The sequence below is a fragment of the Streptomyces sp. CS113 genome (genome assembly GCF_002188365.1).
Taxonomy (GTDB): domain Bacteria; phylum Actinomycetota; class Actinomycetes; order Streptomycetales; family Streptomycetaceae; genus Streptomyces; species Streptomyces tendae.
Genome location: NZ_KZ195574.1, coordinates 346,029 through 400,743, shown reverse-complemented (window position 1 = coordinate 400,743; position 54,715 = coordinate 346,029). Strand labels below are relative to the sequence as shown.

The 54,715-nt window shown below is 73.4% G+C and carries 55 protein-coding genes and 1 pseudogene (2 of these 56 only partly in view); 27 read left to right on the top strand and 29 right to left on the bottom strand.

Features of this window, described 5'->3' with window-relative positions; all coding sequences use genetic code 11:
• On the top strand, positions 1-303 hold the 3' portion of the coding sequence (locus B9W62_RS01510; RefSeq protein ID WP_087804386.1) for a PP2C family protein-serine/threonine phosphatase. It extends 528 nt beyond the left edge of the window; the window shows 303 of its 831 coding nt (coding positions 529-831); its start codon lies beyond the left edge, outside the window; the stop codon is at positions 301-303.
• 50 nt (positions 304-353) lie between these two features.
• On the top strand, positions 354-1,346 hold the full coding sequence (locus B9W62_RS01505) for an MASE1 domain-containing protein (protein WP_087804384.1): 993 nt from the start codon (positions 354-356) through the stop codon (positions 1,344-1,346).
• 91 nt (positions 1,347-1,437) lie between these two features.
• Here the strand turns inward: B9W62_RS01505 and rhaS are convergent, their stop codons facing one another.
• The 4 genes from rhaS to B9W62_RS01485 all read right to left on the bottom strand — a co-directional run bounded on the left by rhaS (position 1,438) and on the right by B9W62_RS01485 (position 5,599).
• Complete coding sequence (gene rhaS / locus B9W62_RS01500) at positions 1,438-2,517, bottom strand: rhamnose ABC transporter substrate-binding protein (RefSeq protein ID WP_087804382.1); 1,080 nt, start codon at positions 2,515-2,517, stop codon at positions 1,438-1,440.
• Positions 2,518-2,685: 168 nt separating this feature from the next.
• Complete coding sequence (locus B9W62_RS01495; RefSeq protein WP_373433732.1) at positions 2,686-4,092, bottom strand: MFS transporter; 1,407 nt, start codon at positions 4,090-4,092, stop codon at positions 2,686-2,688.
• Positions 4,093-4,159: 67 nt separating this feature from the next.
• A complete protein-coding gene (locus B9W62_RS01490) occupies positions 4,160-4,606 on the bottom strand; it encodes a MarR family winged helix-turn-helix transcriptional regulator (protein ID WP_087804378.1) in 447 nt (148 codons plus the stop codon).
• A gap of 84 nt (positions 4,607-4,690) precedes the next feature.
• The gene (locus B9W62_RS01485) at positions 4,691-5,599 is read right to left on the bottom strand and encodes an NmrA family NAD(P)-binding protein (protein WP_087804376.1); all 909 of its coding nucleotides are present in this window, start codon (positions 5,597-5,599) and stop codon (positions 4,691-4,693) included.
• A 101-nt stretch (positions 5,600-5,700) separates the two neighbouring features.
• On the opposite strand from B9W62_RS01485, the gene B9W62_RS01480 reads away from it, so the two are divergent.
• The 3 genes from B9W62_RS01480 to B9W62_RS01465 all read left to right on the top strand — a co-directional run bounded on the left by B9W62_RS01480 (position 5,701) and on the right by B9W62_RS01465 (position 8,774).
• The gene (locus tag B9W62_RS01480; protein ID WP_087804374.1) at positions 5,701-6,264 is read left to right on the top strand and encodes a TetR/AcrR family transcriptional regulator; all 564 of its coding nucleotides are present in this window, start codon (positions 5,701-5,703) and stop codon (positions 6,262-6,264) included.
• A 649-nt stretch (positions 6,265-6,913) separates the two neighbouring features.
• Positions 6,914-8,266 carry a hypothetical protein gene (locus B9W62_RS01470; RefSeq protein WP_087804372.1) on the top strand — a complete coding sequence of 451 codons (1,353 nt, stop codon included), beginning with the start codon at positions 6,914-6,916 and terminating at the stop codon, positions 8,264-8,266.
• 88 nt (positions 8,267-8,354) lie between these two features.
• The gene (locus B9W62_RS01465; protein ID WP_087804370.1) at positions 8,355-8,774 is read left to right on the top strand and encodes a ribosomal maturation YjgA family protein; all 420 of its coding nucleotides are present in this window, start codon (positions 8,355-8,357) and stop codon (positions 8,772-8,774) included.
• Here B9W62_RS01465 and B9W62_RS01460 read toward each other — a convergent pair.
• From B9W62_RS01460 to B9W62_RS01450, 3 genes are read right to left on the bottom strand one after another with little or no spacing between them, the layout of a single operon-like run.
• Positions 8,761-9,618, bottom strand: coding sequence for a 5-oxoprolinase subunit C family protein (locus B9W62_RS01460; protein WP_087804368.1), 858 nt, complete (start codon positions 9,616-9,618; stop codon positions 8,761-8,763). The two genes, B9W62_RS01465 and B9W62_RS01460, sit on opposite strands and share 14 nt — an antisense overlap.
• Positions 9,615-10,376, bottom strand: coding sequence for a 5-oxoprolinase subunit B family protein (locus B9W62_RS01455; protein WP_256976161.1), 762 nt, complete (start codon positions 10,374-10,376; stop codon positions 9,615-9,617). The genes B9W62_RS01460 and B9W62_RS01455 overlap by 4 nt, the downstream gene beginning before the upstream one ends.
• The gene (locus B9W62_RS01450; protein ID WP_087804366.1) at positions 10,373-11,125 is read right to left on the bottom strand and encodes a LamB/YcsF family protein; all 753 of its coding nucleotides are present in this window, start codon (positions 11,123-11,125) and stop codon (positions 10,373-10,375) included. Before B9W62_RS01450 ends, B9W62_RS01455 begins: the two co-directional genes overlap by 4 nt.
• 216 nt (positions 11,126-11,341) lie before the next feature.
• Here B9W62_RS01450 and B9W62_RS01445 point away from each other — a divergent pair, with 216 nt between their 5' ends.
• The 4 genes from B9W62_RS01445 (at position 11,342) to B9W62_RS01430 (ending at position 14,783) form a co-directional block, all read left to right on the top strand.
• Positions 11,342-12,061, top strand: coding sequence for a DUF969 domain-containing protein (locus tag B9W62_RS01445; RefSeq protein WP_087804364.1), 720 nt, complete (start codon positions 11,342-11,344; stop codon positions 12,059-12,061).
• Complete coding sequence (locus B9W62_RS01440) at positions 12,058-13,032, top strand: DUF979 domain-containing protein (protein WP_087804362.1); 975 nt, start codon at positions 12,058-12,060, stop codon at positions 13,030-13,032. The genes B9W62_RS01445 and B9W62_RS01440 overlap by 4 nt, the downstream gene beginning before the upstream one ends.
• Before the next feature lie 75 nt (positions 13,033-13,107).
• Entirely contained in the window at positions 13,108-13,758 is a 651-nt protein-coding gene (gene pcp / locus B9W62_RS01435) for a pyroglutamyl-peptidase I (RefSeq protein WP_087804360.1), read from the top strand.
• On the top strand, positions 13,758-14,783 hold the full coding sequence (locus B9W62_RS01430; protein WP_087804358.1) for a DUF2891 domain-containing protein: 1,026 nt from the start codon (positions 13,758-13,760) through the stop codon (positions 14,781-14,783). Before pcp ends, B9W62_RS01430 begins: the two co-directional genes overlap by 1 nt.
• A gap of 7 nt (positions 14,784-14,790) precedes the next feature.
• Here the strand turns inward: B9W62_RS01430 and B9W62_RS01425 are convergent, their stop codons facing one another.
• From B9W62_RS01425 to B9W62_RS01405, 5 genes are all read right to left on the bottom strand, one after another.
• A complete protein-coding gene (locus B9W62_RS01425) occupies positions 14,791-15,582 on the bottom strand; it encodes an alpha/beta fold hydrolase (protein ID WP_087804356.1) in 792 nt (263 codons plus the stop codon).
• 94 nt (positions 15,583-15,676) lie between these two features.
• Positions 15,677-16,894 (bottom strand): MalY/PatB family protein, encoded by a 1,218-nt coding sequence (locus B9W62_RS01420; protein ID WP_087804354.1) that lies wholly within the window; start codon positions 16,892-16,894, stop codon positions 15,677-15,679.
• The gene (gene malX, locus B9W62_RS01415; protein ID WP_087804352.1) at positions 16,891-18,546 is read right to left on the bottom strand and encodes a maltose/glucose-specific PTS transporter subunit IIBC; all 1,656 of its coding nucleotides are present in this window, start codon (positions 18,544-18,546) and stop codon (positions 16,891-16,893) included. Before malX ends, B9W62_RS01420 begins: the two co-directional genes overlap by 4 nt.
• Positions 18,547-18,728: 182 nt before the next feature.
• Positions 18,729-19,733 carry a helix-turn-helix domain-containing protein gene (locus B9W62_RS01410; protein WP_087804350.1) on the bottom strand — a complete coding sequence of 335 codons (1,005 nt, stop codon included), beginning with the start codon at positions 19,731-19,733 and terminating at the stop codon, positions 18,729-18,731.
• Between the two features lie 115 nt (positions 19,734-19,848).
• On the bottom strand, positions 19,849-23,568 hold the full coding sequence (locus B9W62_RS01405) for a S8 family serine peptidase (protein WP_087804348.1): 3,720 nt from the start codon (positions 23,566-23,568) through the stop codon (positions 19,849-19,851).
• Positions 23,569-23,932: 364 nt separating this feature from the next.
• On the opposite strand from B9W62_RS01405, the gene B9W62_RS01400 reads away from it, so the two are divergent.
• Positions 23,933-25,261, top strand: coding sequence for an SGNH/GDSL hydrolase family protein (locus B9W62_RS01400; protein WP_087804346.1), 1,329 nt, complete (start codon positions 23,933-23,935; stop codon positions 25,259-25,261).
• 22 nt (positions 25,262-25,283) lie between these two features.
• Here B9W62_RS01400 and B9W62_RS01395 read toward each other — a convergent pair whose 3' ends face one another.
• Positions 25,284-25,907, bottom strand: a complete 624-nt coding sequence (locus tag B9W62_RS01395) for a TetR/AcrR family transcriptional regulator (protein ID WP_087804344.1) — start codon at positions 25,905-25,907, stop codon at positions 25,284-25,286.
• An 84-nt stretch (positions 25,908-25,991) separates the two neighbouring features.
• Here B9W62_RS01395 and B9W62_RS01390 point away from each other — a divergent pair, with 84 nt between their 5' ends.
• On the top strand, positions 25,992-26,936 hold the full coding sequence (locus tag B9W62_RS01390) for an aldo/keto reductase (RefSeq protein WP_087804342.1): 945 nt from the start codon (positions 25,992-25,994) through the stop codon (positions 26,934-26,936).
• Between the two features lie 40 nt (positions 26,937-26,976).
• On the opposite strand, the gene B9W62_RS01385 is transcribed toward B9W62_RS01390, so the two are convergent.
• The 3 genes from B9W62_RS01385 to B9W62_RS01375 are packed head-to-tail and all read right to left on the bottom strand — an operon-like array spanning position 26,977 to position 28,948.
• Positions 26,977-27,510, bottom strand: coding sequence for a TetR/AcrR family transcriptional regulator (locus B9W62_RS01385; protein WP_087804340.1), 534 nt, complete (start codon positions 27,508-27,510; stop codon positions 26,977-26,979).
• A gap of 22 nt (positions 27,511-27,532) precedes the next feature.
• The gene (locus tag B9W62_RS01380; RefSeq protein ID WP_087804339.1) at positions 27,533-28,369 is read right to left on the bottom strand and encodes an alpha/beta fold hydrolase; all 837 of its coding nucleotides are present in this window, start codon (positions 28,367-28,369) and stop codon (positions 27,533-27,535) included.
• Positions 28,370-28,429: 60 nt separating this feature from the next.
• Positions 28,430-28,948, bottom strand: coding sequence for a nitroreductase family deazaflavin-dependent oxidoreductase (locus B9W62_RS01375; RefSeq protein WP_087804338.1), 519 nt, complete (start codon positions 28,946-28,948; stop codon positions 28,430-28,432).
• An 84-nt stretch (positions 28,949-29,032) separates the two neighbouring features.
• Here B9W62_RS01375 and B9W62_RS01370 point away from each other — a divergent pair.
• Positions 29,033-29,341: pseudogene (locus B9W62_RS01370) on the top strand (MarR family winged helix-turn-helix transcriptional regulator); the annotation flags it as partial.
• 64 nt (positions 29,342-29,405) lie between these two features.
• Here B9W62_RS01370 and B9W62_RS01365 read toward each other — a convergent pair.
• Complete coding sequence (locus B9W62_RS01365) at positions 29,406-29,636, bottom strand: hypothetical protein (protein WP_087804336.1); 231 nt, start codon at positions 29,634-29,636, stop codon at positions 29,406-29,408.
• A gap of 104 nt (positions 29,637-29,740) precedes the next feature.
• Positions 29,741-30,784, bottom strand: coding sequence for a LacI family DNA-binding transcriptional regulator (locus tag B9W62_RS01360; RefSeq protein ID WP_087804334.1), 1,044 nt, complete (start codon positions 30,782-30,784; stop codon positions 29,741-29,743).
• A gap of 250 nt (positions 30,785-31,034) precedes the next feature.
• Here B9W62_RS01360 and B9W62_RS01355 point away from each other — a divergent pair, with 250 nt between their 5' ends.
• The 8 genes from B9W62_RS01355 (at position 31,035) to B9W62_RS01320 (ending at position 38,927) form a co-directional block, all read left to right on the top strand.
• Positions 31,035-32,183: a Gfo/Idh/MocA family protein gene (locus B9W62_RS01355; protein ID WP_087804332.1), complete on the top strand. Its 1,149-nt coding sequence runs from the start codon at positions 31,035-31,037 to the stop codon at positions 32,181-32,183.
• Positions 32,180-33,112 (top strand): DUF6807 domain-containing protein, encoded by a 933-nt coding sequence (locus B9W62_RS01350; RefSeq protein ID WP_087804330.1) that lies wholly within the window; start codon positions 32,180-32,182, stop codon positions 33,110-33,112. Before B9W62_RS01355 ends, B9W62_RS01350 begins: the two co-directional genes overlap by 4 nt.
• A complete protein-coding gene (locus tag B9W62_RS01345) occupies positions 33,106-33,834 on the top strand; it encodes a cupin domain-containing protein (protein WP_107424181.1) in 729 nt (242 codons plus the stop codon). Before B9W62_RS01350 ends, B9W62_RS01345 begins: the two co-directional genes overlap by 7 nt.
• A gap of 254 nt (positions 33,835-34,088) precedes the next feature.
• A complete protein-coding gene (locus B9W62_RS01340; protein ID WP_087804328.1) occupies positions 34,089-35,426 on the top strand; it encodes an ABC transporter substrate-binding protein in 1,338 nt (445 codons plus the stop codon).
• Positions 35,423-36,388 carry a carbohydrate ABC transporter permease gene (locus B9W62_RS01335; RefSeq protein ID WP_087804326.1) on the top strand — a complete coding sequence of 322 codons (966 nt, stop codon included), beginning with the start codon at positions 35,423-35,425 and terminating at the stop codon, positions 36,386-36,388. The genes B9W62_RS01340 and B9W62_RS01335 overlap by 4 nt, the downstream gene beginning before the upstream one ends.
• On the top strand, positions 36,385-37,221 hold the full coding sequence (locus B9W62_RS01330) for a carbohydrate ABC transporter permease (protein WP_087804324.1): 837 nt from the start codon (positions 36,385-36,387) through the stop codon (positions 37,219-37,221). The genes B9W62_RS01335 and B9W62_RS01330 overlap by 4 nt, the downstream gene beginning before the upstream one ends.
• 4 nt (positions 37,222-37,225) lie before the next feature.
• Entirely contained in the window at positions 37,226-37,864 is a 639-nt protein-coding gene (locus B9W62_RS01325) for a hypothetical protein (protein ID WP_087804322.1), read from the top strand.
• Entirely contained in the window at positions 37,857-38,927 is a 1,071-nt protein-coding gene (locus B9W62_RS01320; protein ID WP_087804320.1) for a homoserine dehydrogenase, read from the top strand. Before B9W62_RS01325 ends, B9W62_RS01320 begins: the two co-directional genes overlap by 8 nt.
• A 33-nt stretch (positions 38,928-38,960) precedes the next feature.
• Here B9W62_RS01320 and B9W62_RS01315 read toward each other — a convergent pair whose 3' ends face one another.
• The 3 genes from B9W62_RS01315 to B9W62_RS01305 form a co-directional block, all read right to left on the bottom strand.
• The gene (locus B9W62_RS01315) at positions 38,961-39,950 is read right to left on the bottom strand and encodes an NAD(P)-dependent alcohol dehydrogenase (protein ID WP_087804318.1); all 990 of its coding nucleotides are present in this window, start codon (positions 39,948-39,950) and stop codon (positions 38,961-38,963) included.
• 130 nt (positions 39,951-40,080) lie between these two features.
• Positions 40,081-40,962, bottom strand: coding sequence for a GNAT family N-acetyltransferase (locus B9W62_RS01310; RefSeq protein WP_087804316.1), 882 nt, complete (start codon positions 40,960-40,962; stop codon positions 40,081-40,083).
• Between the two features lie 87 nt (positions 40,963-41,049).
• On the bottom strand, positions 41,050-41,664 hold the full coding sequence (locus B9W62_RS01305; RefSeq protein ID WP_087804314.1) for a dihydrofolate reductase family protein: 615 nt from the start codon (positions 41,662-41,664) through the stop codon (positions 41,050-41,052).
• A gap of 164 nt (positions 41,665-41,828) precedes the next feature.
• Between B9W62_RS01305 and B9W62_RS01300 the strand changes: the two genes are divergently transcribed.
• The 3 genes from B9W62_RS01300 to B9W62_RS01290 all read left to right on the top strand — a co-directional run bounded on the left by B9W62_RS01300 (position 41,829) and on the right by B9W62_RS01290 (position 45,536).
• Positions 41,829-44,051: a bifunctional glycosyltransferase/CDP-glycerol:glycerophosphate glycerophosphotransferase gene (locus B9W62_RS01300; protein ID WP_087804312.1), complete on the top strand. Its 2,223-nt coding sequence runs from the start codon at positions 41,829-41,831 to the stop codon at positions 44,049-44,051.
• Between the two features lie 102 nt (positions 44,052-44,153).
• Positions 44,154-44,900: a DUF1838 family protein gene (locus tag B9W62_RS01295; protein ID WP_087804310.1), complete on the top strand. Its 747-nt coding sequence runs from the start codon at positions 44,154-44,156 to the stop codon at positions 44,898-44,900.
• 45 nt (positions 44,901-44,945) lie between these two features.
• Entirely contained in the window at positions 44,946-45,536 is a 591-nt protein-coding gene (locus tag B9W62_RS01290) for a DUF998 domain-containing protein (RefSeq protein ID WP_087804309.1), read from the top strand.
• A gap of 19 nt (positions 45,537-45,555) precedes the next feature.
• Here the strand turns inward: B9W62_RS01290 and B9W62_RS01285 are convergent, their stop codons facing one another.
• Positions 45,556-45,918 carry a hypothetical protein gene (locus tag B9W62_RS01285; RefSeq protein ID WP_087804307.1) on the bottom strand — a complete coding sequence of 121 codons (363 nt, stop codon included), beginning with the start codon at positions 45,916-45,918 and terminating at the stop codon, positions 45,556-45,558.
• Positions 45,919-46,028: 110 nt separating this feature from the next.
• On the opposite strand from B9W62_RS01285, the gene sigJ reads away from it, so the two are divergent.
• Both sigJ and B9W62_RS01275 read left to right on the top strand, forming a co-directional pair.
• Positions 46,029-46,928, top strand: a complete 900-nt coding sequence (gene sigJ, locus B9W62_RS01280) for an RNA polymerase sigma factor SigJ (protein ID WP_087804305.1) — start codon at positions 46,029-46,031, stop codon at positions 46,926-46,928.
• A gap of 53 nt (positions 46,929-46,981) precedes the next feature.
• A complete protein-coding gene (locus tag B9W62_RS01275) occupies positions 46,982-47,584 on the top strand; it encodes a GPP34 family phosphoprotein (RefSeq protein ID WP_087804303.1) in 603 nt (200 codons plus the stop codon).
• 74 nt (positions 47,585-47,658) lie between these two features.
• Here B9W62_RS01275 and B9W62_RS01270 read toward each other — a convergent pair whose 3' ends face one another.
• Both B9W62_RS01270 and B9W62_RS01265 read right to left on the bottom strand, forming a co-directional pair.
• Positions 47,659-48,042 (bottom strand): toxin Doc, encoded by a 384-nt coding sequence (locus tag B9W62_RS01270; protein WP_087804302.1) that lies wholly within the window; start codon positions 48,040-48,042, stop codon positions 47,659-47,661.
• The gene (locus B9W62_RS01265; protein ID WP_164457822.1) at positions 48,042-48,281 is read right to left on the bottom strand and encodes a hypothetical protein; all 240 of its coding nucleotides are present in this window, start codon (positions 48,279-48,281) and stop codon (positions 48,042-48,044) included. The genes B9W62_RS01270 and B9W62_RS01265 overlap by 1 nt, the downstream gene beginning before the upstream one ends.
• 150 nt (positions 48,282-48,431) lie before the next feature.
• Between B9W62_RS01265 and B9W62_RS01260 the strand changes: the two genes are divergently transcribed.
• The gene (locus B9W62_RS01260; protein ID WP_087804298.1) at positions 48,432-49,496 is read left to right on the top strand and encodes an NAD(+)/NADH kinase; all 1,065 of its coding nucleotides are present in this window, start codon (positions 48,432-48,434) and stop codon (positions 49,494-49,496) included.
• A 65-nt stretch (positions 49,497-49,561) separates the two neighbouring features.
• On the opposite strand, the gene B9W62_RS01255 is transcribed toward B9W62_RS01260, so the two are convergent.
• Genes B9W62_RS01255 through B9W62_RS01245 form a run of 3 tightly spaced genes read right to left on the bottom strand, consistent with a single transcriptional unit; the run spans position 49,562 to position 52,044 of the window.
• A complete protein-coding gene (locus tag B9W62_RS01255) occupies positions 49,562-50,308 on the bottom strand; it encodes a class I SAM-dependent DNA methyltransferase (RefSeq protein WP_087804296.1) in 747 nt (248 codons plus the stop codon).
• A gap of 56 nt (positions 50,309-50,364) precedes the next feature.
• Complete coding sequence (locus B9W62_RS01250) at positions 50,365-51,369, bottom strand: MerR family transcriptional regulator (RefSeq protein WP_087804294.1); 1,005 nt, start codon at positions 51,367-51,369, stop codon at positions 50,365-50,367.
• 3 nt (positions 51,370-51,372) lie between these two features.
• On the bottom strand, positions 51,373-52,044 hold the full coding sequence (locus B9W62_RS01245) for a HEAT repeat domain-containing protein (RefSeq protein WP_087804293.1): 672 nt from the start codon (positions 52,042-52,044) through the stop codon (positions 51,373-51,375).
• Between the two features lie 245 nt (positions 52,045-52,289).
• On the opposite strand from B9W62_RS01245, the gene B9W62_RS01240 reads away from it, so the two are divergent.
• Entirely contained in the window at positions 52,290-53,009 is a 720-nt protein-coding gene (locus B9W62_RS01240) for a phosphatase PAP2 family protein (RefSeq protein ID WP_087804292.1), read from the top strand.
• 55 nt (positions 53,010-53,064) lie between these two features.
• On the opposite strand, the gene B9W62_RS01235 is transcribed toward B9W62_RS01240, so the two are convergent.
• Both B9W62_RS01235 and B9W62_RS01230 read right to left on the bottom strand, forming a co-directional pair.
• On the bottom strand, positions 53,065-54,390 hold the full coding sequence (locus B9W62_RS01235; protein WP_087804290.1) for a glutamate-1-semialdehyde 2,1-aminomutase: 1,326 nt from the start codon (positions 54,388-54,390) through the stop codon (positions 53,065-53,067).
• Positions 54,391-54,397: 7 nt separating this feature from the next.
• On the bottom strand, positions 54,398-54,715 hold the 3' portion of the coding sequence (locus tag B9W62_RS01230) for a dTDP-4-dehydrorhamnose 3,5-epimerase family protein (RefSeq protein WP_087804288.1). It continues 234 nt past the right edge of the window; 318 of the gene's 552 nt are visible here — the last part of the coding sequence; the start codon falls outside the window, past its right edge; its stop codon occupies positions 54,398-54,400.

The following is a 54,715-nucleotide window of genomic DNA, read 5'->3' as shown; positions in this document are numbered from 1 at the left end:
TGCCGGGACGAGGGCGGACCTCCGCTGGGCGTCCTGGAGGGCACCGAGTACCCGGTGACCCGGTACCGGCTCGGCACCGGCGGAGTGTTCGTCCTGGTCACGGACGGCGTGGTGGAGGGCCCCTCCCTGAGCGTCGACGAGGGCCTGCAACGGGTGGTGCGGCTGGCGAGCCTCGCCGCCGCCGTCGGCATGGAGGCGCACGCGCTCGCGGCCGCCGTGCTCAAGAACGCCGAACTGATCGGCCACGAGGACGACGCGGCCGTGCTCGTCGTCGGCCACGACGGGCGGGGCGTTACGCCGTAGGGCGCCACGGCGCACCTCTCACCTCGCCGACCCGGCGGCGCCGGTGTCTGATGGCTGCTGTGGTGGGTATCCGTGCATGGCCGCGACCGGTCGTCCTCGCCTGCGCGACGCTGCTGGTCGCCGGCTGCTACTACGCGGCGGGGCGGCTGGGGCTGTCGCAGCAGCTGACCGCCGACGGGTCGGTCGTCACGCCCATCTGGCCGCCCACCGGCCTCGCGGTGGCCTGTCTGCTCCTGTTCGGGCCGTGGTGCGTGCCGGGCATCGCCCTCGGCGCGCTGCTGGTCATCCTCTCCCTGGGAGCCCCCGGAGCGGAGGCCGCGGGGATCATGGCGGGCAACACGGCCGCTCCCGTCTGCGCCTGGCTGATGCTGCGCGCGGTGGGGTTCCGCGTGAGCCTGAGCCGGCTGCGCGACGGACTCGCGCTGGTCTTCCTGGGAGCGCTGACCGCCATGCTGATCAGCTCGGGTACGGGCGTCGGCATGCTCCTGGTGTCGGACAAACTCCCCACCGAGGATCTCGGGCTCGTCTGGCTGGCCTGGTGGGTCGGCGACGCCATGGGCGTCGTCCTCGTCACCCCGCTGCTGCTCCTGCTGTACCGGGCGCGCCTGCCGCCCGTCTCCGTGCGCTGGACCGAGGCCGTCGGGCTCACCGTCGTCGTGTGCGTCCTGGTGCCGCTGATCATGTACAGCTCGATCAGCGTGCTGTTCCTGGCCTATCCGATCCTGATCTGGTCGGCGCTGCGCTTCCAGCTTGCGGGCGGCATCCCGTGCGCCCTGTTCGTGTCGGTGACGGCCACCGTCGTGGCCCGGCAGGAGGCCGGCTCCTTCGGGAAGCTGACCGACGTCGAGACGATGATGAAACTCCAGGCGTTCAACGGGACCCTGGGACTGACCGCGCTGCTGCTCTCCGCCGTGATCAGTGAACAGCTCAACACCAGACGGTCGGTGGAACGCGCCTGCCACGAGCTGGTCGAGGCGCTGCAACACCTGAACGCCGGCGGCTCCGGCACCCAGGGGCAGCAGCCCGGAGGGGACGGCCGGTGAACGCGGCCCCGGACGGGCGACGCGCACGGCCCGCCGTCGGCCGCTGCGGGCACGGCCCCGCGCGTCACCCGTCCGGGGCCGTGCGCGGGCGTCAGAAGTCGTAGTCGTCGATGTTGCCGGCGTCGAACACCGTCGGATCGCCGAGCGTGATGACCCCGTTCCTGCTGAGCTGGAACCAGCCCATGTCCCCGGCCAGGAACATCTGCCCCTCCCGGCCGGTGATCTGCCCGGAGGCGAGGGCCACCGCGGCGTGACCGGCCAGCTCGCCGAGCTTGGCCGGGTCCCACAGCAGGAACGCCTCGACCGTGCCGTCCTTGATGTAGGGTCGCATGTCGTTGGGGGCGCCGAGCCCGGTGAGCTTCACCTCGCCCTTGTACCGCGACTGGGACAGGTACTTCGCGGCTGCCTTGATCCCGTTGGTGGTGGGGGAGATGATCCCCTTCAGCTTTCCGTGCTCCTGGAGCAGCTCCTCGGCCTTCCGGTACGACTTCTCGGCCTCGTCGTCGCCGTAGACGACGTCCACCAGGCGCACGTCCTTGTACCGCGGGTCCTCCAGCTCCTTCTTGATGCTGCTGATCCAGGCGTTCTGATTGGTCGCCGTCTGCGCGGCGGACAGGATCGCGATGTCGCCCCGGTAGCCGATCTGCTCGCCGAGCAGCTCCAGCTGCCGTACGGCGATGTCCTCGGCGCTCGCGGGGGCGACGAAGGCGTAGCGGCACTCCGGCTTGGTGTCCGAGTCGTACGTGACGACCTTGACGCCCCTCGCCATGGCCTGCTTGAGGGCGTCGCACAGCGCGTCGGGGTCCAGTGCCGAGACGGCGATCGCGTCGGCCTTCCGCTCGACGAGGTCGTTGATGTGGGACACCTGTTCGGAGGCGTCGAAGCCCTGGTCCGTGCCCACCTCCTTGAAGGTCGAGCCGAGCGACTCGACCGTGCGCTCCCCGCCCCGGTCGGCGACCGAGAAGTACGGCGTGTTGACCTGCTTGGGAAGGAAACCGACGGTCAGCCCGGTCTTGGTGGGGGCGTTGGGGGAGGCCTCGGCGTTCTTGGCGTTCGTCGCCGTGTCGCCGTCCGCGGCACCGTCGCCGTCGCCGCACGCGGCGGTGAGGAGGCTGAGGGAGGACACGGCGGCGACGAGGACGGAGGCACGGCGTGAGGGGGTTTTGTGCATGTGCTTCTTTCGCGTGGGGCCGCTCGAGCGTGGGGGCAGGGCACGGCACTGAAAGGATTCAATACTGCTTGACCGGGACGTTAGGCACAAAGGCCGATGTGGTCAATGCACTTGCGGGAACCAGTTGTTGGGCCCTCGGCCCCTCGGGTCTGCCCCTGCGGGAGTTGCTCAGGCCGAGGCCCGCGTGCCAGTTCCCGCCGCTCGGCCGAGCGTGCGGTCGAAGAGGGTGAGCAGCAGGTAGAGCACGCCGGCACCGAGCATGACCCAGGCCAGCCGGTGCAGGCCGCCGGTGTCCGCGTGGTGCCCGAAGGAGGCCGCGGTCGCGGAGGAGGCGACCATCGAGCCGATGTAGGCGAAGGTGCGCAGCAGCCCGGCGGAGGAGGCGGTGCGTTCCGGATCGGCCTGGAAGTAGACGGAGTTTTGCAGGGCCAGGTTGTTCAGCCCCTGGGGAACACCGAAGATCAGTGCGACCAGGAGCAGCATCCACAGCGGGCTGTCCCCGCCCAGCGTGAGGATCAGCAGGCACGCGGCGATCTGACCGAGCGCGCCGAGCAGCAGCTTTCCCCGGACGCTCGTGCTGCGCCCCGAAACGACGGACACCCCTATTGCCAACAGGAACATGGGGATCTGTGCCAGGCCGGCGTGGAAGGGCGTCAGCCCGAAGCCCTCCTCGGTCCACTGGGTGAAACCGTAGAGGAAGGAGTACGCGACGACGTAGGCGACGAGCGCCCGCCCGTACGTGGCCAGGAGCGGGGTGTTGCCGCCGAGCACCCGCAGGTCGATGAAGGGGGTGGCGGCCCGCAGTTCCCGCACGGCGAACGCCGCCCCCGCGGCGGCGGAGAGCGCGAGCAGGTACCAGTCGCACAGGTGCAGGTTCATCAGGAACAGCAGCAGCGAGACGAGCATCGCGGCGAACAGCCCCATGCCGGGCAGGTCGAGACGGGCGGCCAGGCTCCCGCGCCGCGTGCACCCACCCGTGGGGTGCGCCGTGGGCTCCGCTCCGGGCCTCGCTTCGCTCCCTGTTTCCCGCCCCGCTTCTGGCTCCGCCTTCGGCAGCCGCAGCATCCCCAGCAGCACGGCCGCGACGGCCAGCGGCACGTTCAGGGCGAAGGTGGCGCGCCAGCCGCCCACCGCGATCAACAGACCGCCCAGCAGCGGGCCGACGACGGCGATGGTCTGATTGGCCACCGCCAGCGCGGTCAGCACCCCGCCGGGGCTGTCCCGCCCGGTGCGCTGGGCCTCACTGCGCACCAGGGCCATCGCGGCGGGATAGCCGGCGCAGGTGCCGAACCCGAGCAGGACCCGCGCGCCGATCAGCACCCCGAGGCCGGGAGCCAGCGCGCCCACGACACCGGCGACGCCGACGAGGCCGGTGCTGAGGAGGAAGAGCCGTCGCGGCCCGAAGACGTCGATGAGCCTGCCGACGACCGGTTGACCGAGCGACGTGGCCAAATAGAGCGCGGAGACGAGCCAGGCGGTCTGCGAGGCCGGTGCGCCGAGCGCCCTGCCGATCGGGACGAGGGCCACCGCGATGATCGTCGAGTTGATCGGGTTGAGCACCGAACCGAGCAGCATCGGCGGCAGCAGCCCGCGGTCGAAGCCGGGCTGGTCCGTGCCGGCCCCCGAGCCGCCCGCCTTCGCGTCAGTCACGGTGCAGTCGCTCCAGTACGGCCATGGCCGCGATCACGGTGCGCCGTTCCTCCTCGGTGCACCTGTCCTGCAACCGCTCGGCGAGCCATTCCGTGCGGACCTGCCGCCCTTCCTCCACGCGGCGGACGCCCTCGGGGGTCAGCGTGATCAGCAGGCGCCGTCCGTCGTCCGGGTCGGGGCGCCGCTCGACCAGTCCCATGGAGGCGAGTGCGGTGACCGTCGCCGTCATCGACTGGTGTCTGACCCCTTCGATCGCGGCGAGTTCACTGGCCGTGACGCTCCCCTGGTCAGACAGCCGGGCCAGCACCGAGGACTGGCCGAGGGTGAGGTCCTCGACCTCGGAGGCCTTGAGGATGCGCCGGCGCAGCCGGCTGATGACCGCGCGGACCTCTCGCGAGGCCTGGACCGCCGAGGGTGAAGGGCTCTCGTTCTCGCTCATGCTCCGAGGGTAATGTCCACAGGGTGAGCTGTACAGCTTCGGCTGTATATATGTTCCCGGTGTCGCCTCCGGGGGCTCGTCCCGTCAGGCGGAGGCCGGCAGGTGGGTCCTCGCCCAGGTCCTGAAGGAGGTGAGCGGGATACCCAGGTCGCGAGCGAACCGCGGGAGAGCGGGCTGGGGGAACTCGTTGAGGGATGCCTGCCCGTGCCCCATGTCGGGCATCCCGGCGGCGACCGCCTCGTCCTCGGTCATGTCGGGCGGGGTCAGGGCCGTGCCCAGGTGTCCGGAGAGGATCTCGGCGATCTCCCCCATCGTCAGCAGGTCGCTCGCCATTTCCAGTTCGACCCGGTCGAACCGCTCCGGCTCCGCCACCGCGGCCGCGGCGGTCGCGCCGATGTCGTCCACGGCGACCAGGGACAGCCGGGTCGAGGGCTTGAGGAGGCTCACCAGTCCTCCCCCCACGCCCCGCGGGAAGACGATGGCTTCCGACGGGAGCAGGTTCTCCATGAAGTAGCCCGGCTTGACGATCGTCCAGTGCGCGAACCCCGCCTCGCGCACCCGGTCCTGGATCCCGGCCTTCGCGGAGTAGTAGGGCTCCATCCACGCCCAGCGGTCCTTCACCCAGCTCGTGTGCTGTCCGGCGCCCGAGACGGAGGTGTGGACGAACTGGGGCACCCCGGCCTCCCGGGCGCCCTCGATCAGATGGACGGCCTGGTCGACCTCCCCCTCGAAGCCGCGCCGGTCGAAGTCGGGCATCTGGACCGAGAAGACGGCGCGGGCCCCTGCGGCGGCGCGGACCACCGAGTCGCGGTCGTCCAGGTCCCCGGCCACCAGCTCGGCGCCGAGCGCCGCGACCGCCGCGGCCCGCTCGGTCGAGGGGTCGCGGACCAGGGCCCGGACCGGAACGCCGGACGCGAGCAGGGCGCGGGCCGTCGCGCCGCCCTGCCGGCCGGTCGCGCCGGTGACGAGGACGGGTGCGGAGGAAGTGGGCATGGGGGGCTCCCGGCTGCGGGCGAATAAGTGGCGAGGCCCGCCACTTAGCTGCCGAGTACGATACGGAGGCCCCCGCCGTTTAGCAATGTCGAGAGGACGCCATGCCCCAGCACCAGCGCGCGGACGCACGGCGCAACTACGCCCGGATCCTGGCCGTCGCCGAGCGCGAGGTCGCCGCGCACGGCGCCGACGCCTCCCTGGAGCGGATCGCCCGTGTCTCGGGGGTCGGCTCCGCGACGGTCCGCCGGCACTTCCCCGGACGGGCCGCCTTGCTGGAGGCGGTGTTCCAGGAGCGGGTCGAGTCGCTGTGCGCCCGCGCGGCCGCGTCGGCGGACGCGGTGGACGCCCGTGCCGCCCTCCTGGACTGGCTCGACGGGGTCACCGAGTACGCCGCGTCCGCCCGGGGCATGGCCGAGGCGCTGGCCCACGACCGGCTGGTCGAACCGGAGCGGGTGAGCGCCTGCTCCGTGAAGCTCGAGGAGGCGGTCGAACCGCTGTTGCGGCGCGCCGCCGAGTGCGGGGCGGTGGCCCCGGACGTCACCGCGGCCGACCTCCTCGCGCTGGTCACGGGCATCGCGCTGGCCACGGAGCGCCACGCCGACCCCGCCGCCGAAGGGCGACGCCTGCTGGAACTCACCGTGCGGGGCATCAGCCCGGTGAGGTGAGTACGGCGACGGCCGTGGCCGCCGTACGCCGACGCCGGCCGCGTCCATGGGCGACGGTGTGCGCATCCGCGTCCAGGGCGGCGGACAGGTCGACCTCGCCCCGCGTACGATGCGGCCCGAACGCCGCCTCTACGCGGGGACCGACGCGGACGCGGGGGCGCCCCGGCCGGCGCGACCCGGGCGTACTCCACCTAGGGGGTGTCGTTTGGATCAGGCCGGCCGCGGCCGACGGTGCCTTGTGGCCGACCCGAGCGGGGTCTGGTGCGTGCAGCTGCAAGGCGGAGGAGGGCGACAACGCGGAGCGTTGGCAACCGACGACAACGCCGCAGATGTGCGTGCCAGACCCCGCGACCCCGGCAAGATCCAAACGACACCCCCTAGGTCGTGGACGCTGCCCACGGGCTCGTACGCGGGCACCATCAGCCGGTTCCGGAACCCGTCCCCTCCCGGGTGGCGACGGCAGGACCACTGGCGCTGCGTTCCCCACCCGGAGCGCAGCTGTTTGTACCCGTCAGCAGCCGACGGCCGACTCCGCTCGGGTGGCGAGCCCGCCCGGACCGGCCTCCGTCCGCGTGGCCTTCCGGGTTCACGGCGGCCTCGTCGAGTACGACGGCTACAGCAACGACGCCTGGCTCCCAGGAGTGCCCACATGCTGACCCCTTTCCCCCGGCACCGCGGCCCCGCCCCGCGCCGCAGACCGCGCACCCCCCGCGCCCTGACCGGCGCGGTGTGCCTGCTGGCCCTCGCCGGTACGGCCCTCGGCGCCGCGCCCGCACCGGCCGCCGGCGTCGGCGTCCCGCCCGCTCCGGCCGACGCCGCCGTCCCGCCCGCTCTGGCCGCCGACGCCGTCCCATCCGCTTCGGTGTCCTGGAGCGCGGACCTGTCCCGGACCGGCTCCGACGATGTCAACGTCCGGTACGACGCGGGCGCCCTGCGGGTGCGGGACGGCTCCGTCAGCCCCGCCTCCCTGGGCCGGGACCGCGGCTACGCCTCCGCCGTCCTGGACCCGCACCACGTGGACCGGCCCGTGGACCGGGTCGCCGTGGAGGTCGACGCGACGGTGCCCGACGAGGCGAGCGTCGAGGTCGACGTGCGCGGACGCGCGGCCGACGGCACCTGGACCGAGTGGCGGCGGGCGGCGGCCGGAGCCCCGGCCCAGCTGCCCCGGGACGTCGTCGACGTCCAGGCCCGGCTCACCCTGTGGAACGCCGAGGGCGAACCCACCGCGGCCGTACGGGCGGTGACCCTGACGGCCACCGACACGGGCCCCGCCCCCGCCGAGCCGGCCCCGACGACCAGGGCCGCTGCCTTCTCCGCCCGCGTCTACGCCACCCGCGAGGGCCTCGTCGGGCACACCACCGCGAACGGCCATGTCATCCAGGTCAACGACCACTTCGTGGCGCTCCCCTCCCGCCGCGCCCTGTCGCCGAAGGGCAGCGGCCAGTACTCGGTGCAGGTGTGCGGGCCCGCCCGCTGCGAGACGGCGCCGGTGTGGGACGTCGGCCCGTGGAACACGCACGACGACCACTGGAACCCCTCGTCGGTGCGCGAGCAGTGGCAGGACCTTCCGCAGGGCCTGCCCGAGGCGCAGGCCGCCTACGAGGACGGCTACAACGGCGGACGCGACGAGTTCGGCCGCCAGGTCGCCAACCCGGCAGGCATCGACCTCGCCGACGGCACCTTCTACAACGTCGGCCTGGACGACAACGGCTGGGTGACCGTCACCTACCTGTGGACCGAGGCCGGCGGCGACACCACGTCCTTCCCGACCTGGGGCACCGACGTGAGCGTCCGGCAGCAGGCGACGGCCACGTCCACGCGCGTGGCGAGCCTGCCCGGGCCCACGACCGTGCGGGTGCGGTGCCAGGTCCACGGCCAGCTCGTGACCTACGACGGCTACAGCAACGACGCCTGGTCCTACCTGCCCGACTACGGCGGCTACGTCTCCAACATCTTCATCGACGTGGCCGACGCCTGGCTCCCGGGCGTCCCCACCTGCTGACCGCGGGCGGAGCGGGTCCGACTCCAGGTGCGTCGGCGGGCCCGCGCGACCGGCACGTCGGCGCCGGGTCCGACCACACAATGGACGCATGACTTCCTCCTCCACCGGGGTCGCCGGGCCGGACGACGGTCCGGCGACCGGGCGAACCGCGGCGCGCCGGCGCCTCGCGGCCGCGGCGGCCGCACTGGTGATCGTCGGCGCCGGACTCGCGCTCAGGACCGCGGCGGCCGGCGAGGTGGCCAAGTACGGCGGAGACGCGCTGTACACCCTGCTGCTGTTCGCGCTCGTCCTCGCGGCCGCGCCGAGGACGGCACCGGCCCGGGCCGCCGCGGTGGCCCTGGCGGTGAGCTGGGGCGTGGAGTTCCTCCAGCTCACCGACGTGCCGGCGCACCTCGCCCGGCAGAGCACGGTGGCCCGTCTGGTCCTGGGGTCCACCTTCAACGCACCGGACCTGTTCTGGTACGCGGTCGGTGCGGCCGCCGGCTGGGCGGCCGTCAGGCGAGCGTGAAGCGCACCGGTGTTCCGGCCGAGGCCTGGGCCGCCGCGGCCAGGGCGGGTTCGGGCACGACCGCGACGACCGGGTAGCCGCCCGTCGTCGGGTGGTCGTGCAGGAAGAGCACCGGGCGTCCGTCCGGCGGGACCTGCACGGCGCCCAGGACCATGCCCTCGCTCGGCAGTTCGCCCGCCGACGCGCGTTCCAGCGGCGGTCCCTCGGTGCGCAGGCCGATGCGGTTGCTGTGCGGGGAGACGCGGTAGGTGGCCGAGGCCAACGTGCGCAGCGCGGCCGCGGTGAACCAGTCGGCGCGAGGGCCGGGCCGTACCGGCAGGACCAGTTCGGCCGGCGGTCCGGGCCAGGGTGCGGCGACCGGCGGCGGCACCGGTCCGGCGGGGACGCCCACCGCGACGACCTCCCCGTCGCGCAGGGGCGCCGGGCCCAGGCCCGACAGCAGGTCCGTCGAGCGGCTGCCCAGTACGCGTTCGACGGCGATGCCGCCCGCGACGGCCACGTACGAGCGGACGCCCGCCGTCGCCGCCCCGACGTCCAGGACCGAGCCGGCCGGCACCCGCACCGGGGCGCCCCAGGCGGCCGGTCTGCCGTCGACCGTCACCGGGCAGGGCGCGCCGCCGACCACGGCGGTGACGTCCCGGTCCGGCCGCAGGGCGCAGCCGGTCAGGGTCGTCTCCAGGACGGCGGCGTCCGGAGCGTTGCCGAGGAGGCGGTTGGCCAGCCGCATCGCGGGTGCGTCCAGCGCGCCGGAGCGGGGCACGCCCAGGTGGGCGTGGCCGGGCCGGCCCGCGTCCTGCACCGTCGTGAGCGCCCCGGAGCGCACGGTCGTGAGCCTGGTCGTCATGCCCCGGCCCCCGGCCCGGCCCCGGCGGCCGCGGTGCCGCCGGTCGTCGTGTCCGCACCGGCCGCCACGCCGCCGGTCGTCGCCCCCGCCGCCGTCGCGCCGCCCACTGTGACAAACCGCACCCGCGTCCCCGGAGCGAGGAGCGCCGCCCGTTCCCGCGCCGGGTTCCACAGCGGCCGCGGGTCGGGCATGGTGCCGATCAGCTGCCAGCCGCCCGGGGTGGCGCGGGGGTAGACGGCGCTGTAGGGACCGGCGAGGGCCACCGCGCCGGCCGGGACCCGGGTCCTGGGCGTGGACCGGCGCGGGACGTGCAGGTGAGGGGGGAGTCCGGTGAGGTAGCCGAACCCGGGCGCGAACCCGCAGAACGCGACCCGGTAGGTGTGCGACCCGTGCAGGGCGCCGACCTCCTCGGGCCCGACCCCCCACAGGGCCGCCACGTCGGCCAGATCCGGGCCGTCGTAGCGCACCGGGATCTCCACCACGTCCCCGGTGTCGTCCGCGACCGGCGGCACCTCCCAGCCGGCGATCCGGCGGGCCAGCGCCTCCGGGTCCGGCACCCCGTCCAGCAGCACGGTCCGCGCCCCCGGCACGATCTCCTCGACCGGCGGCAGGGCCCCGGCCGCGCGACGGCGCAGCACCTCGGCGTGGAAGGCGGCGGTGCGCTCGGCGTCCGGCAACTCGACGAGCAGGGCGTGTACACCGGCGGGGCGCGCCGTGAGGGCCCCGGTGTGTGCCGTGCAGCCGTCGTCGTCCGTCATGCGAACGCCCCGATCCCGACCCCGGACGTCTCCAGCGCCTCGCGCACCCGGGCCGCGATCCGGGCGGCGTTCGGGGTGTCGCCGTGCACGCACAGCGAGCGGGCGGCCACCGCGACCGTCGTGCCGTCCACGGCCTCGACGGAGCCCTCCACGGCGAACACCACCGCACGGCGTACCACCGCGTCCTCGTCCGTCACCACCGAGCCCGCCTCGCGGCGGGGGACCAGGGTGCCCCGCGCGGTGTAGGCACGGTCCGCGAAGGCCTCCGGGACGCCGGTGAGCCCCGCGTCCGCGGCGGCGGTCAGCAGCAGCGATCCGGGGAGGCCGAGCACGGGCAGCGCACCGCCCGCCAGCCGTACCCCGGCCACGACGGCACGGGCCTGCTCGGCGTCGTGGACGGTGCGGTTGTAGAGCGCGCCGTGCGGCTTCACGTAGGCGACCCGGGCCCCGGCGGCCTCGGCGAACACCCGGAGAGCGCCGATCTGGTACGCCACCTCGGCCGCCAGCTCGTCGGCGGGCACGTCCATGGCACGCCGCCCGAAGCCCGCCAGGTCGCGGTAGGACACCTGCGCCCCGATCCGCACCCCGCGCTCGGCGGCGAGGTCGCAGACGCGGCGCATCACCGAGGGGTCGCCCGCGTGGAAGCCGCAGGCGACGTTGGCGCTGGTGACGACGGAGAGCAGGGCGTCGTCGTCGGTGAGGGTCCAGCGGCCGAAGCCTTCACCGAGATCTGCGTTGAGGTCGATCACCCCTTGAAAGTAGACGATCGTTGAACGATCCGACAAGAGATGTCCGTATGCCCGCTTCCGGGGACGAGAGAATTCACCCCTTGTTAGATCGTTCAACGATCGCTAGTGTCCGTGCATCTGCCACACATCTGGAGCTATGGTCCCCGGGACCGATGAGTCACGTTCCGAAGCTCCGGATCCGTGCCCTGCCCCCTCATGCCTGAAGAAGGCCACCGAATGATCGTTCTCCTCGGTGTGGTCGTGGTGATCCTCGGATTCGTCACGCGCCGCAACCCCGTCCTCGTGGTGGGCGTCGCCGGTATCGTCACCGGACTGCTCGGCAAGATGGACCCGCTGGAGGTCCTCGCGGCCTTCGGCCGGTCCTTCGCCGACAGCCGCTCGGTCACCGTCTACGCCATCGTGCTCCCGGTGATCGGGCTGCTCGAGCGCTACGGCCTGCGCGAGCAGGCCCGCAATCTCATCGGCCGGCTGGGCAAGCTCAGCGCCGGCCGGTTCCTCACCGTCTACCTGCTGGTCCGGCAGGTCACCGCGGCCTTCGGCCTGAACAGCATCGGCGGCCCGGCACAGACCGTGCGCCCCCTGGTGGCACCCATGGCGGAGGCCGCCGCCGAACGCTCCACCGGGACCAAGCTGACCGACAAGTGGCGCGAGAAGGTGCGCTCCTACTCGGCCTCGGCCGACACCGTCGGTGTCTTCTTCGGTGAGGACTGCTTCATCGCGATCGGCTCCATCCTGCTGATCACCGGCTTCGTGAACTCCACGTACCACCAGGACATCGAGCCGACCCAGCTCGCCCTGTGGGCGATCCCGCTCGCCGTCTGCGCCTTCCTCATCCACGGTGCCCGGCTGCTGCTCATGGACAAGCAGCTCGAACGCGAGATGGCGCAGGCCGCCGCCGAGCACGACCTGCCGCTTCCCGAGGGGGCCGACAAGTGATCAAGGTCGAATGGCTGTACTGGCTGATAGGCCTCGTCTTCGTCGTGATGGCCGTGCAGATGGCCACTGACCGCAGCAACCCCAAGCGGTGGACGTCCGCCGCGTTCTGGGGTCTGCTCGGACTCACCTTCCCCTACGGCACCGGTGTCGCCAACGCGACCGCGGACAACGGCGGCTGGACCCTGCCCGCCGAACCGCTCGGCGTCGCCGTCCTCGCCCTGATCGTGCTGGCCGGCTTCAACTTCCTCGGCAAGGGCGTCCCGGTCACCACCACCGGCGAACAGCGCGAGGCCGCGGCCGCCCGGCTCGGCAACAAGATCTTCGTTCCCGCGCTGACCATCCCGCTGGTCGCCATCGTCTGCGCCTCCGTCCTCGACGAGTCCGGGCTGTTCGAGTCGGGCAAGGCCACCCTCCTCGGGCTCGGCCTCGGCTGCATCGCCGCGCTCGTCGTCGGCATGCTCGTCACCGGCGAGAAGAAGGTCTCCGTCCCGATCCACTCCGGCCGCTCCATGCTGGAGGCGATGGGCTCCGCCCTGCTGCTGCCCCAGCTGCTGGCCGTGCTCGGCTCGATCTTCGCCGCCGCCGGGGTCGGCGACCAGGTGGGCGACATCATGAACAAGGTCCTCCCCGACGACTCCAAGTACCTGGCCGTGCTCGCCTACTGCGTCGGCATGTTCCTGTTCACCGTCATCATGGGCAACGCCTTCGCGGCCTTCCCGGTGATGACCGCCGCGATCGGCTGGCCCGTGCTCATCCAGCAGATGCACGGCAACGAGCCCGCCGTCCTCGCGATCGGCATGCTGGCCGGCTTCGCCGGCACCCTGTGCACGCCGATGGCCGCGAACTTCAACATCGTCCCGGCCACCCTGCTCGAACTGAAGGACCAGTACGGGCCGATCAAGGCACAGCTGCCGACGGGCATCGCCCTGCTCGGCTGCTGCACCGTGATCATGGCGCTCTTCGCCTTCTGACGCACGCGGCCCGATCCCCGCCCCCTGACCCCCGCCCCCCGATCCCCGCCCCGACCCGCACGGCAAGGAACGCCCATGACCCGTGTCCTCATCACCGGCTTCGCCCCCTTCGGCGGAGAGCGCGTGAACCCGTCCTGGCAGGCGGCCGCCCTGGTGGCCGCCGAGCCGCCCGCCGGGCTCACGGTCACCGCGGCCGAACTGCCCTGCGTCTTCGGCAAGGCCCTCGACGCCCTGCGCGACGCCATCCGGGCCGAGACCCCCGACCTGGTGCTCTGCCTGGGGCAGGCGGGCGGACGCCCCGGCGTCACCGTGGAGCGGGTCGGCATCAACGTCGACGACGCCCGCATCCCCGACAACGCCGGCGGACAGCCCATCGACGAGCCGGTGGTCCCGGACGGCCCCGCCGCCTACTTCTCCACCCTCCCCGTCAAGGCCTGCGTCGCCGCGATGCGCGAGGCCGGGGTCCCGGCCGCCGTCTCCAACACGGCCGGCACCTTCGTCTGCAACCACGTGGCCTACGGGCTCGGCCACCTCATCGCCACCGAGTTCCCCCACCTGCGCGGCGGGTTCGCGCACGTGCCCTGGGCGCCGGAGCAGGTGCCCGACGGCACCGCGCCCGCCCTCCCGCCCGCCACCGTCGCCCACGGCCTGCGCGCCCTGCTGGCCACCGCCGCCCGCACCCCCGCCGAGCAGGACCTCAAGGTCACCGAAGGAGCCACCCACTGATGCCGCTCAGCGCCCACGCGGCCCCCTTCGCCCAGCTCGCCCTGGCGAACATCACCCGCGAGTACCCCAACTTCCCCGCCCACCTGATCACGTCCGCCGACGAGCACCTCGCACCCCGCTCCCTGCACCCCGCCTTCTACGGCGCCTACGACTGGCACTCCTCGGTGCACATGCACTGGCTGCTCGTCCGCCTGTTGCGCCGCCACGGCGGCACCCCCGCCCTGCCGGACACCGCGGCGGCCGTCGCCGTGCTCGACCGGCACCTCACCCCCGACCACCTCGCCACCGAGGCGGCCTACCTGCGCGACCGCCCGTCCTTCGAGCGCCCCTACGGCTGGGCGTGGCTGCTCGCGCTCGCCGCCGAGTGCCGGGCGCACGGTGGTCCGGAGGGCGAGCGCTGGGCCGGGGCACTGCGGCCGGCGGTGGACGCCGTCGACCGGCTGCTGGCCGACTGGCTGCCCAAGGCCACCTATCCGGTGCGCCACGGCAACCACCCCAACAGCGCCTTCGCGCTGGGCCTCGCACTCGACTCGGGGGAGCTGTCGGACGGGACCGGCCGGGCCGTGCGGGAACGCCTGCTGAGCTGGTTCGCCGACGACCACGACGCGCCCGCGCACTGGGAACCGTCCGGGCAGGACTTCCTGTCCCCGGCGCTCACCGAGGCCGACGCGATGCGCAGGGTCCTCGCGCCGGAACGGCTGGCCCAGTGGCTCGACCGCTTCCTGCCCGGGCTCGGCACCGGTGCCCCCTGTGCCCTCCTGGAGGTGCCGGTCGTCTCCGACCACGCCGACCCGCAGATCGGCCACCTGCTCGGCCTGACGCTCAGCAGGGCCGCCGCGCTGCGCTCCCTCGCCGACGCCCTGCCCGACGGGCCGGTCCGCACCCGCCTGGACGAGGCGGCCGGGGCGCACCTCACGGCGGGCCTGCCGGCGGTCGAGCGCGGCGACTTCACCACCGACCACTGGCTGGCGACCTTCGCGGTCCTGGCGCTGGACCCGTTGGCCCCGGTGGCGGCGCGCGGCTGACGCCCGGTCACCCGCTGCGCGCGGATGCCCGTCTGACCGGCAGCATCGTCTCGACCTCGCCCTGGGTGAGGTGGTCCCGGATCAGTCCGTTGACCAGCGCCGGCTTCTCGAGCGGCACCAGGTGGGAGGCCCCGGGCACGACCGCGAGCCGGGCACCGGGAACGGCGCGGTACAGGTCGGCCGTGTGCTCCAGCGTCATCAGGTCGTCGTCGCCGGTCATCACGAGGGTGGGCGCCTGGATGCGGGCCAGCTCCTGCGTGGTGAGCGTCGGCTGAGTGCGCCACATGTCGAGCACCTTCGCCGCCACCACCGGCCAGTGGTCCGCGCCGTCCGGCGAGACGGCCTCGTACAGCTCGCGGAAGAACGCCAGGTCCGGTCCCTCGGGCGTCATCGCGTCGAGCATGCCGGGCTCGGCGAAGCACTCGGTCCCCGGGCGGAAGTTGGCTCCGATCACCACGACCCCGCGGACCAGGTCGGGCCGGGCGAGGGCGACGAGCAGCGCGACGACCCCGCCGTCGCTCCAGCCGACCAGGTGTGCGGGGCCGCCCACGACGGTCTCGACGAACGCCGCCGTGTCCTCGGCCATGTCCCGGTAGGTGAGCGGACCCGGCACGTCCGCGGTGTGGCCGTGCGCGCGCCGCTCGGGCAGGAAGACGCGGTACGCGGCGGCGAGATCGGGGCGCTGCGCACCCCAGGTGTCGTTGGTGCACAGACCGCCGTGCAGCAGGACCAGCGGCTCGCCGGTCCCCTCGGTCTCGTACCAGGTCCTGACCCCGCGAAGGTCGGCGTACTCGCCCATCGTCCAGGCCCTCTCCGGCCGCGGTCGCTCACGGCCAGTCTCCGCCGGGGCCGGCCCGCCCGCAACACGGGGGAGGGGCGTCAGCCCGGGGGACTCATGACCCCTGCGTGCCGTCGAGCCGTCGCAGCGCCCGCACCAGCGCCTCGACGCCCGCCCGCGCCTTGGAGCGGGGACAGCCGACGTTGAGCCGGACCCGCCCCGGGGAACCGTAGGCGGCTCCCGGCATGACGGCCACCTTCTCGGTCTCCACCAACTCCCGTTGCAGCTCTTGGTCGTCGATGCCCAGCGGGCGCAGGTCGATCCAGGCCAGGTAACCCGCCTGCGGGGGTTGCCAGCCGAGCCGCGGGAACGCCTCGCCGAGACGGTCGGCGACCATCGTGAGGTTGCCCGCAAGGTACTCGCGCAGCGCGTCCAGCCAGGGCGCCCCCTCGCGGTAGGCGGCGATGTGACCGACCAGTGACAGCACCGCGGGGGAGGAGAGCCCGTCCGCGTCCTTGAGGTGCCGCAGGTAGGCGTCGCGCGAGTCGGGGTCGCCGATGATGCCGTAACTGCCCGTGAGCGCCGGGATGTTGAAGGACTTGGACGCCGACGTGACCACGGCCCAGCGGCCGTTGCCGCCGTGCCGCGCCCACGGGCGGTGGACGTGCGGGGCGTACGCCAGGTCGGAGTGGATCTCGTCGCTGACGACCGCGACACCGTGCCGGGCGCACAGCCGGGCCATCCGGTCCAGTTCACCGGCCGACCACACCCTGCCCGTCGGGTTGTGCGGCGAGCACAGCAGCAGTACGGCCGTGTCGGGCAGCGCCAACAGCCGCTCCAGTTCCGCCCAGTCGTCCAGGGGGCACTCCAGGAGCCGTCGGCCGTTGGCTGCCACGGTCTTGGGGAACGCGTCGTACATCGGGGTGTGGGCGACCACCCCGTCGCCCGGCCGCGACCACAGGTGCAGCAGCCGGGAGACCTGGTAGACGACGGACGGCGCGTAGACGACCGACTCCGGGTCCACGTCCGTGTCGTGCCGCGACGCGTACCAGTGGACGATCGCGGACAGGAAGTCGTCCTGCCGCCAGCGCGAGTAGCCGAGTACCCCGTGGTCCAGACGCCGGCGCAGCGCCGCCAGCACCTCGGGGGCGGTCTCGAAGTCCATGTCGGAGATCGTGAACGGCAGCAGGTCCGGCACGCCGAAACGGTCCTGGACGTAGTCCCATTGCGTGCACCAGGTGCCCCGCCGGTCCACCGGTGTGTCGAAGTCGTACGGCGCGGGCGCGGGCGCGGGCCCGGGTGTCGGGGCGGCCGGGGCCGGGTGCGGGGTCATGCCCGGCCCACCGGGATCATCGTCGCGATGGCGTCCTTCACGGACTGGACCTGCGGGCCGATGACGACCTGCACGTTGTGCCCGTCGAGCTTGATGACGCCCACGGCTCCCAGTTTCTTCAGCCGCGCCTCGTCGACCCGTTCGGCGTCCGCCACCGTCATGCGCAGACGCGTGATGCAGTTGTCCAGGGACTGGATGTTGTCCGCGCCGCCGATCGCGTCGAGCATGGCGGCGGCGTCGTACTTCCCCGCGACCAGCTCCCGCACCCGCTCCGGAGCCTGCCCGCCGTCGACCGCGTCGGGCTCCCCGTCACGCGCCTCGTCGTGCGCCTCGCCGTGCGCCGCGTCGTGCTCGTCGTCGGCCGGCGGGTCCTCCCGGCCGGGCGTCTTGAGGTCGAAGCGCGTGATGGCCCAGCGGAACAGGAAGTAGTACGCGGCGAACCACACCGCCGCGATCACCGGCACCAGATACCACTTGGTCGTCGAGCCCTGGAGCACACCGAAGACCAGCCAGTCGATGACGTTGCCGTCGGTGTTGCCGATGAAGACGCCGAGCACGGCCGCCGTGAGGAAGCCCAGTCCCACCAGGACCGCGTGGATGACGTACAGCCACGGGGCGACGAAGAGGAACAGGAACTCCAGCGGCTCCGTGATGCCGCCGACCACGCACGCCACCACGCCGGACACGAGCAGCGCCTTGATCTCCGGACGCATCCGGCGCCTGGCGCAGTGGTACATCGCGAGCGCGGCGCCCGGCAGACCGCCCAGGTAGGCCGCCATCTTGCCCTGGGAGAGGAAGTGCGTGGCGTCGGTGACGGCCGAATTGGGCGCCGCCGAGCAGTCCAGCTGGGCGTAGAACAGGTTCAGTGCTCCGGAGACGTGGTCGCCGCACACGGTTCCCGAGCCGCCGATGTCCGTGAAGCGGAACATGGCGACCAGGATGTGGTGCAGGCCGATCGGGCGCAGCAGTACCTCGCCCATGCCGAAGAAGAACGGGCCGAAGACGCCCGTGTGCCCGATGCCCCGGCCCACCGCGTTGATCCAGCCGTTGAAGGTCGGCCATACCAGCGGAATGAGCAGGCCGAGCACGCTCAGGACCAGGGCCGAGACGATCGGCACGAAGCGCAGCCCGCCGAAGAAGGCGAGCGCGTCGGGCATCCGCTGGGTGCGGAAGCGCCGGTGGAGCAGGCTGACAACGATGCCAACGGCCACGGCGCCGAGCAGTCCCGTGTCGATGGACTGCACGCCCAGCACGTCGGCGATGCCGTAGTGCTCGACGGCCTTCTCGTCCTCGAAGTCGACGCCCTTGGCGGTGAGGTAGAAGTTCACCGCGAGGTTCATGGCGACATAGCCGACGAAGCCGGAGAACGCGGCCACGCCCTTGTCCTCCCGGGCCAGACCGAGCGGGATGGCCATCGCGAAGAGGACGGGCAGGAACGTGAAGGCGACCAGACCGGTGTTGGCCATCCAGGTGAAGACGAGGTGGAAGCCCTCGGCCTTCAGGAAGGCAACGTTGTCAGTGACCGCCTCGCTGGACAGCGAGGAGCCGACGCCCAGCATGATGCCGCAGAACGCGAGCAGGGCCACCGGGAGCATGAACGTCTTGCCGAGCCCCTGGAGGAATTCCCAGAGGGCGGCCTTGGTCTTCTGCATGTGTACGGAACTTTCGGGCCTGGGGGGACGGACCCGTCCGCCCGTCGTGACGACGCGGGGCGGGCCGGCGGGCGGTACGGGCGGCTGGGACATGCCGCCGCAGGGATCACATCACAGCGGGTCGGTGACTGTCCACGGAGTCCCGCGCCGCTCGTGGCGGCACACACCCGCCGGCCCGCCGCTCACAGCCATCCCCGCCGCGCCGCCTGCCAGGCGAGCTGCATCCGGGTCGCCGCGTTGGCGCGCTCCATCATGCCCTGGATGCGGCGCTGGACCGTCCGGCGGCTCAGCTGCATCTGGGAGGCGATCGCCTTGTCGGCGACCCCCGCCACCAGCAGGGAGAGCAGCCTGCGGTCGGTGGGGGCCAGCGCGTCGGGTGCCGCGGGCCCGTCGGTCCCGGACAGTTCGCCGGTGTCGTCGACGTCCAGCGGCACGGCGTCCTCCCAGTAGCGCTCGAACAGCGCCACCAGGGCCGCCAGCAGATTGCTGTCCCTGACCAGCGCCGTCGTCGGTTCCTCCGGACTGCCGTGCGGCCCGCCGGCGACGAGCGGGAAGACGGCCACCGCGCGGTCCGCGATCGCCAGCCGCAGCGGCAACTGGGGCACCGCACGGGCGACCTCACCGGCCCGCACGCCTGCCACGACGTTGTCGACCGCGCCCTCGTCGTCGAAGAACGCCTTCTCGTACAGCACCCGGTAGCGCACGCCGCGGGCCAGTGCCTCGAACTCCTCGGTGTTGCTGCCCGAGGGCATGGCCACGTACTGCGCCTTGCAGAACCAGAGCATCTCCTCGCGCACGCTGGTCTGGATCTGCCGCAGGTGCTGGCGCAGCGCCTCGGCGCCGGTGATGACCTCAAGGAGCTGCCCCGCGTCCCGCCTGCGCATGGTGTCCCGGTAGGACTCGATCAGCCGGGCCGCCTCGTGCTGGGCGAGGTCCAGCGCCTCGGCACTGCGCTTGAGCCGGGGCAGCAGGGCGACATCGGGCGGCGCGGCCTGGTAGAGGCGGGGGACACCGTCGGTGGGGCTGGCGAGTCCCTTCGCGGTGAGCGACTCCAGGACGCGGTGCATCCGCTCGACCGGCATGCCGGCACGCTCCGCCAGGTCGGCGGCGCCGGCCCGGCCGAAGGTGACGAGCAGTGCGTACACCGACTCCTCGTCGGGCGACAGCCCCGCGATCTCCAGCACCACGAACGCCCTCCCCGGATCCTGGGCCGTGACGGTTGAATACCGTACTGCACAGGTGGGGAGGGCGCGGCGGGGGTGTACGGCGTGCTCGGCCGTACACCCCGTGCCGACGGGACCGCTACCGGCGTACCGCGTAGGCGCGTTGCACCGTCTGCCGTACCGAGTTCCCCGCCGAGTCGTGTGCCGTGACACGGAGCGTGACCCACGACTCCCGGTGGGCGGGCGGGGTGAGCGAGGCCCGGAAGGACTGGTGTCCGTGCGCGTGGGTGCGCGCCGTCGACCAGGTGCGCCCGTCGTCGTAGGACGCCTCGACCCGGACGCTCACGCCACGCGGGACGGGCAGCCCGTCCTGGGCGCGGACGCGCACGTCGACGCGGTGCGACCGGGTGCCGCGCACGGAATTGCGCACGTCGACCGGTACGTCGTAGTCCAGTTGGAGCAGCGACAGCGGGGTGGCGGAGTCCGTGCGGCCCGACGCGAAGGACCAGGACGTACGGGTGGCCACGCCCCGCGTCCAGGCCTCGGAGTCGCGCGCGGTCTCCATGTCCAGCCGGTAGCGTGCCCGTTCGGCCGGCACGGCCACGTTCTGCCAGGCGCTGTCGACCCCGTCGACCCGCTCGCCGTCCCGGTACAGCACCGCGCTCGCGGTGTCACCGCCGGAGGCGGGCGACCAGTGCCCGGCCTGCGAGTCCGTGAACTCCGGGACCCTCAGCCGCAGTACGTTGCCGTCCCGCACGGTCGGGGTCGCGGTGCCGGCCGGGATGGACGGCCGGACCACCGCACCCTGCCAGGTCTCCCGGGGCTGCCCGCCGGCCCGGTAGGTGCGCGGGTCGTCCCGCATCCCGGCGATCAGCGGCTGGTCCACGTCGAAGGTCGTGGTGTGGTGCACCCGGTGCTGCCAGGCGGTGTCGCCCGCGCTCACGTACTCGGTCCGCTCGAAACCGAGCGGCGCGAACCGGGTGTACTGCAACCAGGCCGTGTCCTGGTACGGCCGCCAGCCGAAGCGCTGTTCGCTCGCCCACCCCGTGACACCGTTGTCGGCGTACCTGGTGGGGACGACCGCGCTGTTGCGCGCGGACACCGTGTGCACGACCTTCTGGGGCACCTGCTGCGCGGACACCTGCATCACGTCGTACAGATACGGGCTGCGCGCGGTGCCGGTGAACCGCACCGAGGTCGAGCCGCGGGCGATGCGCGCGAGCAGCTCGGCGCCCGTGCCCTTGCCGATCCGCAGGGTGGGCAGGGCGTTGCGGTCACCCGTCGGCCGCCAGCGGGTCCAGCCGGTGTCGTTGAAGTGGACGAGGATCACCGCGCGGACCCCGGACGCGTCCGCCCGTTCGACCAGAGCCCGCTCACCGGCTCCCGTCGGGTTGTCCACCACCGCGACCTTGCCGCGGGCCCGGCTGAAGTCGGCGTTTGCCGCGTCGCCCGCGTCCACCGCGGTCAGCGTCGCGCCGCGATCGGGGAAGAGCGGCGACGCGGGCATGTAGTAGGCGCCCAGGTCGAACCGCGAGCGGGACACCTTCGCCTCGACGAGCGGGGCGACGAGCTGCCAGCGGGAGGCGAACTCGAAGGTGCCCTCGGTGACCTTGGCCGTCGGACTGATGTACAGCCGCTTGGCGATGTCGAAGTACATGGTGCCCTGGGTCAGGCTGCGGCCCCCGATCTCACGGTAGGTCTGGTAGCTGAGGATCCCGCGCTGCTCCGCGGGCCGCGGTGTGCGGATCTCCACCGGAACCGTCTTGCGGGCGTCCAGGGTGACGGTCATGTCCTTGGTGACCTTCACCTCCGGCAGCACCACGTGGCGCAGCTCCTCGCCGTCCTCGGCGGACGTGATCCAGCTGGTGTTGAGCTGGTAGACGCCTTCCTCGACCTCGGCGACCGCGGCGGCGGGGTCGGTGTAGCCGACGAAGCCCTCCGTGCCCCAGATGGTGGGCAGGTCCTGGACCTGCTTGCCGTCCGTGTCGATCGTCTTCACCGTGAGCCGGTGCGTGGGCCCGTGCACCACGAGACTCACCGTGGTGTGCGCGACCACCGAACCGTCGGCGGTCGTCGCGGTGACGTAGCCGTAGAACTTGCCCTGCCCGGCACGGGCGGGATCCACGGTCAGCGGCACCTCGGCCGAGGCGCCGGCGGGCACGCGCACGGAGTCGGAGCCGAGTCGCACCGATCCCTCGGCGGGCGCCTTGCCCCCTTCCGTGGCCAGCTCGACCGCGAGCGAGAGCGTGACGTCCCGGTCCGAGGAGTTGGTGTACCCGACCTTCGAGGTCACGGGCGCGGTGTCCTGCGACGTGAACGGTCCCATGACGAGCGTGCCGGTGGCGGTCACCGCGCCCAGCCCCGCGGCGCGCACGTCGACGCGCCCGCCGCCCTGTTCGGTGACCTTCTGACCGTCCACCGTGACCGCGGTGCTGATCAGCGCGTCCTTCACCTGCGCGCCGGACCAGTCGGGGTGGCGCTGGGCGAGCAGCGCGGCGGCGCCCGCCACGTGCGGGGTCGCCATGGAGGTGCCCGAGGCGGCGGTGTAGTGCGCGTCGACCGGGTCGCCCATGGCCGACCCGGCGGCGCGTGCCGCCACGATGCCGACACCGGGAGCCGTGACGTCCGGCTTCACCGCGTCGTCGCCGAGTCGCGGACCGCGGCTGGAGAACGGGGCGAGCGAGTCGTCCCGGTCCACGGCCCCGACAGTGAGGGCGGCGTCCGCGGCACCGGGCGAGCCGACGGTGCGGGGGCCCTGCTCGCCCTCGTTGCCGGCCGCGACGACGAACAGGGTGCCGGTGCTCCGGCTGAGGTCGTTGAGCGCCTGGCTCATGGGGTCGGTGCCGTCGGTGGCGCCCGAGGAGCCGAGGCTCATGTTGACGACGTCGGCGCCCTGATCGGCCGCCCACTCCATGCCCGCGATCACCTGCGACTCGCTGCCGAAGCCGTCGTCGCCGAGAACCTTGCCGATGAGCAACTGCGCGGCGGGCGCGACACCCTGGCGGCTCCCGCCGGACGCGGCACCGCTGCCGCCGACGATGGAGGCGACGTGCGTGCCGTGCCCGAAGACGTCCCCGGTGCCGGAGCTGCCGGAGAAGTCCTTGGCCGCAGTGACCCGGCCGGTGAGATCGGGATGGCTCTGGTCGGCGCCGGTGTCCAGCACGGCGACCTTGACGCCGTCGCCCCGGTAGCCTGCCGACCACACCTCCGGGGCACCGATCTGGGCCGTACTGCGGTCCAGGGAGGCGGCCACCCGGCCGTCCAGCCAGACCCGCGGAGTGGTGGCGGCGGCCTTCGCGCGCTGCCCGCCGGCCGGGACGAGCCGCTTCCAGAACCGTCCGAGGTCCGCGTCGCCGATCCGCACGGCACGCGCGTCGATGCTCTCGAGTTCGCGGACCGACGCGTCCCGCGCCAGCTCGGTCAGGGAGTTCACGGAGGCGGCCGCCACGCCCTCGGTCCGCTCCACGATGAGCGGCAGCGCGTCCGTGTGCGCGGTGTCGTACCGGTGCGCGAGGAGCGCCGTCACGTCGAACAGGTCCCGGTCCAGGCGTCCGGCGGCCACCAGGGCGTCGGCGTCGGACGGAAGGACCGTCACATGGCCGTCCTGCTCGATGGTCCGGAAGAGGATGCCCCTTCTCCCGGGCCCCGGCGTCACGGACGCCGCCTGCCGGCCGTCCCCGGCGCGGGTGACGGTCACCCGGTCACCGGTGATCAGCTCGACCGTCGCCGCGCCGCCGTCCGACGGGGTCGCGGCGGTGTCCTGACGCGGTGTGCCCGCCAGCGCGGGTACGGGGGCCACGGCGCCGGCGGCCAGCGCCAGACCGGCCGATATCGCAGCCAACAGGCGGATCCGTCTCATCAGTGCGCTGCCTTCCCATGCGTTCGATGCCAGTTCGTGCGTTGGTCAGAATGAATGCACCGCACACGGGGTGTCATGCGATTCGAGTGGCACAGGTGGGACATGTCGCAAGGGCGACAGCGGCCCGTCGCGCGGGTGTACGGCGGGTGCGACCCGGTTGCGGGGGTGCGGGGTTGGCGTGGCCGACGATGTGCGGGACGTCGCGAGGCACCGAGGAGCCGCCTGTGGCGTGAGCCGGGGGCCGGCCGGGGAGGATCCAGCGGGACCGGTGCGTCAGCTCACGGCCCGTCACGTTCCGTCAGGTCCCTCACGTCACGTCACCTCACCTCAGGTCACCTCACGTCACGTCGGAAGGCAGGCACCGATGCGCCGTTTCCTCGCCCGAGTACGCGAACCCGCCCGCGCGCCCCTGGCCCGAGGCGTCGCGGCCGCGCTGGCCCTCACCCTGGCGTCCTCCGTCCTGGCCGCGTCCACGAGCACCGCCGCCGCTCCCGACGGCGACGGTCCGGACCGCCGCCCCGGGCGCAACGCCTGGTTCACGTCGTGGGCCTCCTCGCAGCAGGGCCTCGCGCCCGACCCGCTGCGCGACCAGTCGATGCGGATGATCACCCACCTCAGCCAGGGAGGTGACGCGGTCCGCATACGCGTCCAGAACACCTTCGGCGCGGCGCCCCTCACCGTCGACGCGGCGACGGTGGCCCACAGCGATGGCAAGGACGCCGCGACCCAAGGGCGCCCGCTCCCCGTCACGTTCGACGGCGGACGCGAGGTCGTGATCCCGCCCGGCGGCGAGGTGTGGAGCGACCCGACCGGGCTCCGTACGGCCGCCCAGGACGACATCGCGGTGTCGCTCTCGGTCTCCGGCACGGTGGCGCCGGGACGCCACGACAGCGCCTTCCGCACCAACTACCTGACCCCGCCCGGCTCGGGGGACCACACCGCCGACCCGGCCGGCACGGCGTTCACCGAGACGACCGGCTCCACCCTCCTGGTCAGCGCGGTCGACGTGCGCAACCCGCGCCTGCGCGGAAGTCTCGTCGCCTACGGCAGTTCGGTCGTCGACGGAACCGGGTCGACGAACTGCGGACCGGGCTGCGAGCGCCCGGGCGCCAACCTGAGGTGGACCGACGACCTCGCGCGGCGGATCACCTCGGAGCTGCCCGCCACCCGGCAGTTCGCCCTCGCCAACGCGGGCATCGGCGGCACCACCAGCGCCGCGACCTGCCCGGGCATCGGGGAGTCCGTGCGCGGCCTGGACGCCGCCGCGCGGCTGGAGCGCGACGTGCTGGCCCTGCACGGCGTCACGGGCGTCCTCTACTACTACGGGACCAACGACCTGCCGGCCGGCTGCGACGCCGCGCAGATCGAGGCGAGTTACCGCGAGGTGTTCCGGCGACTGCGGGACGCGGGCATCAAGGTGTACGTCACGCCCATCACCCCGCGCCCCGGCTACACCGACCAGCACAACCGCGACCGGCACGCCGTCGGCACCTTCGTCTCGAAGTGGAACAGCTGCGCCGGCACCTGCGACGGGATCCTCCCCTTCGACCGGGTGCTCGAGGACCCCGTGCGGCCCAACAGCATCCACCCGCCCTACGACACCGGCGACGGCGTCCACGCGAACATCGCGGGCCAGCGGGCCCTCGCCGACATCGTCTCGCTCCCGATGCTGGCGTCCTCGGCCCGCCGGTGACCCGGTGAGCCACCGGTCCGCGTCATGAACTGCCCGGCGGCCGCAGGGCGTCGACGACGAGATCGAGCAGACGGCCCGTCCGCTCCGGCTCGTCGTCGGCCGCCGTCGAGAGGAACACACCGAGGAGCATCGCGGTGACGTCGTCGGGTTCGACGTCCGCGCGCAGGGAGCCCGCCCGCACTCCTTGTGCGAGGAGGGCGCCGATCGCGGCCGTGATGCGCTCCCGGGTGGCCGGAGTCGCGAGGCGTCCCGAGGCCCAGCCGCTGTGGAGGGTGTTGAGCATGGCGCGTTTCGTCGCGACGAACGCGGCGTAGCGCTCCATCCAGGCGCGCAGGGCCCGTTCGGGCGGCAGTTCCTCCAGCAGGGCCGGGGCGCTGTCGGTGACGTCGTCCAGTTCGGCGGCGTAGACGGCCTCGACCAGGGCCTCGCGGGTGGGGAAGTGGCGGTAGAGCGTGCCGATGCCGACCCCCGCGTCGCGGGCGATGCCCTCGAGCGGGACGGTGTCGTCCGCGGCGGTGAAGGCGGCGCGCGCGGCGGCGACGAGGTTCTCGCGGTTGCGCCGCGCGTGGGCGCGCAGCGGGCGGCCCGCGCTCGCCGGGGGCCGGGGGCGGTCGGCCGCGGGCGTGGGTTCCTGGTCAGGAGACAAAGCGGAGGGTCCTCCGGTAGTGCTACAGTCGGCTTGACGGAGGCTCCTCCGTTTTTGCCATCTTCTCATGAGGGCGGACTTCCCATGACGTCACACGGCACCTCTTCTTCCGTCACGGCCGAGGGCACGCCCCGCCCCGGCGGCGCGGGAACGCTCGCGGGCCGCACCGTCTCCCGGATCGGGTACGGCGCGATGCAGCTCGAGCGGCTGCACACCGACCGCGGCGCCGCCGTCGCACTCGTACGCCGCGCGGTGGAGCTGGGCGTCGACCACTTCGACACCGCCCAGTTCTACGGCGACGGCTTCGTCAACGAGGTCCTGCGCGAGGCGCTGGGTACGGCGGACGACGCCGTGGTCGTGACCAAGGTCGGCGCGACCCCCGACCCCGGCGGTCCGCTTCCCCTGCGGCTCGCCCAGCGGCCCGAGGAGCTGCGGGCCGACGTCGAGGACAATCTCCGGAGCCTGGGCACCGACCGCCTCGCGGTCGTCAACCTGCGCCGCGCCGACACCGGTCCCGGACTCCGCGCCGAGGGTGATCAGCGGGTCGGCATCGACGACCAGCTCGCCGTGCTCACGGCGCTGCGGGACGAGGGCAAGATCGGCGCCATCGGGCTCAGCGCCGTCACCCCTGACGGGCTGCGCCGCGCACTGCCGGTGGGCGTCGCCTGCGTACAGAACTCCTACAGCCTGGTCAGCCGCGCGGACGAGGACCTCCTCCGGCTGTGTGCCGCCGAAGGCATCGCCTGGGTGCCCTACTTCCCGCTCGGCGGCGCCTTCCCCGGGATGCCCAAGGTGGCCGACGAGCCCGCCGTCCGGTCCGCGGCGCGGGCGCTCGGTGCCACGTCGGCCCAGGTGGGGCTCGCCTGGCTGCTGCACCACGCCGCGAACGTGCTGCTCATCCCCGGCACTGCGGACCCCGGCCACCTGGAGGCGAACATCGCCGTCGGAGGCCTCGCCCTGGGCGGAGCGGACGTCGCCGCGCTGGACGCCGTGCCCAGCCGCTCCGCGGACCACGTGCGGCTCGGCTGAGGGGGCGGCCGGCCCGTCCGGGGAGGCGGCAGGCGCGACCTCACATGGCGCGCAGGCCCCGGTCGGCGAAGGCCACGAGCCAGTCGAAACTCGCGTCGACGTCCGTGCTCCACTGGAAGGCGTGTGCCGCCTCCAAGGTGGCGAAGCCGTGGCAGAGGCTGCGCAGCAGGCGCAGGGCGTGGTCCACGTCGCGGTCCTCGATCTCGTAGCCGCGCAGGACGGCGGTGAACGCGCCGAGCAGCCGCTCTCCCGCCGCGGCCAGGGGATCGTCCGGGCCGGACGGCTCCTGGCCGATCGTCGCGGCGTACCGCCCGGGGTGCTCCACGACGAAGGCACGGAAGGCGCGCGCCGCGGCCGCCAGGGCGTCGCTGCCCGCCCGGCCCTGCACCGCGCCGCCCACGGCGTCGGCGGCCTCGTCGAGGGCCAGCGTCGCGATCCGCCGGATCAGGTCGTCCTGCCCCGCCACGTGCTTGTACAGGGACGGGGTGCGTACGCCGACCCGGTCGGCCAGCAGCCCCATCGTCAGTCCGGAGAGGCCCACTTCGTCGGCGAGGGCCGCACCGGCGCCGACCACGGCCGCGCGATCCAGTCCCGCCCTAGGCACGGGCGGCGTCCGAGCGCAGGAAGGCGAGCACGAGCGCCACCACCCGGTCGGGATACTGGTCGTGCGGATAGTGTCCGGCGCCCTCGATCATCTCCAGGCGGCCGAGGCCGGACGGCAGGGCGTCCACCACGGCCGCGCCCTCGGCGCCCGGGTCGGCCCAGTCGGGGTCCAGCGTCCCCATCACCACCAGGACCGGGCACCGCACGTCGCCGAGCCGGGCGCCGGCGTCGGTCGGAGCGCTGCGGCCCATGGCCTGCATGGCCTTCATCCGGCCCGGCTCCCGCAGCAGGGTCTCGATGCGGCCCAGCCGCTCGGCCCAGTCGGCGGGCCTCGCCCCCGGGTAGGCCACGTCGAGGTATGAGCGCCAGAGCCGCAGACTGCCGAAGAGTCCCGCGCCGAGCAGCCGCACCATGCCGCGCCGGAACCGCCGCACCCGCAGGTCGCCGAGCCGGACCGACTGCTTGCGGGTGAAGGGCGCCAGTTCGACCACCGAGGTGACGAGTGCGGGCTCCCGCGCCGCCGCGATGGTGGCCGCACCGCCCGAGACCGAGTGGCCCACGAGGACGGCCGGGCCGCCGAGGTGGCGGATCAGGGCGAGGAGGTCGCCGGCGATGTCGCTGCGGCTCCAGGCCGGCCAGTCGACGCTGGACTCGCCGCAGCCGCGCAGGTCGACCGCGGCCACCCGGTAACCGGCCGTCACCAGCTGCGGCACCACGGCGCGGTAGGCGGCACGGCTGTCGCCCATGCCGTGCGCGAGCACGATCAGCGGACCCGAACCCGCCACCTCGTAGGCGATCGTCCCGTTGTCGACGGCAAGGTACTCGGTCACGGCAACCTCCAGGTACGGCTAATGAAGTTAGCTAAAAGCTATTCTCATTAGCCGCACCTGTCAATGGGTCCGCGTCCCGGCCTCCGGAGGCGACTCGGACTCGAGGCGTACGAAGGGGATCGCTCGCCCGGCCCGGCGCAGTGACGTCGCACTGCCGTCGGCGGGCAGGCGCACGAACGCGCACAGCCGGCGTGCGGTGCGGGGGCGGCGTGCCCCGTACTCCTCCATGATCGCGGCACCGTCCTCCGGGCCGAGGAAGCGCGCGGTGACCGCGTGGTGCCGGTACCCGTACTGGAGGACCGTCTTCGGCTGCGCGCGCAGGTTGCGGTACCAGTCGGCCCGCGGGCCGAAGCCGGACGCCACCGTCCAGGCCGGGGAGTCCCGTTCGTGGGCCACCACCTCGAGAACGGCATGGCGGTCCAGTCCCGAGACCCGACCCGTGTGGTGCAGCAGCAGCAAGCGCCGGCCCAGCAGCGGGCCGAGTCCGACGCGGAACAGGAGGGCGGGCGCGCGGGCGGCCTTCCGCCGCCACCCTTCGGGCAGGGGCGGCCGGCCGGTGTCGGCGTCCTCGCTCTGCATGGGGGGGCACCTCCGGTGGTCGACGACGTGGGCTCCGGCGCCGGGGAGCCGGGGTCCGAAGGCTCCGTGGGGTCCGTAGGGTTCACGGCGATGCGGATGGTCGACCGCCTGATCGCGGCGGGCCTGGCCGTCCGGCACGCCAATCCCCGCAACCGCAGGCAGACGCTGCTACAGCTCACGGAGGAGGGGCGCCGCACGGGCGAGCACGTCACGGCCCGTCGGCGCTCCGAGATCGCCGGGATCGTCGAACTGCTCACCCCGGCGCAGCGGTTGGCGCTCGTCGACGCCCTTGCCGCCTTCAACCACGCGGGGGCCGAGCCGCCGGCCCCTGACCTGGTCCGGCCGCATCCGCCGGGGTGGTCCATGGACTTCCCGGCGGCCCACGACGTGTGACCCGGGCGGCTCGCCGGCGAAACGGCGAAGGGCGCCGGGCGGACGGAGGGGGAGCGGGAGCCGCTCAGTCGGTCCGGGCGGGTGGCCGGATCGCTTGCTCCACGGCCAGTTCCACCTCGCGGCGCGGCACGCCCTGCTCCTCGGCGTAGGCGGTGATGCCCTGGACCAGGGCGGCCGTGGCGTCCGACCAGACCGCCAGGGCGACCGTGGCGTTCTCGCCGGCGTTGTTGCGGTAGCGGTTGTCCGCCGCCTCGACGGCTCGCTGGAGGTCGATGAGGCGTCTCGGGATGTCCATGGTGGCGAGCCTAGGAGCGATGATCATGGATTTCAGTGCCCCGTCGAGCGCGGTCGCTCCCAGCGGGGGCAGTCGTGTCTGCCCCCGCCGCTGCCCGTCGGACCTCAGGCGTCCAGCGCGCGTCGCCCACCCGCCGTGGACTCCCGCACCTCCAGCCAGTGCGGCGCCACGTGCACCTCGAACGGCAGGGGCGACCGGGAGCGTATCCGGGCCGCCAGGCACTTCACGGCCAACGAGGCGATGGCGGCCTTGTCGGGGACCACGGTCGTCAGGGAGGGCGTGCTGTACAGCGCTTCCTCGGAGCCGTCCACACCCGCGACGGCGACGTCGCCGGGAATGGCCAGTCCCGCTTCGTGCAGGGCGCGTTGGGCACCCACGGCCAGCAGGTCGCTGAAACAGAAGACGGCATCGGGGCGTTCGCCGGCGGGCAGTGCGGCGAGCCGGCGCATCGCCAGCAGTCCGTTGCGCCGGTCGAACTCCTCGACCGGGGGCGCGAGCCGGGGATCGAAGGGCAGCCCGGCCTCGTGCAGGGCCCGCTGGTATCCCTCCAGCCGCTGACGGCTCGTCGCGGAACCCTGGCGGTCCACGCCGATCGCGGCGATCCGGGTGCGTCCGAGGCCGATGAGGTGGGCGGTGAGGTCACGGGCCGCCGCCACGTTGTCGATCAGCACGTGGTCGGCCACGACGCGGTTGCGTCCGTAGGTGCGCTCACCGAGCAGCACCAGCGGGAACTCGTCGGTGACGGAGGCGAGTTCGTCGGGCGTGACGCGCAGCGGGGAGAGGATCACGCCGTCGAGCAGTGAGGCGCCGACCCCGCCCGCCAGACGCAACTCCTCGGCGGCGTCGCCCCGTGACTCCTCGATCAGGACGGTCAGGCCGAGCAGGGTGGCCGCGCCGCGCACATGGTGGGCGAGTTCGGCGAAGTAGGGCGTCGCCAGGTCCGGGACGACGAGCGCGACGAGACCACTGCGTCCGGTCCGGAGCCTGCGCGCCGAGGGGTTCGGCCGGTAACCCAGCTCGTCCACCGCCCGCATCACCCGCGAGCGGGTGGCCTCGGACACGCGCGGGGCGCCGCGTACAACGTTGGACACCGTCTTGATCGACACCCCCGCGCGCTCCGCCACGTCCTTCAGTCTCACCGCGGCCACAGCCCGCCCCCTTGCCGAAGTTTCCGCAGATTATGCATCTGCGTGCCGCCCCTGTCAGTACGTGAACCGGGCGCCGACTCTTTTGCGGACAGAGGGTTGACCTTGCGGACGCGCGCCGGTTACAACGTTGGAACACCACGATAGCAAGCGGTTGCTGCGAAGCGGCGCCGACGTCCTCCGCCTGCCCGGGCACTCCCACCACCGTGTGTCCCGCAGCGTCCAGCCCCGTTCGGCTCACGAGAGGGTCCGCATGTCATCGCACGTTCCGAACGCACCGCTGCGCACGGCAGTGGTCGGCACGGGATCCATCGCCCGGTCCAGTCACCTGCCCGCCCTGAGGAAACTGGCCGCCGAGGGCGAGGTGGAGGTCGTCGCCGCGGTCGACGTGGACGGGCCGGCGGTGCGGGCGTTCGCCGACGAGTTCGGCATCCCGCAGGCCTCCACCGACCTCCACGCGATGCTGGCCGAGGTGCGCCCGGACCTCGTCGTGCTGTGCACACCGCCCGCCGTGCACCGCGAGCAGGCCGTGGCCGCGCTCGCCGCGGGAGCCTGGGTGTGGTGCGAGAAGCCGCCCTGCCCCTCGCTCGCCGACTACGACGCCGTCGAGGCGGCCGAACAGGGCGACGACGCGGGGCCGTACGCCTCCGTCGTCTTCCAGCACCGCTTCGGATCAGGCGCCCGCCACGTGCGCGCGCTGCTGCGCGGCGGCGCGCTGGGCCGGCCGCTGGTGGCCCACTGCCAGACCACCTGGTACCGCGACCGGGCGTACTACGCGGTGCCCTGGCGCGGCCGCTGGGCCACCGAGGGCGGCGGACCGGCCATGGGACACGGCATCCACCAGACGGACCTGCTGCTGGACCTGATGGGCCCGTGGACCGAGGTGCGCGGCATGGCCGCCCGGCTCGTGCACGACGTGGAGACCGAGGACGTCTCCACGGCCCTGGTCCGCTTCGCCGACGGAGCCGTCGCCACCCTGGTCAACAGCGTGCTGAGCCCGGACGAGGTGAGCCGGATCCGCATCGACTGCGAACTGGCCACGGTCGAACTGACCCACCTGTACGGCTACCGCAACGCGGACTGGCGCATCACCCCGGCGCCCGGCGTCCCCGCCGAGACCGCCGCGGCCTGGCGCGACTTCGGCGCCGACGAGCCCAGCTCGCACCAGGCCCAACTGCGCGTCCTGGTCGACGACATCAAGAACGGCCGCCGCCACGCGACCAGCGGTGCGGGCGCCCGGCGGACCATGGAGCTGATCACCGCCCTGTACAAGTCCGCGTTCACCGGCACGCCGGTACGCGCGGGCGACATCGGCCCCGGCGACCCGTACTACACCCAACTGCACGGCGGAGCCCCGGGCTGGGCGCCGGCCGTCACCCGCGAGGAAGAGGACCGCGCATGACGCTCTCACTGACCCACGTCCACGGAGACCGCATCACCGTGGCCCACGGTGCGGCCGGAACCGAGCTGTTCTCCTACGTGTACCGCCCCGAGGCCGACTGGGAGGCGCCCAAGCCGTACCTCCACCCGGTCAGGACCCTGTCCGGCGGGCTGGTCACGGACTACCGGCCCAACGACCACCGCTGGCACAAGGGGCTCCAGCTGACCGCCTCCCACCTGTCCGGACAGAACCTGTGGGGCGGCAACACCTACGTGCACGGCGAGGGTTACCTCGCGCTGCCGGAGAGGGTCGGCTCGATGGCCCACGTGGCCTTCGAGGAGGTCGGCGCGGAAGGGGACCGCGCCGTCATCGCCGAGCGGCTGACCTGGCACCCGCACGGCGGCGAGCTGTGGGCCGAGGAGGAGCGCCGCGTCGAGGTCCGCGACGTCGACCCCGACACCGGCAGCTGGACCCTCACCTGGACCTCGGCGGTGACCAACCGGCGCGGCGAACCCCTGCGGTTCGGCAGCCCCACCACCCACGGACGCCCCGCCGCCGGATACACCGGACTGTTCTGGCGCGGACCCCGCGCCTTCCGCGGCGGCCGGGTCTTCACCGCCGACTCCGACGCCTCCCCGGATGCCGACCCGATGGGCTCGCAGGCCCCCTGGCTGGCCTACGTCGGCGAGCACGACGGACGGGACGGCCACGCCACGCTCGTCTTCGAACACGCCCCCTCCAACGACCACTCGGGCGACAAGGGCACCCACCCGGCGCACTGGTTCGTGCGCAGTGACCCCTTCGCCGCGGTCGCGCCGTCCTGGGCCTTCCACGAGGAACTGGTCCTGCCGCCCGGTGAAACCCTCGCCCGGACCTACCGCGTGCTCGTCGCCGACGGCGCCTGGGACCGCGCGCGGGTCGCCGCCCACCTGGCGGGGCTCGCGTGGTGAGCCCGGCGTACGACGGCTTCCCGGCGGCGGTCGGCGTGTCCCGACTGACCGTGTACGACTGGCCGACCGTGGAGGGGCTGCCCGGCGGCGGCACCCCGCACCTGCACCTGACGTGCAGCGAGGGCTACGTCGTCACGGCGGGCCGGGGCACGGTGCAGACCCTGACCACCTCGGGCTTCGAGGAGACCCCCCTGGAGCCGGGCACGGTCGCCTGGTTCACGCCCGGCACGATCCACCGCCTCGTCAACGACGGGGGCCTGGAGATCATCGTCGTGATGCAGAACAGCGGCCTGCCCGAGGCGGGCGACGCCGTCCTCACCCTGCCCCAGGACCGCCTCACCGACCCCGGCACGTACGCCGACGCGGTGCGCATCCCTGCCGACCTGCCCGAGGCCGAGCAGGCGCGGATCGCGCGCGCCCGCCGCGACACGGCGACCCGGCGCTTCCTCGAACTCCGCGCGGCCACCCGCGACGGCGACCCGGAGCCGCTCGCCGCGTTCCACCGGGCCGCCGCCGAACTGGTGCGGCCCCGGCTGGACGACTGGGAGCGGCGCTGGCGCGACGGCGCGCACGCGGCCGCGGAGGCGACCCGGGCCCAACTCGAGGCACTACGCGGCAAGGACGGCGGCCACCTGAGCGCCGCCCGGGTGTCCGCGACGGGCCCCGCGGCCCGCGGACGCTTCGGAATGTGCGGCAGGCTGGCCGTCTACCCGGGCATCTGAGCCCGGCCCCGACCGGCTGGTCCCTCCGGCCTCGACCGGCTCGTCCCTCCGGCCTCGACCGGCTCGTCCCTCCGGCCCCGACCGGCTCGTCCCTCCGGCCTCGACCGGCTCGTCCCTCCGGCCCCGACCGGCTCGTCCCTCCGGCACCACCGGCTGGTCCCCCCCCGCATTCACCGCGTCCGGAACAGCGGGCACCGACCGAGCCCCCGCACCTCCCCCCCCCACCCATCCCCACATCCCCCGGGAAGGCCCTCATGCCCGAGTCCCGAAGCGGCCGGCGCCGACTCCCCAGCCGCCGGGCCGTCCTGGCCGCGGCCGCCGTCGGCCTCGGCACCGCGCTCACCGCATCGCTCAGCGCGTGCTCCTCCTCCGGCGACGTGTCGTCCGAAGGAGTCACCCTCACCTTCTCCTGGTGGGGCAACGACGACCGCGCCGAGCGCACCAAGAAGGCCGTGGCGCTCTTCGAGCGGGAACACCCCGGCATCACCGTCCGCACCTCCAACGCCGACTTCGGCTCCTACATGCAGAAGCTGGCCACCCAGGCCGCCGGCGGCGGCATCCCGGACGTGGCGCAGCTCGACTACCGCCAGATCTCCCAGTACTCGGGCGGCGGCGCGCTCCTGCCGCTCGACGACGCCGTCGAGCACGGCACGATCCGCACCTCCGAGATGGACGAGGAGTTCCTCCGCACGGGCACCTACGAGGGCGAGCAGTACGCCGTGCCGATGGGCCGCGGCATCACCGGCTACGCCTACGACTCCGAGATCTACGCACAGGCCGGCATCCCCGCCCCCCGGCCCGACTGGACCTGGGAGGAATGGGCCGACGCCAACCGGAAGATCGCCGCCCTGGGACTGAAGGCCCCGGACGGACGCACCGTGGTGGGCGCCAACGACAACGGCGTCAACGAGGACATCTTCGAGGACTGGCTGCGCGGCCGCGGCGGAGTGCTCTACGCGAGCCAGACGAAGCTGGGCTTCACCGAGGACGACCTCACCGAGTTCTGGACCTTCTGCGACAGGCTGCGCGAGGAGGGCGCCGTCGCCGAGGCCCCGGACACCGCACAGGCCAACACCACCGAGATGTCACCCATGGGCCGGGGTCTCGCCGCCGCCGACTTCACCTGGGACGCGCCGTTCCCCGGGTACCCCGCGCTGCTCGGCGACCAGGTCCACTTCGCCCCGGTCCCCACCACCGACGGGCGCCAGGGCGCGTACTTCAAGCCCTCCATGCTCCTCGGCGTCGGGGCGCACACCGACCACCCCGAGGAGGCCACCGCCCTCGTCGACTTCCTCCTCAACGACGAGCGGGCCGGGGACATCCTCGGCTTCACCCGCTCCACACCCCCCAACCGGCGGATCGCCGCCCGCGTCGCCCAGACCCTGGAAGGGGCCGAGCGGGAGATCTACCAGTACGCCCAGAAGATGGAGAAGTACGGCCTGGACGCCCCGCCCGCCGCGCCGCCGCGGGGCGACGTCGCCCTCCAGACCGCCTTCAAACGCGCCTACCACCGCGTGATGTACGACCTCACCTCCCCGCGTGCGGCGGCACGGGAATTCATCGACGAGGCCAACCGGGAGCTGCGGTCATGAGCACGGTGTCGACCAGGGCGCCCGCGCGCGCCGACCGCACCACGGGACCACGGCCGCCGGCCGGTCGCCGACGCCGCCGTGAACAGCAGTGGCCCGCCTACGTGTTCCTCACCCCGTGGATGCTCGGCGCGGCCGTGCTCACGCTGGTGCCCATGGCCGTGTCCCTGTGGCTGTCCTTCACGGACTACAACCTCTTCGACCCGCCGCACTGGGTGGGCCTGCGCAACTACACCGAGATGCTCACCGAGGACCCCCGCTACTGGCGGTCGGTCGGCACCACCCTGCTGTACGTCGTCGTCGCCGTACCCCTCAAACTGGGCCTCGCGCTCGGCGCGGCCATGCTCCTCAAGAACCTCGGCCGCGGCCGCGCCTTCTACCGTTCCGCCTTCTACGCGCCCTCGCTGCTCGGGGCGAGCATGTCGATCGCCCTGGTGTGGCGGGCGCTGTTCAACGACGGCGGCACCGTCACCGAGGTCCTCGGCTCCCTCGGCATCCACACCGGCAGCTGGGTCGGCGACCCGGACCTCGCCGTCTACGTCGTCGTCCTGCTGACGGTCTGGCAGTTCGGCGCACCCATGGTGATCTTCCTCGCCGGGCTCCAGCAGATCTCGCCCGAGCTGTACGAGGCGGCGGCGCTGGACGGCGCGGGCCGGTGGCGGCAGTTCGTGTCCGTCACCGTGCCGATGCTGTCCCCGGTCGTCTTCTTCAACCTGGTCCTGGAGATGATCCAGTCCTTCCAGGTGTTCACCCCGGCCTTCGCGGTCAGCGGCGGCGAGGGCGGCCCCGCCGACTCGACGCTGTTCTACACGCTCTACCTCTACGAACGCGGCTTCACCGCCTCCCACATGGGCTACGCGGCCGCCATGGCCTGGCTCCTGCTGATCGCCATCGGCGTCATCACCCTGATCCTGTTCCGGACCTCCAGGTCCTGGGTCTTCTACGCGGACGAGGAGGGACGATGAACCCCACCACCAGGCGATGGCTGCCGCACACGGTCGCCCTCGCGGGACTGCTCGTCCTGCTGTACCCCCTGGCCTGGCTGCTCGCCACCTCCCTCAAACCGGCCGACGAGGTGGTGACCAGCCTGGACCTGTGGCCCAGCCACCTGGAGTGGTCGAACTACACGACCGCCCTGGACGGAGTCTCCGGGGTGCCGGTGAGCCGGCTGCTGTGGAACTCCCTGCTGATCGCGGGCGGCGCCGTCGTCGGCAACGTGCTGTCCTGCTCCCTGGCCGCCTACGCCTTCGCCCGGCTGCGCTTCAGGATGCGCAAGGCGATGTTCGCCTTCATGGTCGCCACGCTGATGCTGCCGCACCACGTCGTGCTGATCCCGCAGTACATCATCTTCAACCGGCTCGGCATGGTGGACACCTACTGGCCGCTGATCCTGCCCAAGTTCCTGGCCACCGAGGCGTTCTTCGTCTTCCTCATCGTCCAGTTCATGCGCGGGCTGCCACGCGAGCTGGAGGAGTCGGCCCGCATCGACGGCTGCGGCGCCTTCCGCACGTACTGGGCGGTCACCCTGCCGCTGAGCCGGCCGTCGCTGATCACCACGGCCATCTTCACGTTCATCTGGACCTGGAACGACTTCTTCACGCAGATGATCTACCTGTTCGCGCCGGAGAAGTTCACCATCACCCTGGCCCTGCGCAGCTTCGTCGACCAGTCCAGCACCTCCGCCTACGGCCCCATGTTCGCCATGTCGGTGCTCTCCGTCCTGCCCATCGTGCTGTTCTTCTTCGTGTTCCAGCGCTACCTGGTGCAGGGCATGGCCACCTCCGGACTGAAGGGCTGACCCCATGACCCAGGTGCCCGCACTTCCGCCGAGCGACCGCAGGGAACCCGGCGAGGTCTTCTCGACCGGCTTCACCCTCTTCGCCGACATGCTGCTGGTGGGCCTGCTCACCGCCGTCGCCTGCCTGCCCGTCGTCACCGCGCCGGCCGCGTTCGCCGCCGCCTCGGCCACCCTGCGCCGGGCGGCCGAGGACGCGGTGCCCGTCCGGGCCGGGACGTACACCGGGCAGCTGCGCGCCCGGCTGACCCGCGGCTCACTCGCCGGCGGTCTGGCCGTACCGCTGCTCGTCGGCATCCTGCTGGTGGACTCCGCGCTGGCCCGCGCCGCCCTGCCCGGCGCGGACCTCGTCGCTCCCGCGCTGCTGATGCTCACCCTCGGCCTCGCGGTAGTGGCCCTGCGCACCACCGCGCTGCCGGCACCGCACGCACTGTCCCCGCGCGAAGGCCTCCTGCGCTCCCTCACCGACCTCCGCGGCACCCTCCTGCTGGCCGGCGCGGTCGTCCTGGCCGCGCTGCTCGCCTGGTCGATCCCCGTACTGATCCCCCTCCTTCCCGGCCCGCTGGCCTTCGCGGCCACCGCGGTGGACCTGCGGCTCACGGGCGGCACGGCCGGTGGTGTGAGAAGATCCCGAACCCATGGGTGAAGCGACACAAGCGGCGGACACGGCGGACACGGCACACACGGCGGACGAGACGGATGTGACGGACGCGCCGCCGGCCGACGTGGTCCTCGCCGGGTACGGCCCGGTCGGGCGGGCCTTCGTCGACCGGCTGGCCCGGGACGGCGACACGCTGGCACGCCGTCACGGTGTACGGCCGCGGGTGGCCGCCGTCCGCGCCAGCACGGCCCAGTGCCGGCCGGCTGCGGACGGAGCGCTGCCGCCGCGCTCGCAGTGGGGTCCCGTACGGCCCCTGGACGAGACCCTCGACCGCACCGGCGCACGGGTGTTCGTCCAGGCCGTCCCGTCCTCGCCCGGCCTGCGGGAGCGTGCCGCGCAGGAAGCGGTGACCGCACTGCGCCGCGGGGTGCACGTGGTGACGGCCACCAAGAGCCACCTGCTCACGCACTGGCGGGAACTGGAGGCGGCCGCCCGGACCGGCGGCAGCATGATCAGGATCTCCGGGGCCACCGGCGCGGCCCTCCCGGCGGGCGATCTGGCGCGGACCTCCCTGCGCGGCCTGGACTGCCGGACGATCCGCGCCTGCCCCAACGGCACCGCCACCTTCGTGCTCGACCGCCTCGCCGAAGGCGACACGCTGGACGACGCGATCGGTGCCGCGCGGCAGCGGGGCATCGCGGAGGCGGACCCGTCGGCGGACCTGTCGGGCGAGGACGCCGCCACCAAGGTGCGGCTGCTGGCCGCGCTGGCCTGGGGCTGGGACCCGGCCGAGGTGCGGGTGCGGGCGCAGCCGGTCGACGGCAGCACCGCCGGCCGGGCCCTGGACGCGGCGTCCCGGTCCCTGCGGCTGCGGGCGGTCGCCGGTGCGTCGGTGGCCGAGCCCGGCGTCGTGCGCGTACGGCTGGAGGAGACGCAGCCGGGGGACCCGCTGCACGCGCTGAACGGGCCCGAGAAGGCCGTGGTCTTCGGCTGTCCGGACGCGGGCGACGTGACCGTGAGCGGCGGACGGTCGAGCCCGGTGGGCGCGGCGCTGGCCCTGGTGCGGGACACGGTCGAGGTCGCGGCCCCGCGCGCGGGCTTCCGCTGACGGTACGAGTGCCGCGGCCGCCCTCGCGGGGGCTCACGACACGGTGATCACGGTCTTGCCGCGGGCGTGGCCCTCCTCGACGTGCCGCACCGCCTCCGCCGCGTCGGCCAGGGCGAAGGTCCGGCCGACCACGGGGGTGAGCTGCCCGGCCTCGACGAGCGCGGCGACGGCGAGCAGGTCCTCGTGGGCCGGCCCGTCCGGCGTCGCGGGGAGGATCGGACGCAGCCTCTGCCGCGTGACCGTGTCGACCGCCGCCACTTTCAGCGTGGCGCCGATCGCCCCGAACACCCGGCCGGGGGAGCCGCCGCCGTTGGCCACCAGGACGCCCGCCGGGGTGAGTGCCCGGCGCAGCCGGCCCAGCGGATGGTTGCCCACGTTGTCCAGGACGACGTCGTAGCGTTCGCGTCCGTCGGTGAAGTCCTCCCGGGCGTAGTCCAGGACGTGGGCCGCGCCCAGGGAACGCACCAGGTCGGCGTTGCGGGCGCTGCACACCCCGGTGACCTCCGCCTCCAGGAGCGCCGCGATCTGCACCGCGAAGGTGCCCACGCCGCCGCCCGCCCCGTTGACCAGCACCCGCTGCCCGGACCGTACCCGGCCGACGGTGCGGATGCCGCGCAGCGCGGTCACCGCGCCCACCGGCAGCGCCGCGGCCTGCTCGAACGTCAGGTCCGAGGGCACCGGCACCAGCAGTGGCGCGGAGGTGCGGGCGTACTCGGCGAAGGCACCCGGGCAGAAGCCCAGCACCGGATCGCCGGGGGAGAGCCCCCGCACGTCCGCGCCGACCCGCTCCACGACCCCGGCCGCGTCGAGGCCGGCCACCCGGGACTTCGGCCGGGTCAGCCCCATGCCGCCCAACAGCCGTGCCGCGTACGGGTCTCCGCGCAGCATGTGCCAGTCGTAGGGGTTGACCGCGGCGGCGCGCACCCGCACCAGCACCTGCCCGGCCCCGGCACGAGGCTGGTCCACGTCCCGCAGCCGCAGACTGTCCGGCGGGCCGAACCGCTCCTGGACCACTGCCTTCATCGCCCTGCCACCATCCCCTCGGGGACCCTCGGGACCGCTCGCGGGTCACGCGGTGAGGGCACCGTAGGGGCAGGGCCCACCGCCGTCAATGCCCGTACCGGGAGCCGTCGGCACCACGTCGGCCGGACACCTACGGGTGCCGGCCGGCGTGCGTGAAGTCGTAGGCGCAGAAGTCGGCGAGCGGGACGTAACCGATGCGCCGGTAGAGGGCGTTGCTGGTGCGGTTGGCGGGGTCGGTGAAGAGCACGACCTCCTTCGCGCCCGCGGCCAGCGCGGCACGGGTGACCTCGACCGTCACGGCGGCCGCGTAGCCGCGACCGCGCTGCCCGGCGGGGGTGTAGACGGGGTCGATCCGGACCTGTCCGCCGACCAGCGGGTTCGCGCCCGCCATGGAGACGGGCGTGCCGTCCGGGGTCTCCCAGAAGGTGTAGCGCTTCTCCGCGAAGCGCGTACCGGCCCAGGACGCGGCGTCGATGGTCACCGCCTCGCCGACGTCGGCGGCGAACTCACGGCACCACCGCATGAGGTGCTCGTGCTCCCGCTCGCCCACGATCCGGCCCCGGCCCGCCGGTAGGCGCCGCGGCGGGGTGAGGGTGCCCAGCCGGTGGAGACGGGCGCCCCAGCCGCGTACGGGTGCGGCGCCGGTGTGCCGTCGCCAGGCCCCGGCGAAGGCGGTGGCGGTCTCCTCGTCGGACAGGACGCCGGAGGGACGCGGGCCGCGGTCGACCAGGTGGGTGGCGAGGGAGTCGGCCTGCCCGGGGGAGAGGGCGGTGAGGGTCAGCCGGCCGGTCGGCGGACGCAGGAGGGCGGCACGGACCGCGCCGTCTTCCATCAGCCACCCGAAGACGGTGGACCCCGCCCCGGGCGGGGCACCGTTCCCGTCGCGCGTGCGCAGCTTCTCGATCGCCGTCAGGGGCGTGGTGTGCGGCGCGGGGCGCGAGCACAGGAAGTCCCAGGCCCGGGCCAGGAAGTCGTCGAGGTCTTCGGTGAGGTGCCAGCCGTCCGGTCGCATGCCTCATGGTCCCCGAAATGGCGCCCGAACCGGGCGCGGCCGTGGGAAGTTCTCGTCCGCGAGCACGCCGGAGGGCCCGGACATACGTCAGAGGACGTCGTAGAGCAGATGGGTGGCGTTCGGGGTGGGGTGCACGCTCCGCCGGACCAGGGTGCGCGGCGTCCCGCCGGTGAACAGCGGTGTTCCGGAGCCCAGCACGACGGGAGCCAGGTGCAGGGACAGCACGTCGACCAGCCCGGCGTCGAGCGCCGAGCCGATCAGGGCGCCGCCGCCCATGAGGACGACGTCGAGGTCGCGGCCGCGGTCCGCCGCGGCCGTCTCGGCCCGCCCGCGCGCCGCGGTGACGGCGTCGGGCAGCCCGGTCGTGACGAACGTCCAGTCGAGGCCGGTAAGCCGGACCGAGACCGGGGGCGCACCCGTCACCACGACGAACGGGGGCCTGCCCACCTCCGCCGCGCCGTAACCGACGGTGTCGTCCCAGCCGCCCGGCCCGTCGACCAGGTCGAAGAGCCTGCGGCCGAGGACGACGGCGCCCGAGCGGGCGGTGGTCTCCCGCACGATCCGCCGCTCCTCCGGGTCGTCGGAGAACGCCCAGGTGTGCAGGGCCTCGCCGCCGGTGCCCAGCCCGTTGCCCGGTCCGGGATCCGGCCCGGTGACACAGCCGTCGAGGGAGATCGAGATGTCCGCGATGATCCGAGTCATACAGGGGTGACCCGATGTGTCGCCCGAACTCATCGCTCGAGGGTGCGGCGGATGCCGAATCGGCACTTCCCCAGACATTCACAGGACATGTACAACGTTTCACAAGCTTCGCTTGTCTCTCTGTCCAGTCACGATTCACCCACGCGTCACCTGGAGTTGTCCGCATGCCTCGGTTCAGCATCGTCGTCCCCGTGTTCAAGGTGCAGGGATACCTCCGGGAATGTCTGGACTCGGTCCTGGCGCAGTCGTACCGGGACATCGAGGTCATCGCCGTGGACGACTGCTCACCGGACTCCTGCGGCGCGATCATCGACGAGTACGCCGCCCGCGACCCCCGCCTCCAGGCCGTGCACCTCCCGGAGAACGTCGGCCTGGGGCGGGCCCGCAACGCGGGACTCGAGCGGGCCCGCGGCGACTACATCCTCTTCCTCGACAGCGACGACTCCTACACCCCCGGCCTGCTGGAGGCGCTGGCCGCCCGGCTGGACGCCGTGGGGGACCTGGACATCCTGGTCTTCGACCACGTGCGCACCTACTGGTCGGGCAGGGGCGGCCGCAGCCAGGCCGCGCACCTGATCGAACGGGCGGGCACCGACGTCTTCCGTCTCGAGGACCGGCCCGAGTACGTGGAGCTGTTCCTGGTGGCCTGGAACAAGGCGTTCCGCCGCGAGTTCTTCGTCGGGCAGGGCTTCCAGTACGCCCCCGGCCTGTACGAGGACGCGCCGGTCACCCACATGGCGATGGTCACGGCCGAGCGCATCGGGTGTCTGAACCGGGTCGGGGTCGAGTACCGCCAGCGCCGCCAGGGCGCGATCACGAAGACGCCGGGGCGCAAGCACTTCGACATCTTCCAGCAGTACGAGGGGCTGTTCGCGTTCCTCGCGGAGCGGCCCGAGCTGGCCTGGGCCACGCCCATGCTGTTCGAGCGGGCCGTGTTCCACATGCTGTTCGCGCTCAAGCGCCCCGAGCGGGTGCGGGTCGCCGACCGCAAGGAGTTCTTCGAGCGCACCGCGGACTTCTACGCGCGCCACGTCCCGGCCGGCTTCACGATGCCCGAGGGGCCGACCGGGGTGTACATGCGGACCGTGGCCAAACGGCTCTACCGCGCCTACCAGGCCGCCCAACTCGCCGCGCGCGCCAAAACGGCGGGACCGACCAAGGTCGTCAGGGCCAGGACCAGGGCGGGCAAGCGCGCCTACGCCGGGCTGTACACCCTGCAACGCAGGCGCTCCCCGGATCCCGCTCTCGCCGTCTACACCTCCTACTGGGACCGGCTGCCGTCCTGCAACCCGCTCGCGGTCTTCGAGAAGGCCGCGGAACTCGCCCCGCAGGTGCACGGCGTGTGGGTGGTGCGCAAGGAACTGGCCGGCCTGGTCCCCGACGGCATCGACCACGTGGTGCGCGACTCGCGCCGCTACTGGGAGGTGATGGCCCGCGCACGGTACTTCGTGAGCAACGTCAACTTCCCGGACCACATCGTCAAGCGCCCCGGGCAGCTGCACCTCCAGACCCATCACGGGACGCCGCTCAAGCGCATGGGCCTGGACCAGCGGGCCTACCCCGCGGCCGCCCGGGGCATGGACTTCGACCGCCTCCTCGAACGCGTGGACCGCTGGGACCTCAGCGTCTCCTCCAACCAGCACTCCACCAAGCAGTGGGAGCGCGCCTACCCCGGCTCCTACGAGTCCCTCGACGCGGGCTACCCGCGCAACGACCGCTACTACGGCGCGGGTTTTGAGGAGGTCGCCGCCGTCCGCGCCCGGCTCGGCATCGCTCCGGGCAGGACCGCCCTGCTGTACGCGCCGACCCACCGCGACTACCGGACCGGCTGGACACCGTCCTTCGACCTGGCCCGGCTGGCCAAGGCCCTGGGCGACGACTTCGTCCTGCTGGTCCGCACCCACTACTTCGACGACCGCAGCCCCGAGCTGAGCGACCTCGCCGCACGGGGCGCCGTCCTCGACGTGTCCCGCCACCCCTCGGTCGAGGACCTCTGCCTGGCGGCGGACGCGCTCGTCGCCGACTACTCGTCCCTCACCTTCGACTACGCCAACCTCGACCGGCCCATCGTCATATACGCCGACGACTGGGAGATCTACTCCCAGGTCCGCGGCGTCACCTTCGACCTCCTCTCCGGCCGGCCCGGCGACACCCCGGGGGCGGTCGCCACCACCGAGGAGGAACTGGCCGACACCTTCCGCAGCGGCCGTTGGCGCGGCCCCGAGGCCACCGCCCTGCGCGCGGCCTTCCGGGCGCGCTTCTGCCAGTACGACGACGGCCACGCCGCCGAGCGGGTGGTGCGCCGCTTCTTCCTCGGCGAGGACGCGGGTCCGGCGGTCGTCCCGCTGGAGCGCCGCACCCCGGCGCCGTCACCGGCGCTCGGCTGACCGGGACGCGTCCGGCCCCCGGAACGGAAGCTTCCGGCCGTTTCCGGGACCGGACGTGTCGTTCGCCGCCCCGCACGGGCGGCGGTCGCGCACAGTACTTCCATGACGACACCCGCGCAGTCGCTCCGCTCCCTCGCCCGCACCCGTGCCTCGCTCGACGGCGAAGAAGTCACGTACTGGTGGTCCGGGAACGTGTACGCGTGGGCTCCCGACCAGCCCTACGAGCACGTCTTCGGCTTCGAAGGGGTCAACGTCGCCCGCCTGGTCCAGGACGCCGACGACGGCCCGGACGCCTACCGCCTGCTCACCCGGGAGGCCGCCTTCTACCTGGACCCCGCCACCCGAGAGATCCTGGAGACCTGGCGGGACCTGCCGGTGGTGCACGTCTGGAACGACCCGGCGAACCAGAAGTGGCGCCCCTTCCCGGTCCCGACGACCGACCTCGGCGCCCAGGTCTGCTTCAGCCTGGAGATCCCGCTCGCCTACCCCTCGCCCCTGCCGGTGGCCCAGTACCCCCTCCACTCGGCCGGCGACACGTACCGGGCGCTGGAGCTCTTCCAGTTCTTCGCCCACCGCGCGGACCTGGCCGGCCCGGCCCCCAGCGTCCCGGCGACCATGTCGTGGACCCGGATGTCCCCGTGGCTGCCGTGGATGGCCCGGGGGCAGCAGCCCGGCGGCCTCACCTTCCACTGCCGGGGCCGCAAGCTCGGTTCGTACGCCGAGGTGCCCGAGCGCACCCGCGCCTACATCGCCGGCCACCACCCGCGGTTCGCGCGGGCGCCGGAGAAGTGGAGCGAGCCCAACGAGACGAGCTGGACGTACTTCCGCACCCTCAACCCGCCCGTGTGAGGACCATGGGCACGCTGCCGCGGGAGGGCGCTTTATGGTTGCCTGATGCGATTTGTTCCCCGGTGGGTGCTGCTGTCGTCGGGATGCGCACCCGTGCTGCTGATCGCGGGCTGGACCGGCGCCGCGCACGCCGAAGGGTCCTCCTACGATCCCGTCACACAGACGATCAGCGTCCTGGGGTCCTACGGGGCCGCCGGGTTCTGGGTGATGACGACGGCCTTCCTGGCCCTGGGTGTCTGCCACCTGCTGACCGCCTGGGGGCTGCGGGCCGCCGCCACCCCCGGGCGCGTCGCGCTGGGCGGAGGCGGACTGGCCGCACTGGTCCTGGTGGCGCTCCCCGCGCCGAGCAGCGGGGGCTCCCTGCGCCACGGCGCGGTGGTGGTGGTCGGGTTCACGCTCCTCGCGGTGTGGCCGGTACTCGCCGTCAACGGAGGTCCGGCCGCTCCCTGGGCGCTGCGTCTGGTGCCCTCGATCGCGGTGACGGCCCTGATGGCGGCCGGCGGGGTGTGGTTCCTGATCGAGATGGGGCGGCACGGCGGCGCCGGCGTCGCGGAACGCGTCGTGACCTCCCTCCAGTCGCTGTGGCCCTTCGTGGTGGCCGCCTCCTGCCTTCGCCACGCCCGGCAACGGCCCTGATCCCGTACCGCGGGGCCGCTCAGCGCCGCGCCAGCGCCAGCACACTCAGCCCGAACATCAGGACGCCCAGGGGAACATGCACCGACGGGACGTGCGCGATGCCGAGCACGACCTGGACCGAGGCGAGGAGCAGGAAGCCGCAGGCGTGCAGGACGGGCTTGAGCGGACCGCCGCCCGGCTTCCACGCCAGTACCGCCGCGAGCACGTACAGCATCGACGCCCCGTACATCACCCGGGCCCCGGCACTGTGCAGCGTCTCCCCGTAGGAGGCGGTCAGCAGCAGTCCGGCGGAGGCCGCCTGGAGGAAGAGGGTCAGTGTTTGCAGGGCGATCGCGATCCGCAGGAACGAGATCCGGCGCCGCGCCGTCACCTGGGTTGCCATGCCGCGGTCCTCTTTTCCGCCCGGGGGCAGTAGATCGGTAAGGTCTCACCCACCCGACGAAACGGGGCGGCGAAAGGTAAGGCCGAAAGGCCGGGCGGGGGCGGTCGGGCATGGGGACGGCTGGGGCGGGGAACGAGGCGACGGTCGGAGACCGGCGCCAACTGATCAATGTCGCCTACCGGTTGCTCGGCTCACTGACCGAGGCCGAGGACGCCGTGCAGGAGGCCTACGCGCGCTGGTACGCGCTGCCGCGCGGCAGGCAGGAGGAGACGGTGTCCCCGGGCGCCTGGCTGACCACCGTGACCGGCCGCGTCTGCCTGGACGTGCTCGGCTCGGCGCGGGCCCGGCGCGAACGCTACGTCGGCGCGTGGCTGCCGGAGCCGCTGCCCGCGCACACCGAGCGGGACGGGCCCGGCGCCGGCCTCGCGGACCCCGCCGACCAGATGGTCCTGGACGAGTCGGTGACCATGGCCTTCCTCGTGGTCCTGGAGTCCCTGACTCCGGCGGAGCGGGTGGCCTTCGTGCTGCACGACGTCTTCCGCTACCCCTTCGCCGAGATCGCGGGCATCCTCCGGCGGACTCCCGCGGCCTGCAAGCAGCTCGCCGCCTCGGGCCGGCGCCGGGTGCGCGACGCGCGGACCCGGGCGGCCCCCGCCGTACAGGCCGACGTGGTGCGGCAGGTCAAGGCGGCGTGGGAGAGGAAGGACATCGCCGCCCTGGTGGACCTCCTCGACCCGGCCGCCGTCATGACCGCCGACGGCGGCGGCAGGGCGGGCACCGTCCTGCGCCCGGTCGAGGGCGGAGGCCGCATCGCCCCGTACATGGTCGCCATCGCCGACAAGGCCCCCGGCCTGGAACTCCTGGAGCGCTCGGTCAACGGGGCACCGGGCCTGGTGGCCCGGCGCGACGGCGTCGTCGTGACCGTGGCCGCCTTCGACGTCGCCGAAGGCCGCGTCAGCCGTATCTGGGTGGTCCGCAACCCCGAGAAGCTGCGGCCGTGGGTAGGCTGAACCGGGTCGCGGCAGTCGTGTCGCAGCAGATGTGACAGATGGGGAGTTCCGCCATGACCACAGCGCACGACCTGACCATCGTCTCCCTCGATATTCCCTCCGACTACCCGGTCGAGCGCGGCGACCTGTCGCTGGCCCTGGCCGGGGCGGAACTGATCGACCTGCTGGAAGCGGGGACGGTCGCGCTGGACGGCCCCCTCCTGCGGCAGGTGTCGCCGAGCGCGTCCGGCGACCGGCTCCTCGACGCGGCGGCGTCGCTGGTCGGCCAGGAGCCGGACGAGCCCGTGACGGACTGGCTGTGGCGCCGGGGAGACGGTCTGGCGGGCCAGTACCTCGCTGCCGCGGGGGCCGACGACGGTGGCAGCAGGCGCGCGCTGTGGAGCGCCCGGCGCGGCGCCGACCGGCCGGCCCCGGCCGATCCGTCGGCCCGCCGGCGCGCCGGTGACCGCTGGGCCGGCGGCGATCCGGTGCTGGTGGGTCTCGCGGCCGCGGTGGGCATCCGGCACGAGTCCGCCGACGAGGTGGCGGACCCCGAGGACGACGCGGTCGCGACGGTCGTCGCCGCGGTGCACGACGCCGTGGTGGAGCTGGCCGCCACCCGGCAGCGCCGCAGCATCGAGGGAGCGGCGTTCGACAACATCTGGCGTGCGATCTGACGGCAGTGCGATCTGACGGCAGTGCGATGTGACGGCCGTGCGATCTGACGGCCCCGGAGTGACGGCCCGGCCGGTCAGATGCGCCAGGAACGGAGCACGTCGGCGATGTCGTAGATGCTCAGCCGGGTCTCTTGGACCTTTCTGATCAGGTCCGACAGGGCCCCGTAGGGCGGATCGATGCCCTCCCCGGACTGGTCCATGTACTGACCGGTGACGAAGGCCGCGAAGAGGCTGTTGCGGTGGGGGAGGGGCTCGAGCCGCACCACGGTGTGCAGGAGTGCGGCCGCGCGCCAGGCGCTGTCGGGGTTGGACGCCGCCAGGGTCGGCATGCGGGTCTTGTGGCGGGCCACCGCCGCGACGAGGGCCGAGTAGTCCGTGACCGACACGTCCTCGTTGTCCAGAGCGGCGTCCTGGACGTCCAGGAGCCAGGGGACATCTATGTACAGGGGCTCGCTCATCAGGCGGCGGTGACTCCCTCGCCGCGCTGGGACGGGGGGATCTCGTCCGGGAACGCCTCGTCGAACTCGGCGCGCAGCCGGTCCGCCCACGAGGCGGCGCCGGCGACGAACCGCTTGCGCTGCATCTCGCGGACCCCGAGGTCGTGCATGTACTGCTTGAGGCTCTTGCCCTCGGCCGCGGCCGCGGCCCGGACGCCTTCCATTTCTTCCTCGGTGAAGGTCACGTTGAGTGATGGCATAACGGCATGGTACCTACTCGGTACCTGAAGTGCGACTCACTGGACGCGAAGACCGCCCCGGCATGTCGCGGCCCGTCCGGCCACGAGGGTCGGCGAGGATTTCCGTCGATCGCGGTCCCGGGAGCGCGGCCGGGGAGCAGGGAGGCAGTGGTGACGATCGAGCGGGTCGGACTCGTGGTCCACGGGGGTCGCGCGGGCGCCGCCGCAGCGGCCCGGGAGGTCCGCGCGTGGTGCGACGAGAACGCCGTCGCCTGCACGGACATCGACGTGTGGAGCGACGCCGGGCGGCACAGCGCCCGCCAGGAGGTGGACGCGGCGGGCGACCCGGACCTGGTCGTCACCCTGGGCGGCGACGGCACCTTCCTGCGCGGCGCACGGCTGGCGGCGGAGAACGACGCCCTGATCCTGGGCGTGGACCTGGGCAGGGTCGGGTTCCTGACCGAGGTGCCCGCACCGGCCGTCCGCTCCGCCCTCGACGCCGTGCAGGGGGACCACCTGGAGCCGGAGAGCCGCATGCTGCTCACGCTGCGTGCCTCCCGGCTCCTGGAGATCCCCCCGGAGATGGAAGCGCTCCTGCGGTACGGGCGAGGACCGCTGCTGCCTCCCCCACGGGTGCGGACCGACTGCGAGAGCGGCGACGAGTGGGGCATCGCCCTGAACGTCACGGCCCTCAACGACGTGGTGCTCGAGAAGCTGTCCCGGGACCGGCAGATCTCCGTCGGCGTCTACATCGCGGGCCGGCTGCTGGCCTCCTACTCCGCCGACGCGCTGCTCGTCGCGACCCCGACGGGCTCCACCGCCTACAGCTTCGCCGCGGGCGGCCCGGTCGTCTCGCCCCGCGCGGAGGCACTCGTCTTCACCGCGGTGGCCCCGCACATGACGTTCGACCGTTCCGTGGTCACCGCGCCGGACGAACCCGTCGGACTGCGGATCCTGGAACGCTCGGGCCGGGCCGCCGTGAGCATCGACGGACAACTGCGGGGCGTCCTCGATCCGGGCGACTGGCTCGGTGTCTACGCCGCTCCCCGCCGGCTGCGGGCGGTGCGCCTCGGCCCCATGGACTTCTACGGCCGCCTGCGCGACCGCATGCGGCTGACCGACGCCCCGGCCGCGGTCGCCGACGGCACGCCCGCCCCGCTCTGGCCGGTCAGCACGCCCCCGCCGGGAGACCTCGCCCACCTGGCCATGCCGGTGCCGACGGCCGAAGACGACTGAGCCGATCAGGGGGCTCCCGCGTACGGCGGAGCGCCCCTTCGCCCGGCGTTGCCCTCGGGGCAGGGTCAAGCGGGCTTGCGCCACACGGAGATGTGCTTCGGGGAGTCCTGCGTGAACGGAGTCCCGTCCCAGTCCCCGACCCGGCGTTCGCACGCGAGTCCGGCGATCCGGGCCATCAGGTCGAGCTCGGCGGGCCAGGCGTACCGGTGCCGGGAGTTGTCGCGGCGGTAGGTGCCGTCGGCCGGGTCGACGGTGAAGTGGTGGGAGACGAGGACCTGTTCGACCAGGTCGAAGGTGTCGAAGCCGAGGTGCCGTTCGGAGACGTCGAACGGCACCGCGACCTGGCCGGGCGGCAGGTACCGCAGCGGTGGCACGCCCAGCTCGATGACGAAGCGGCCGCCGGGGCTCAGATGGCGCGCCGCGTTGCGGAAGCACTCGACCTGCTCGTCCTGGGTGAGCAGGTTCGTGATGGTGTTGTAGACGAGGTACACCAGGGTGAACTCGCCGGGAACGACGGTGGTGGCCATGTCCCCGAGGGTCACCGGGAGCGTCTCCTCGTCGGCCTTGCGCCGCAGGACCGCCGCCATGTGCTCGGACAGCTCGATGCCCACCACCGGCACGCCGCGTTCCCGCAGCGGGACGCCCACGCGTCCGGTCCCGATGGCGAACTCCAGCGCCCGCCCCTCTCCGGCGAGTTCGGCAAGGAAGTCCAGGGTCGGGCCGAGGACGGCGGCGGAGGCCATCCCGGTCTCGGTCTCCTCGGCGTCGTAGCGGTCGGCGGTCTCACGGGTCCACAGCTCGCTGCTCGTCACGGGCGGACATACTGCCGGGCGCACCGGTGCGCTGTCGACGCAATTACGCGGGGCCGTCACCGCTCCTCGCGCAGCCGGAGCAGGTACGTCGCGGTCAGTGCGACGGCACGGTCCTCGTCCCGCGACAGCTCCGCCAGCGCGCCGGACGCCCTCGTACCCGGGACGCCCGCCAGCGCCTGGGTCAGCCGGCCGCGCGCGGGTGCGTCGGTGCTCCCGTGGGCGAGACGGCCGACGAGCCCGGCCGCGATCCGGTCCGCCGTCGCGCTGTCCTGCGCCAGCACGCTCAGCGCGTCGGCGGCGTCGGTGTCGTTCCGGCCCGCCACGATCATGTCGATGAGCGTCGGGACGGCGTCGACCACACCCTGCGCCCCGAGTGCCAGCGCCGCGTATCCGCGGACCACGGCGTCGGGGCTCGCGAGCGCGTCCCGCAGCCGTGCGGTGGCCTCGCCGCCGGACAGCTCGGTGAGCGCCAGGACCGCACGCTCCCGCACCGCGGCAACCGGTGAGTCGAGGCCCTTTGCCAGCGGTGCCGCGGCGTCGTCGCCCGACCGTGCCAGTGCCCACCGAAGGGCCCCGGCGACGTTGGTGTCCGTCTCGCTCAGCGCCGCCTCGACCAGCGCCTCCACCGGCACCGCCGCCTCGTGGACCGAGGAGAGGGCCGCGCGCTGGCGCGCGTCCGGGCTCTCGGAGCCCAGCGCCTGGAGGAGCGCGACGGCCTGGAGGACGTCCTCCCAGCCGGCCGGCCCCGCGGCATCGATCCGGCGCAGCCGGGTGAGCAACTCGGTCTCCGCCGCGATGCGTTCGCGTGTCCGGCGGACAAGGTCGTCGACGAGTGCCGACGGCGCGAAACCGGGTTCGTCGAGCGCCCGCCCGATCTCGCGCAGCGACAGCCCCAGCGACCGCAGGCTCTCGACGTGGAAGATCCGCCGGACGTCCTCCCGGGAGTACTCCCGGTAACCGGAACCGGTACGGCCGGAGGGGCGCACCAGGCCGAGCGACTCGTAGTGCCTGAGCATGCGGGCACTGACCCCGGACCGTCGCGCCACCTCACCGATCAACACGCTCTATGGTCCCTCGTGAGGGGAACCGCCGAGAGCCACGACGCGCTTCGCCTCCTCGATCGCCGAGGCGAACCCGGTGTCGGGGTCGCGCAGCAGCCGCCGCGTGGCGAGCGCGTGGGCACGCACCTGCGGGTCGGGGGCCGTCGTCGCGGCGTCCAGGACCTCCACGACCGCCTCGTCCAGCGCGATCAGCGCCCGGCTGAGACTCAGCTGCGTCTCCCGGTCACCGCGTCCCAGCTGCGTCGCCAGCACCGCGGCCAGGGCGGGCTCCTCGCCCCCGGGCACGAGGACGACCGCGGCCCGCCAGGCACTGCGCGCCACCTCGTCGTCCGCGTCGCAGAGCACCGCCCGGGTGATCGCCGGCCACGCCCGCCGGTCCCCGATCTTGGACAGCGTGTGCAGCGCCTGGCTGCGCGCCTGCGGCCGGCCGGAGTCCACCTCGCCGACCAGCCGGGCGAGCGTCAGGGACACCGGATGGCGGGTGAGCGCCCAGGTCAGCATGTCGCGGACGAAGAACTCCGGCTCGACGGCGGACCGTTCGACGAGCGTGTCCACGTAGCGCGGGTCCGGCGCCGAGCCGACCGCGAGGGCCGCCCGCAGCCGCACGGACGCACGCCCGTCCGCCAGCCCCCTGAGCGCCCGCACCGGATCCGCGTCCTGACGCGTCATGGTCATCGGGACCACCTCCTGGACAGCAGTGAAGACCTTGTCACCGTGTCAAGGTCAACCGGGCCGCCCCCGGGACGGCCCGCACGCCGCAGGCCACGCAATGGCCCGAATCGGCTGTTATGAGACCTGCGGGAACGACTACGGTGGGTCCGACCCGAGGGGATCGGCGCGACGGCCGGTGAGCCGGGCGAAGCGGGGGAGTGGGCAAGGGCGTGGGAGAGTACCGCAGGTCGCCCGGGGGCGGTGGGCGGGTGACCGGTCGGCCGGCGCACGCGGTGCTGCCGTCGTCGCTGCGCCTGGCACTGGTGGTGATCGCGTCCCTCGCCGCGCTGGTGCTCCTCGTCTTCGGGACCACGTACGCCGGTGACAGCGAACCGGGCGCGGTGGACGCGCGCATCTGGGCGGTGGTGGACGGGGTGGAGCCGCCGTGGCGGCACGTCGCCGTGGTCACGGACTTCCTGGGGGAGCCCGTCGGCGCGGTGCTGGTGGTCGCGGTCGTCGTGACGGGCTGCCTGCTGCTTCGGCGGCCGCGCGCCGCGGTGTTCGTCGTGACCGGCGCAGGACTGACCGTGGGGACGACGACGCTGCTCAAGCCCGTCGTGGGACGCACCATCCACGGCGACAACCTGTCCTATCCGAGCGGACACACCGCCTTCCTCACGGCGATCGCCCTCATGGTGTCGCTGCTCGCGGCAGGCCGCCTCGGCCTCAACCGGGCGGTCGGCACGGCGTTCGTCTTCGCCGCGGGGCTGGTGGCCGGCGCCACCATGGGCTGGGCGCAGGTGGCCATGGGCTCGCACTACGCGACCGACACCCTGGGCGGCTGGTGCACCGCGCTGGCGGTGCTGCCGGTGAGCGCCTGGCTGGTCGACCGGACCGCCGACCGGCTGGCCGACCGCGCGCCGGCCGGCCCGCCGGCGGACGCCCCCGCCGACCGGAGAGCCGGCGCCGGTCGGCAGGAGTGCCACTGACACGGTGCCGGGGCACGGGGCGCCGGCGGCTCGCCGGCGCCCCGTGCGCCGCACCTCACGCCAGGCGGCGGAACACCGGCTTCACCGCCCGCCCGGCCATCCAGGGCGTGGGATCCGCCGCGTCCAGCGCCTTGCGGTACACCGCACAGGCCTCGGCCACCACGTCGACGGTCCGGTCGATGTCGTCGTCGCCGAGCGCGCTGCTCACCACGAACGACGGGGCCAGCACCCCGCCCGCGAGGAGCCGGCGCAGGAACAGGGTCCGGTACGGCTGCGAGGGCTGCCCGTTCTCGTCCAGGGTGGCGAAGACCAGGTTGCTGGCCCGCCCCCGGACGACGACGTGGTCGCCGACACCCATGCTCGCCGCGGCCTCGCGGACACCGGCGGCCAGCCGCTCGCCGAGGGCGTGCAGCCGCGCGCTGACTCCCTCCTCGGTGTAGGTGCTCTGCACGGCCATCGCGGCGGCCAGCGCATGCGTCTCCGCGCCGTGGGTGGTGGACAGCAGGAACACCCGCTCGCCCGAGTGACGCAGTCCGCCCCGCTCCATCAGGTCGCGGCGCCCGGCCAGCGCCGAGACGGCGAACCCGTTGCCCAGCGCCTTGCCGAACGTGGAGAGGTCGGGGACGACGCCGTACAGACCCTGGGCGCCCGCTTCGGACCAGCGGAAACCGGTGATCATCTCGTCGAACACCAGGACGCAGCCGTACCGGTCGGCCAGCTCGCGCAGACCCGCGAGGTACCCGGGCGGCGGCTCGGCGTGGGTGGCGGGCTCGAGGACCAGGCAGGCGACCTCGTCCCGGTGCCGGGTGAGCAGTTCCTCCGTGGCGGCCAGGTCGCCGTAGGGGAACGCCACGGTGAGGTCCCCGGTCGCCGCGGGGACACCGGCGGACATCGGCGTGGTGCCGATGAACCAGTCGTCGACGGAGAAGAACGGGTGGTCGGCGCAGACGGCCACCCGGGGGCGCCCGGTGGCGGCACGGGCCAGCCGCACCGCGGCGGTGGTGGCGTCGGAGCCGTTCTTCGCGAACTTCACCATCTCCGCGGTCGGCACCGTGGCCAGGAAGCGCTCCGCGGCCTCGACCTCCACGATGGAAGGCCGGACGAAGTTGCTGCCCCGGTCGAGCTCCCGCCGCACCGCTTCGGTGACGCGGGGGTGGGCATGGCCCAGGCTTACCGAGCGCAGGCCGGAGCCGTACTCGATGTAGCGGTTGCCGTCGACGTCCCACACGTGGGCGCCCCGGCCGTGGCTGATGACCGGGGCCAGGTTCTCCGGGTACTGGTCGTCGCCCTTGGCGTAGGTGTGCGCGCCCCCGGGGACCATGGCGTGCAGCCGCGCGTTCGCCTCGCGCGACCGGGGCAGGTCGGGCTCTTCGCTGTTCACTCCGGCCTCACCCTTCCCGGCGCTTCAGGACCTCGGCGAGGCTCGGCGCCTCCCGGTCCCGCGCGGACATCGAGGCGGCCGGCAGCGGCCAGGGCACGGCCAGCTCCGGGTCGTCGAAGGCGATCGTCACGTCCTCCGCCGGATCGTGCGGCCGGTCGATCCGGTACGACACGTCGGAGGTCTCCGTCAGCGACTGGAAGCCGTGCGCGCACCCCGCCGGGACGTACACCGTCGCCTGCGTCTCGCCGGACAGCTCGAAGAAGGCCTGGCCCAGGTAGGTCGGCGAGTCCGCCCGCAGATCCACCACCACGTCGAAGATCACGCC

What these genes read in the sequence shown, in the direction of transcription:
- B9W62_RS01505 (WP_087804384.1), top strand. Translation starts at nt 354, where the DNA reads ATGGCTGCTGTGGTGGGTATCCGTGCATGGCCGCGACCGGTCGTCCTC.
- rhaS (WP_087804382.1), bottom strand. Translation starts at nt 2,517, where the DNA reads ATGCACAAAACCCCCTCACGCCGTGCCTCCGTCCTCGTCGCCGCCGTG.
- B9W62_RS01495 (WP_373433732.1), bottom strand. Translation starts at nt 4,092, where the DNA reads ATGCTGCTCGGTTCGGTGCTCAACCCGATCAACTCGACGATCATCGCG.
- B9W62_RS01490 (WP_087804378.1), bottom strand. Translation starts at nt 4,606, where the DNA reads ATGAGCGAGAACGAGAGCCCTTCACCCTCGGCGGTCCAGGCCTCGCGA.
- B9W62_RS01485 (WP_087804376.1), bottom strand. Translation starts at nt 5,599, where the DNA reads ATGCCCACTTCCTCCGCACCCGTCCTCGTCACCGGCGCGACCGGCCGG.
- B9W62_RS01480 (WP_087804374.1), top strand. Translation starts at nt 5,701, where the DNA reads ATGCCCCAGCACCAGCGCGCGGACGCACGGCGCAACTACGCCCGGATC.
- B9W62_RS01470 (WP_087804372.1), top strand. Translation starts at nt 6,914, where the DNA reads ATGCTGACCCCTTTCCCCCGGCACCGCGGCCCCGCCCCGCGCCGCAGA.
- B9W62_RS01465 (WP_087804370.1), top strand. Translation starts at nt 8,355, where the DNA reads ATGACTTCCTCCTCCACCGGGGTCGCCGGGCCGGACGACGGTCCGGCG.
- B9W62_RS01460 (WP_087804368.1), bottom strand. Translation starts at nt 9,618, where the DNA reads ATGACGACCAGGCTCACGACCGTGCGCTCCGGGGCGCTCACGACGGTG.
- B9W62_RS01455 (WP_256976161.1), bottom strand. Translation starts at nt 10,376, where the DNA reads ATGACGGACGACGACGGCTGCACGGCACACACCGGGGCCCTCACGGCG.
- B9W62_RS01445 (WP_087804364.1), top strand. Translation starts at nt 11,342, where the DNA reads ATGATCGTTCTCCTCGGTGTGGTCGTGGTGATCCTCGGATTCGTCACG.
- pcp (WP_087804360.1), top strand. Translation starts at nt 13,108, where the DNA reads ATGACCCGTGTCCTCATCACCGGCTTCGCCCCCTTCGGCGGAGAGCGC.
- B9W62_RS01430 (WP_087804358.1), top strand. Translation starts at nt 13,758, where the DNA reads ATGCCGCTCAGCGCCCACGCGGCCCCCTTCGCCCAGCTCGCCCTGGCG.
- B9W62_RS01425 (WP_087804356.1), bottom strand. Translation starts at nt 15,582, where the DNA reads ATGGGCGAGTACGCCGACCTTCGCGGGGTCAGGACCTGGTACGAGACC.
- B9W62_RS01420 (WP_087804354.1), bottom strand. Translation starts at nt 16,894, where the DNA reads ATGACCCCGCACCCGGCCCCGGCCGCCCCGACACCCGGGCCCGCGCCC.
- malX (WP_087804352.1), bottom strand. Translation starts at nt 18,546, where the DNA reads ATGCAGAAGACCAAGGCCGCCCTCTGGGAATTCCTCCAGGGGCTCGGC.
- B9W62_RS01405 (WP_087804348.1), bottom strand. Translation starts at nt 23,568, where the DNA reads ATGAGACGGATCCGCCTGTTGGCTGCGATATCGGCCGGTCTGGCGCTG.
- B9W62_RS01400 (WP_087804346.1), top strand. Translation starts at nt 23,933, where the DNA reads ATGCGCCGTTTCCTCGCCCGAGTACGCGAACCCGCCCGCGCGCCCCTG.
- B9W62_RS01390 (WP_087804342.1), top strand. Translation starts at nt 25,992, where the DNA reads ATGACGTCACACGGCACCTCTTCTTCCGTCACGGCCGAGGGCACGCCC.
- B9W62_RS01375 (WP_087804338.1), bottom strand. Translation starts at nt 28,948, where the DNA reads ATGCAGAGCGAGGACGCCGACACCGGCCGGCCGCCCCTGCCCGAAGGG.
- B9W62_RS01365 (WP_087804336.1), bottom strand. Translation starts at nt 29,636, where the DNA reads ATGGACATCCCGAGACGCCTCATCGACCTCCAGCGAGCCGTCGAGGCG.
- B9W62_RS01355 (WP_087804332.1), top strand. Translation starts at nt 31,035, where the DNA reads ATGTCATCGCACGTTCCGAACGCACCGCTGCGCACGGCAGTGGTCGGC.
- B9W62_RS01350 (WP_087804330.1), top strand. Translation starts at nt 32,180, where the DNA reads ATGACGCTCTCACTGACCCACGTCCACGGAGACCGCATCACCGTGGCC.
- B9W62_RS01340 (WP_087804328.1), top strand. Translation starts at nt 34,089, where the DNA reads ATGCCCGAGTCCCGAAGCGGCCGGCGCCGACTCCCCAGCCGCCGGGCC.
- B9W62_RS01335 (WP_087804326.1), top strand. Translation starts at nt 35,423, where the DNA reads ATGAGCACGGTGTCGACCAGGGCGCCCGCGCGCGCCGACCGCACCACG.
- B9W62_RS01330 (WP_087804324.1), top strand. Translation starts at nt 36,385, where the DNA reads ATGAACCCCACCACCAGGCGATGGCTGCCGCACACGGTCGCCCTCGCG.
- B9W62_RS01325 (WP_087804322.1), top strand. Translation starts at nt 37,226, where the DNA reads ATGACCCAGGTGCCCGCACTTCCGCCGAGCGACCGCAGGGAACCCGGC.
- B9W62_RS01320 (WP_087804320.1), top strand. Translation starts at nt 37,857, where the DNA reads ATGGGTGAAGCGACACAAGCGGCGGACACGGCGGACACGGCACACACG.
- B9W62_RS01315 (WP_087804318.1), bottom strand. Translation starts at nt 39,950, where the DNA reads ATGAAGGCAGTGGTCCAGGAGCGGTTCGGCCCGCCGGACAGTCTGCGG.
- B9W62_RS01310 (WP_087804316.1), bottom strand. Translation starts at nt 40,962, where the DNA reads ATGCGACCGGACGGCTGGCACCTCACCGAAGACCTCGACGACTTCCTG.
- B9W62_RS01305 (WP_087804314.1), bottom strand. Translation starts at nt 41,664, where the DNA reads ATGACTCGGATCATCGCGGACATCTCGATCTCCCTCGACGGCTGTGTC.
- B9W62_RS01300 (WP_087804312.1), top strand. Translation starts at nt 41,829, where the DNA reads ATGCCTCGGTTCAGCATCGTCGTCCCCGTGTTCAAGGTGCAGGGATAC.
- B9W62_RS01295 (WP_087804310.1), top strand. Translation starts at nt 44,154, where the DNA reads ATGACGACACCCGCGCAGTCGCTCCGCTCCCTCGCCCGCACCCGTGCC.
- B9W62_RS01290 (WP_087804309.1), top strand. Translation starts at nt 44,946, where the DNA reads ATGCGATTTGTTCCCCGGTGGGTGCTGCTGTCGTCGGGATGCGCACCC.
- B9W62_RS01285 (WP_087804307.1), bottom strand. Translation starts at nt 45,918, where the DNA reads ATGGCAACCCAGGTGACGGCGCGGCGCCGGATCTCGTTCCTGCGGATC.
- sigJ (WP_087804305.1), top strand. Translation starts at nt 46,029, where the DNA reads ATGGGGACGGCTGGGGCGGGGAACGAGGCGACGGTCGGAGACCGGCGC.
- B9W62_RS01275 (WP_087804303.1), top strand. Translation starts at nt 46,982, where the DNA reads ATGACCACAGCGCACGACCTGACCATCGTCTCCCTCGATATTCCCTCC.
- B9W62_RS01270 (WP_087804302.1), bottom strand. Translation starts at nt 48,042, where the DNA reads ATGAGCGAGCCCCTGTACATAGATGTCCCCTGGCTCCTGGACGTCCAG.
- B9W62_RS01265 (WP_164457822.1), bottom strand. Translation starts at nt 48,281, where the DNA reads ATGCCATCACTCAACGTGACCTTCACCGAGGAAGAAATGGAAGGCGTC.
- B9W62_RS01245 (WP_087804293.1), bottom strand. Translation starts at nt 52,044, where the DNA reads ATGACCATGACGCGTCAGGACGCGGATCCGGTGCGGGCGCTCAGGGGG.